At 72.4% G+C, this 54,052-nt stretch carries 49 protein-coding genes and 1 pseudogene; 23 read left to right on the top strand and 27 right to left on the bottom strand.

Annotation, left to right across the window (positions count from 1 at the left end; translation table 11 throughout):
- A partial coding sequence (locus AOJ26_RS42795) for an SDR family NAD(P)-dependent oxidoreductase (RefSeq protein ID WP_159044270.1) occupies window positions 1–157 on the bottom strand: 157 nt, incomplete at its 3' end.
- Between the two features lie 196 nt (window positions 158–353).
- Between AOJ26_RS42795 and AOJ26_RS12380 the strand changes: the two genes are divergently transcribed.
- From AOJ26_RS12380 to AOJ26_RS12365, 4 genes are all read left to right on the top strand, one after another.
- Window positions 354–1,391, top strand: a complete 1,038-nt coding sequence (locus AOJ26_RS12380; RefSeq protein ID WP_053848308.1) for a PHP domain-containing protein — start codon at window positions 354–356, stop codon at window positions 1,389–1,391.
- A 39-nt stretch (window positions 1,392–1,430) separates the two neighbouring features.
- Window positions 1,431–2,087, top strand: a complete 657-nt coding sequence (locus tag AOJ26_RS12375; RefSeq protein ID WP_053848304.1) for an HAD family hydrolase — start codon at window positions 1,431–1,433, stop codon at window positions 2,085–2,087.
- Between the two features lie 29 nt (window positions 2,088–2,116).
- Window positions 2,117–3,286, top strand: coding sequence for an FUSC family protein (locus AOJ26_RS12370; RefSeq protein ID WP_053848303.1), 1,170 nt, complete (start codon window positions 2,117–2,119; stop codon window positions 3,284–3,286).
- Window positions 3,287–3,583: 297 nt separating this feature from the next.
- Entirely contained in the window at window positions 3,584–4,543 is a 960-nt protein-coding gene (locus AOJ26_RS12365) for an SDR family NAD(P)-dependent oxidoreductase (RefSeq protein ID WP_053848302.1), read from the top strand.
- Window positions 4,544–4,609: 66 nt separating this feature from the next.
- On the opposite strand, the gene AOJ26_RS12360 is transcribed toward AOJ26_RS12365, so the two are convergent.
- Window positions 4,610–5,266 (bottom strand): M15 family metallopeptidase, encoded by a 657-nt coding sequence (locus AOJ26_RS12360; protein ID WP_053848301.1) that lies wholly within the window; start codon window positions 5,264–5,266, stop codon window positions 4,610–4,612.
- Between the two features lie 105 nt (window positions 5,267–5,371).
- Between AOJ26_RS12360 and AOJ26_RS12355 the strand changes: the two genes are divergently transcribed.
- Entirely contained in the window at window positions 5,372–6,400 is a 1,029-nt protein-coding gene (locus AOJ26_RS12355) for an SDR family oxidoreductase (RefSeq protein ID WP_053848300.1), read from the top strand.
- Window positions 6,401–6,418: 18 nt separating this feature from the next.
- On the opposite strand, the gene AOJ26_RS12350 is transcribed toward AOJ26_RS12355, so the two are convergent.
- From AOJ26_RS12350 to AOJ26_RS12335, 4 genes are all read right to left on the bottom strand, one after another.
- On the bottom strand, window positions 6,419–6,661 hold the full coding sequence (locus AOJ26_RS12350; RefSeq protein ID WP_053848299.1) for a hypothetical protein: 243 nt from the start codon (window positions 6,659–6,661) through the stop codon (window positions 6,419–6,421).
- A gap of 61 nt (window positions 6,662–6,722) precedes the next feature.
- Complete coding sequence (locus AOJ26_RS12345; RefSeq protein WP_053848298.1) at window positions 6,723–8,003, bottom strand: ROK family protein; 1,281 nt, start codon at window positions 8,001–8,003, stop codon at window positions 6,723–6,725.
- A gap of 6 nt (window positions 8,004–8,009) precedes the next feature.
- Window positions 8,010–9,002, bottom strand: coding sequence for a phosphotransferase family protein (locus tag AOJ26_RS12340; protein ID WP_053848297.1), 993 nt, complete (start codon window positions 9,000–9,002; stop codon window positions 8,010–8,012).
- Between the two features lie 276 nt (window positions 9,003–9,278).
- Window positions 9,279–10,280: a quinone oxidoreductase family protein gene (locus tag AOJ26_RS12335; RefSeq protein ID WP_053848296.1), complete on the bottom strand. Its 1,002-nt coding sequence runs from the start codon at window positions 10,278–10,280 to the stop codon at window positions 9,279–9,281.
- Between the two features lie 139 nt (window positions 10,281–10,419).
- On the opposite strand from AOJ26_RS12335, the gene AOJ26_RS12330 reads away from it, so the two are divergent.
- Window positions 10,420–11,007: a CGNR zinc finger domain-containing protein gene (locus AOJ26_RS12330; RefSeq protein WP_053848295.1), complete on the top strand. Its 588-nt coding sequence runs from the start codon at window positions 10,420–10,422 to the stop codon at window positions 11,005–11,007.
- Here the strand turns inward: AOJ26_RS12330 and AOJ26_RS12325 are convergent.
- Window positions 10,971–12,281, bottom strand: a complete 1,311-nt coding sequence (locus tag AOJ26_RS12325) for an erythromycin esterase family protein (protein ID WP_053848294.1) — start codon at window positions 12,279–12,281, stop codon at window positions 10,971–10,973. The two genes, AOJ26_RS12330 and AOJ26_RS12325, sit on opposite strands and share 37 nt — an antisense overlap.
- Before the next feature lie 225 nt (window positions 12,282–12,506).
- Between AOJ26_RS12325 and AOJ26_RS12320 the strand changes: the two genes are divergently transcribed.
- The 3 genes from AOJ26_RS12320 to AOJ26_RS12310 all read left to right on the top strand — a co-directional run bounded on the left by AOJ26_RS12320 (window position 12,507) and on the right by AOJ26_RS12310 (window position 16,185).
- The gene (locus AOJ26_RS12320) at window positions 12,507–13,784 is read left to right on the top strand and encodes an FUSC family protein (protein WP_053848307.1); all 1,278 of its coding nucleotides are present in this window, start codon (window positions 12,507–12,509) and stop codon (window positions 13,782–13,784) included.
- Window positions 13,785–13,820: 36 nt separating this feature from the next.
- Window positions 13,821–14,846, top strand: coding sequence for a hypothetical protein (locus AOJ26_RS12315; protein ID WP_053848293.1), 1,026 nt, complete (start codon window positions 13,821–13,823; stop codon window positions 14,844–14,846).
- A gap of 94 nt (window positions 14,847–14,940) precedes the next feature.
- On the top strand, window positions 14,941–16,185 hold the full coding sequence (locus AOJ26_RS12310; RefSeq protein ID WP_053848292.1) for a lactonase family protein: 1,245 nt from the start codon (window positions 14,941–14,943) through the stop codon (window positions 16,183–16,185).
- Here the strand turns inward: AOJ26_RS12310 and AOJ26_RS12305 are convergent.
- Window positions 16,153–16,878 (bottom strand): DUF2470 domain-containing protein, encoded by a 726-nt coding sequence (locus AOJ26_RS12305; protein WP_053848291.1) that lies wholly within the window; start codon window positions 16,876–16,878, stop codon window positions 16,153–16,155. The two genes, AOJ26_RS12310 and AOJ26_RS12305, sit on opposite strands and share 33 nt — an antisense overlap.
- A gap of 88 nt (window positions 16,879–16,966) precedes the next feature.
- Window positions 16,967–17,575 (bottom strand): TetR/AcrR family transcriptional regulator, encoded by a 609-nt coding sequence (locus AOJ26_RS12300; protein ID WP_053848290.1) that lies wholly within the window; start codon window positions 17,573–17,575, stop codon window positions 16,967–16,969.
- A 107-nt stretch (window positions 17,576–17,682) separates the two neighbouring features.
- Between AOJ26_RS12300 and AOJ26_RS12295 the strand changes: the two genes are divergently transcribed.
- Window positions 17,683–19,197 (top strand): cytochrome P450, encoded by a 1,515-nt coding sequence (locus AOJ26_RS12295; protein WP_053848289.1) that lies wholly within the window; start codon window positions 17,683–17,685, stop codon window positions 19,195–19,197.
- Here AOJ26_RS12295 and AOJ26_RS43830 read toward each other — a convergent pair.
- The 11 genes and pseudogenes from AOJ26_RS43830 to AOJ26_RS12245 all read right to left on the bottom strand — a co-directional run bounded on the left by AOJ26_RS43830 (window position 19,165) and on the right by AOJ26_RS12245 (window position 30,693).
- Entirely contained in the window at window positions 19,165–19,971 is an 807-nt protein-coding gene (locus AOJ26_RS43830; RefSeq protein ID WP_373413173.1) for a pentapeptide repeat-containing protein, read from the bottom strand. The genes AOJ26_RS12295 and AOJ26_RS43830 overlap by 33 nt on opposite strands.
- A gap of 504 nt (window positions 19,972–20,475) precedes the next feature.
- A pseudogene (locus AOJ26_RS45060) lies at window positions 20,476–20,814 on the bottom strand (RNA polymerase subunit sigma-70); the annotation flags it as partial.
- Between the two features lie 126 nt (window positions 20,815–20,940).
- The gene (locus AOJ26_RS12285; protein ID WP_053848288.1) at window positions 20,941–21,552 is read right to left on the bottom strand and encodes an FxLYD domain-containing protein; all 612 of its coding nucleotides are present in this window, start codon (window positions 21,550–21,552) and stop codon (window positions 20,941–20,943) included.
- Between the two features lie 123 nt (window positions 21,553–21,675).
- Entirely contained in the window at window positions 21,676–22,977 is a 1,302-nt protein-coding gene (locus AOJ26_RS12280; RefSeq protein ID WP_053848287.1) for an alpha/beta fold hydrolase, read from the bottom strand.
- A gap of 103 nt (window positions 22,978–23,080) precedes the next feature.
- Window positions 23,081–24,106, bottom strand: coding sequence for a LacI family DNA-binding transcriptional regulator (locus AOJ26_RS12275; protein WP_053848286.1), 1,026 nt, complete (start codon window positions 24,104–24,106; stop codon window positions 23,081–23,083).
- Window positions 24,107–24,187: 81 nt separating this feature from the next.
- Window positions 24,188–25,612, bottom strand: coding sequence for a BNR repeat-containing protein (locus AOJ26_RS12270; protein ID WP_053848285.1), 1,425 nt, complete (start codon window positions 25,610–25,612; stop codon window positions 24,188–24,190).
- Window positions 25,613–25,654: 42 nt separating this feature from the next.
- A complete protein-coding gene (locus tag AOJ26_RS12265; protein WP_007386537.1) occupies window positions 25,655–25,975 on the bottom strand; it encodes an L-rhamnose mutarotase in 321 nt (106 codons plus the stop codon).
- A gap of 25 nt (window positions 25,976–26,000) precedes the next feature.
- The gene (gene rhaS, locus AOJ26_RS12260; RefSeq protein ID WP_053848284.1) at window positions 26,001–27,080 is read right to left on the bottom strand and encodes a rhamnose ABC transporter substrate-binding protein; all 1,080 of its coding nucleotides are present in this window, start codon (window positions 27,078–27,080) and stop codon (window positions 26,001–26,003) included.
- 55 nt (window positions 27,081–27,135) lie between these two features.
- Window positions 27,136–28,146: an ABC transporter permease gene (locus AOJ26_RS12255; protein ID WP_053848283.1), complete on the bottom strand. Its 1,011-nt coding sequence runs from the start codon at window positions 28,144–28,146 to the stop codon at window positions 27,136–27,138.
- Window positions 28,139–29,179, bottom strand: coding sequence for an ABC transporter permease (locus AOJ26_RS12250; protein ID WP_053848282.1), 1,041 nt, complete (start codon window positions 29,177–29,179; stop codon window positions 28,139–28,141). Before AOJ26_RS12250 ends, AOJ26_RS12255 begins: the two co-directional genes overlap by 8 nt.
- Entirely contained in the window at window positions 29,176–30,693 is a 1,518-nt protein-coding gene (locus AOJ26_RS12245) for a sugar ABC transporter ATP-binding protein (RefSeq protein WP_053848281.1), read from the bottom strand. The genes AOJ26_RS12250 and AOJ26_RS12245 overlap by 4 nt, the downstream gene beginning before the upstream one ends.
- 274 nt (window positions 30,694–30,967) lie before the next feature.
- Here AOJ26_RS12245 and rhaI point away from each other — a divergent pair, with 274 nt between their 5' ends.
- The 6 genes from rhaI (at window position 30,968) to AOJ26_RS12215 (ending at window position 38,697) form a co-directional block, all read left to right on the top strand.
- A complete protein-coding gene (rhaI, locus tag AOJ26_RS12240) occupies window positions 30,968–32,128 on the top strand; it encodes an L-rhamnose isomerase (protein WP_053848280.1) in 1,161 nt (386 codons plus the stop codon).
- Window positions 32,129–32,269: 141 nt separating this feature from the next.
- A complete protein-coding gene (locus tag AOJ26_RS12235) occupies window positions 32,270–34,309 on the top strand; it encodes a bifunctional rhamnulose-1-phosphate aldolase/short-chain dehydrogenase (RefSeq protein WP_053848279.1) in 2,040 nt (679 codons plus the stop codon).
- Complete coding sequence (locus AOJ26_RS12230; RefSeq protein WP_053848278.1) at window positions 34,306–35,742, top strand: rhamnulokinase; 1,437 nt, start codon at window positions 34,306–34,308, stop codon at window positions 35,740–35,742. The genes AOJ26_RS12235 and AOJ26_RS12230 overlap by 4 nt, the downstream gene beginning before the upstream one ends.
- Before the next feature lie 71 nt (window positions 35,743–35,813).
- Window positions 35,814–36,569, top strand: a complete 756-nt coding sequence (locus AOJ26_RS12225) for a (Fe-S)-binding protein (RefSeq protein WP_053848277.1) — start codon at window positions 35,814–35,816, stop codon at window positions 36,567–36,569.
- Window positions 36,566–38,044: a LutB/LldF family L-lactate oxidation iron-sulfur protein gene (locus tag AOJ26_RS12220; RefSeq protein ID WP_053848276.1), complete on the top strand. Its 1,479-nt coding sequence runs from the start codon at window positions 36,566–36,568 to the stop codon at window positions 38,042–38,044. Before AOJ26_RS12225 ends, AOJ26_RS12220 begins: the two co-directional genes overlap by 4 nt.
- Entirely contained in the window at window positions 38,041–38,697 is a 657-nt protein-coding gene (locus tag AOJ26_RS12215; RefSeq protein WP_053848275.1) for a LutC/YkgG family protein, read from the top strand. The genes AOJ26_RS12220 and AOJ26_RS12215 overlap by 4 nt, the downstream gene beginning before the upstream one ends.
- On the opposite strand, the gene AOJ26_RS12210 is transcribed toward AOJ26_RS12215, so the two are convergent.
- The 3 genes from AOJ26_RS12210 to AOJ26_RS12200 all read right to left on the bottom strand — a co-directional run bounded on the left by AOJ26_RS12210 (window position 38,670) and on the right by AOJ26_RS12200 (window position 43,073).
- A complete protein-coding gene (locus tag AOJ26_RS12210) occupies window positions 38,670–41,639 on the bottom strand; it encodes an alpha-L-rhamnosidase (RefSeq protein WP_053848274.1) in 2,970 nt (989 codons plus the stop codon). The two genes, AOJ26_RS12215 and AOJ26_RS12210, sit on opposite strands and share 28 nt — an antisense overlap.
- A 144-nt stretch (window positions 41,640–41,783) precedes the next feature.
- Window positions 41,784–42,383 carry a hypothetical protein gene (locus tag AOJ26_RS12205; protein WP_053848273.1) on the bottom strand — a complete coding sequence of 200 codons (600 nt, stop codon included), beginning with the start codon at window positions 42,381–42,383 and terminating at the stop codon, window positions 41,784–41,786.
- A 45-nt stretch (window positions 42,384–42,428) separates the two neighbouring features.
- A complete protein-coding gene (locus tag AOJ26_RS12200; RefSeq protein WP_143663556.1) occupies window positions 42,429–43,073 on the bottom strand; it encodes a hypothetical protein in 645 nt (214 codons plus the stop codon).
- Between the two features lie 155 nt (window positions 43,074–43,228).
- On the opposite strand from AOJ26_RS12200, the gene AOJ26_RS12195 reads away from it, so the two are divergent.
- The 4 genes from AOJ26_RS12195 (at window position 43,229) to AOJ26_RS12180 (ending at window position 47,696) form a co-directional block, all read left to right on the top strand.
- The gene (locus AOJ26_RS12195; protein ID WP_053848271.1) at window positions 43,229–44,014 is read left to right on the top strand and encodes an ABC transporter ATP-binding protein; all 786 of its coding nucleotides are present in this window, start codon (window positions 43,229–43,231) and stop codon (window positions 44,012–44,014) included.
- A 3-nt stretch (window positions 44,015–44,017) separates the two neighbouring features.
- A complete protein-coding gene (locus tag AOJ26_RS12190) occupies window positions 44,018–45,328 on the top strand; it encodes an ABC transporter permease (RefSeq protein WP_053848270.1) in 1,311 nt (436 codons plus the stop codon).
- Window positions 45,329–45,495: 167 nt separating this feature from the next.
- On the top strand, window positions 45,496–46,353 hold the full coding sequence (locus AOJ26_RS12185; protein ID WP_053848305.1) for an AAA family ATPase: 858 nt from the start codon (window positions 45,496–45,498) through the stop codon (window positions 46,351–46,353).
- A complete protein-coding gene (locus AOJ26_RS12180) occupies window positions 46,350–47,696 on the top strand; it encodes a vWA domain-containing protein (RefSeq protein WP_053848269.1) in 1,347 nt (448 codons plus the stop codon). Before AOJ26_RS12185 ends, AOJ26_RS12180 begins: the two co-directional genes overlap by 4 nt.
- Window positions 47,697–47,732: 36 nt before the next feature.
- On the opposite strand, the gene AOJ26_RS12175 is transcribed toward AOJ26_RS12180, so the two are convergent.
- Window positions 47,733–48,434, bottom strand: coding sequence for an SDR family oxidoreductase (locus tag AOJ26_RS12175; protein WP_053848268.1), 702 nt, complete (start codon window positions 48,432–48,434; stop codon window positions 47,733–47,735).
- Between the two features lie 123 nt (window positions 48,435–48,557).
- On the opposite strand from AOJ26_RS12175, the gene AOJ26_RS12170 reads away from it, so the two are divergent.
- Window positions 48,558–49,532 carry an NAD(P)-dependent alcohol dehydrogenase gene (locus tag AOJ26_RS12170; RefSeq protein ID WP_053848267.1) on the top strand — a complete coding sequence of 325 codons (975 nt, stop codon included), beginning with the start codon at window positions 48,558–48,560 and terminating at the stop codon, window positions 49,530–49,532.
- A gap of 27 nt (window positions 49,533–49,559) precedes the next feature.
- Here AOJ26_RS12170 and AOJ26_RS12165 read toward each other — a convergent pair whose 3' ends face one another.
- From AOJ26_RS12165 to AOJ26_RS12155, 3 genes are all read right to left on the bottom strand, one after another.
- Entirely contained in the window at window positions 49,560–49,919 is a 360-nt protein-coding gene (locus tag AOJ26_RS12165; RefSeq protein ID WP_053848266.1) for a cupin domain-containing protein, read from the bottom strand.
- A 148-nt stretch (window positions 49,920–50,067) separates the two neighbouring features.
- Window positions 50,068–51,045 (bottom strand): threo-3-hydroxy-L-aspartate ammonia-lyase, encoded by a 978-nt coding sequence (locus AOJ26_RS12160; RefSeq protein ID WP_053848265.1) that lies wholly within the window; start codon window positions 51,043–51,045, stop codon window positions 50,068–50,070.
- Window positions 51,042–51,695 carry a helix-turn-helix transcriptional regulator gene (locus tag AOJ26_RS12155; protein WP_053848264.1) on the bottom strand — a complete coding sequence of 218 codons (654 nt, stop codon included), beginning with the start codon at window positions 51,693–51,695 and terminating at the stop codon, window positions 51,042–51,044. The genes AOJ26_RS12160 and AOJ26_RS12155 overlap by 4 nt, the downstream gene beginning before the upstream one ends.
- A 131-nt stretch (window positions 51,696–51,826) precedes the next feature.
- Here AOJ26_RS12155 and AOJ26_RS12150 point away from each other — a divergent pair, with 131 nt between their 5' ends.
- The gene (locus AOJ26_RS12150) at window positions 51,827–53,002 is read left to right on the top strand and encodes an MFS transporter (RefSeq protein WP_053848263.1); all 1,176 of its coding nucleotides are present in this window, start codon (window positions 51,827–51,829) and stop codon (window positions 53,000–53,002) included.
- 29 nt (window positions 53,003–53,031) lie between these two features.
- On the top strand, window positions 53,032–54,052 hold a 1,021-nt coding region (locus AOJ26_RS12145), incomplete at its 3' end, for a glycoside hydrolase family 35 protein (RefSeq protein WP_199828846.1).

Here is a 54,052-nt window from a genome sequence, read left to right as displayed (position 1 = left end):
CGGCCGCGCGCCGTCCCAGGGCGCGGACCTCCTCGGCGGTCTCCTCCGCGCCCTCGAGGTCGCTGTGCCAGGTGATGCCGATGTCCATCCCCGCCCGGGCCAGGCGGACGGCGGTGGCCCGGCCGATGCCGGAGTCGGCGCCGGTGATCACGGCCACCTTGCTGGGCGGTGCGGTGGGGCGGACATGTCGGCCTCCTCGTGGGGCGGGGTGTCGTCGGGGGACGACGAGGCAACTGCCGGACACCCGGAGGTGATCCGGTGAGGCATCGCAGTACCCGGCGCCGTACCGCACAAACCGCTCGCCCGTCGTGCGGCCCCCGGGCCCCTGGGGAACTCTGGAGGTGGAGGTGGCCATGGAACCCGTCGAGGCCCTGGAACGGATCGCCTTCCTGCTGGAGCGGTCCCTGGCGCCGACGTACCGCGTCCGTGCCTTCCGTACGGCGGCCCGGGTGCTGGACGACCTGTCCGCGGACGAGGTGCGCGAGCGCGCGCAGGCCGGTTCGCTGGAGTCGCTCAAGGGCGTCGGCCCGAAGACGGCCCAGGTGGTGCGCGAGGTGCTGGCCGGAGGCGTGCCCGGCTACCTGGAGAAACTGGAGGCGGAGTCCACCGCGCCCCGGGCGCGGGGCGGCGAGAAGCTGCGGGCGCTGCTGCGCGGCGACTGCCATCTGCACTCCGACTGGTCGGACGGCGGCAGCCCGATCGAGGAGATGGGCCGCACCGCCGCGGAGCTGGGCCACGAGTGGGCGGTGCTGACCGACCACTCGCCGCGGCTGACCGTGGCCCGCGGGCTGTCCCCGGAGCGGCTGCGGGAACAGTTGGACGTGGTGGCCGCCCTGAACGAGACCTGGGCGCCGTTCAGGCTGCTCACCGGTATCGAGTGCGACATCCTCGACGACGGCTCGCTGGACCAGGAGCCCGGACTCCTGGACCGCCTGGACGTCGTGGTCGTGTCCGTGCACTCCAAGCTGCGCATGGACGCCCGCTCGATGACCCGGCGCATGGTGGCCGCCGTACGCAATCCGCACGCGAACGTCCTCGGGCACTGCACGGGACGGCTGGTGACCGGGCGGGGGCGGCCCGAGTCGGAGTTCGACGCGGACGAGGTGTTCGCCGCCTGCGCCGAGTCGGGCACCGCGGTGGAGATCAACAGCCGCCCGGAGCGCCTCGACCCGCCGCGCCGGCTGCTGCGCAGGGCGGTCGGGGCGGGTGTGCTGTTCTCGGTCGACACCGACGCACACGCGCCCGGCCAGCTCGACTGGCAGATCCTCGGCTGCGAGCGGGCGGAGGAGTGCGGGGTGCCCGCCGAGCGGATCGTGACCACCTGGAGCCTCGACGACCTGCTGGCCTGGTCCCGGGAGGGCCGGATGCCGGCCCGAGTGGCGGGCGCCTGACGTGGTACCCGTGCGCCCCCCACAGAAAAGGAGCGGTTCATGGAACGGGCGGCAGTGTTCGACGTCGACGGCACCCTGGTCGACACCAACCACCTGCACGTGACGACCTGGTGGGAGGCGCTGCGGCAGGCAGGTCACCAGGTGCCGATGCACGCCGTCCACCGGGCCATCGGGCTCGGCTCCGACGACCTCGTCGCCCACCTCCTCGGCGAGGACCGCGACGAGGACCGGGACGACGAGCTCAGCGCCGCCCACAAGGCCCTGTACGGGCAGTACTTCGACCGGCTGCCCGCCCTCCGGGACGCGGGCCGGCTGCTGCGGCGCCTGGACCACGACGGCTGGCGGGTCGTCCTCGCCACCTCGGCGGGCGGGGCGGAACTGTCCGCGCTGCGCCGGGCGATCGCCGCCGACGACGCCATCATGGCCACCGCCAGCGCCGACGACGTCGAGGAGGGCAAGCCCGCCCCCGAGCCCGTCGAGCACGCCCTGGAGCTGGCCGGGGTGCCCGCCGAGCGCGCGGTCTTCGTCGGCGACACCGTCTGGGACATGCAGGCCGGCACCCGGGCGGGGGTGCGCTGCGTCGGCGTCCTGTGCGGCGGCATCCCCCGCGCCGACCTGGAGGAGGCGGGCGCGCAGGCGATCTACGACGACCCGGCCCACCTCCTGGCGTCCCTGGCGGACAGTCCGCTGGCATGACGTGCCCGACGGCACGGAACCCACAGCACATGACTGGTGTGACAGAAGCCCTCCGCCGACAGCCCCGTCCGACGCACGCCCTGCGGCAGGAGGCCGGTGCCGTGGGCCGGGCCGCCCGTGCCGCCTGCCGTGGGCCGGGGCGGGAGCGCGACCTGCTCGTGCAGTCGCTCAAGGCGTCGGCCGCCGCGATCCTCGCCTGGCTGGTGGCGGGTGTGTGGATGGGCGACCCGATGGCCCTGATGGCGCCGTGGGTGGCGGTGGTGCTGGTGCAGGCCACGGTGTACAGCTCGCTGATGCAGGCCGTGCGGCAGCTCGCGGCGATCTGCTGCGGGACCGTGCTGGCGTCGGTGGCCCTGGCGGTCACCGGGAGCACGCTGGGCGCGGTGGCCCTGTCCGTGCCGCTGCTGGTGCTCCTCGCGAACTGGCCGCGCTTCGGCGACCAGGGGATCTACGGCGCCACCACCGCGCTGTTCACCCTCTCCACCAGCGCCGCCGGGGCGTCCGCCGTCGGGCACCGGGTGGGACAGGCCGCGCTCGGGGCGGTCATCGGTCTCGCCGTGAACGCGTTCGTGTTCCCGCCGATCCATCTGCGGGACGTCCGGGAGAACCTCGCGGCGCTGGCCCGGGAGGCGGGCGACACCCTGCACACCGTGGCCGGTGACCTGCGGGAGGGTGCATGGGACACCCAGGGCTGGTCGCACGCCTCGTCCCGGCTGGAGCGCCGGTTGCAGGCGCTGCGGTCCGCGCGTGCCTGGAGCCGGGAGAGCCTGCGGCTGACCGCCACCCCGCTGCGTGCCGTACGGCGGCCTCCCGCGCCGCTGCCGTCGGAGCAGGAGGACGAACGCTGGAGCCGGGTCACCGGGCACATCCGCGCACTCACCCGGACGCTTGCCGTGGCCGCCGACGAGGACCGCACTCCCGTCCCGCCCGCCGGGCCGGCCCTGGATGCCTACGCCGATCTGCTCCAGCTCATCGGCGACGCGTGCCGCGCGGAGGGCGACCGGCTGCTGGCGACCGACGGCGAGGCACGGCCGGACGAGCACGCCGAGGCGGCGATGCGGGAACTGCGGGGCCAGCTCCAGGAGGGGCTGCGGGAGCACGCCGGGCAGGGGGCCGAGGGCACGACCGTGCTGGGGACCCTGCTGCTCCAGGCCGAGAACCTGTGGAGCGAGACCGTGCCGACCGGTCGGCACGGGTGACGCAGCTCACCCGGAAGGACGCCGTACGGCGGAACACCGAAGGGTCGTTGCCCGTTGAACAGACCGTGGGTACGGATGGGACAGTGTCCCCGGGCCTCACCTTTTGCCCACAGGGACGATCGTTCGGCTGAAGCCCTGTGGAGCCTTTCGCCGAGAGGCGACCGCCATCCGTGCCCACCACCTGACCGCCCCGACCGTGATTCCCCCGTCCGGTCGGGGCTTCCTCATGTCCGAGCCCGGCGCGCCGGGCGCGCCCTGCTTGACTTCGAGAGCACTCCAATTCGTAGCGTTCCGGGCATGAGCACTGCACAGCACAAGATCGGTTCGGGGTTCGGCGCCCACAGCACGGCCGACGACGTCCTCGCGGGCGTCGACCTGTCCGGCAAGCTCGCGATCGTCACGGGCGGCTACTCGGGGCTCGGTCTGGAGACCACCCGGGCGCTCACCAGGGCCGGTGCCCGGGTCGTCGTCCCGGCCCGGCGTCCCGACACCGCCTGGAAGGCCCTCGCCGGCCTCGGCGGTGTCGAACTGGACGAGCTCGACCTCGGGGACCTGGACAGCGTCCGCGCCTTCGCCGAGCGGTTCCTCGACTCGGGCCGCACGGTCGACTTCGTCATCGACAGCGCCGGGATCATGGCCTGCCCGGAGACCCGGGTCGGGCCGGGCTGGGAGGCGCAGTTCGCCACCAACCACCTCGGGCACTTCGCCCTGGTCAACCGGCTGTGGCCGGCCATCGAGCCGGGCGGTGCCCGGGTGGTGTCGGTGTCCTCGCGCGCCCACCACTTCTCCGGCATGCGCTGGGACGACGTCCACTGGCGGACGGGCTACGACAAGTGGCAGGCGTACGGCCAGGCCAAGACGGCGAACGTCCTGTTCGCCGTCCATCTCGACAAGCTCGGCGCCGACCGCGGGGTGCGGGCCTTCGCGCTCCACCCGGGCGGCATCCTCACCCCGTTGCAGCGCCACCTCCCCAAGGCGGAGATGGTGGAGCGCGGCTGGATCGACGAGCAGGGCAACGTGCTCAACCCCTCGGGCTTCAAGAGCCCCGAGCAGGGCGCGGCCACGCAGGTGTGGGCGGCGACCTCACCCCAGCTCGCAGGGATGGGCGGCGTCTACCTGGAGGACTGCGACATCGCCGAGCCCGCCGTCGAGGGCGACCAGAGCAGCGGCGTGCGGGCGTGGGCGACCGACCCGGAGCAGGCGGCCCGGCTGTGGACCCTGTCGGCGGAGCTCACGGGCGTGGACGCGTTCGCCTGAGCCGGGGTCCGCGACGGCCGGGGGTGACTCGGCGGCCTGCCGCCTCCTTCGGCCCGTACGGGTTCCTCAGAGACCCGCCGTCTCCTTCGGCCCGTACAGCGCGGCGGGCGCCCCCGTCCGCAGCGCCCAGTAGCGGTCGCCGTAGGACCAGTGCCACCACTCGGTCGGGTAGTTGACCAGGCCCGCCGCGCTGAGCGCCTGGCCCAGCACGGCCCGGTTGGCCTTCGCCTCCTCGGTGATGTTCCCGGCGCCGGTGTAGCAGGCGCCGTCGCTCTCCTCGGGGTTGGCGTTCATCGCCGTGCCCAGGTCCCGTTCACGGCCGTCGGCGTCGGCGAGGGTGAGGTCGACGGCGGCGCCGGCGCTGTGCGGGGCTATGTCGGGCGGGGAGACGTAGCGGCTGGCAGCGGTGCGGATCCGGTCGGCGTCCCAGTCGGGGTGGGCGACGCGCAGTTCCTCGGCGTACTCCTCGAAGTAGCGGCGCTGGAGGGCGGGCGGCCGGTATCCCTCCACGAAGAGCAGGCGCAGTCCCTCGGGCAGCAGGGCCTGCGCCCGCAGCAACCGGTCGAGGACACCCTGGCGCAGGAAGACCTCGGCGCCCAGGGAGTCCTCCTGCTTGCGGTCGTCGACGAGGAGACGGCCGCGGACGTCCACGAGGGGCTCGCCGTTCTCCTCGACGGGGACGGCGGCGACTCGGGCGTCGGACATCAGGATGATCTCGCTCATGGGGTGATCATCCCGCGGCCGTGGACCGCCGCGTGCGTCGCGTGTATCGCCGGAGGCCGGGTACTCGGGCGGTTCCCCGCCCCAGCGGCCCGAAGGAGCCTGAAGGTGAGCACTTCAACCGGCAGCAGGATCGTGGTCACGGGCGCCACCGGCAACGTGGGAACCAGTGTGGTGCGCCTTCTCTCGGAGGATCCGGAGGTCGGCTCCGTACGGGGCCTGGCCCGGCGCATCCCGGACTGGTCGCCCGCGAGGACGGAGTGGTCCGCGGTCGACCTGTCCTCGCAACGGACGGATCTGGTCGAGGAGTTCGCGGGCGCCGACGCGGTGATCCACCTCGCGTGGGCATTCCAGCCGACGCACGACCCGGCGGTGACCTGGCGCACCAACGTCCTCGGCTCGATCCGGGTGTTCGAGGCAGTGGCGGCGGCGAAGGTGCCGGCGCTGGTGCACGCCTCGTCCGTGGGCGCCTACTCCCCGGGGCCCAAGGAGCACGCGGTGGACGAGTCGTGGCCGACGCACGGCTGGCCGGACGCCGCGTATTGCCGGGAGAAGGCGTATCTGGAGCGCGCCCTGGACACCTTCGAGCGCGACCACCCCGCCGTCCGGGTCGTCCGGATGCGCCCGGCGTTCCTCTTCAAGCGGGAGTCGGCGAGCGAGCAGCGCCGCATCTTCGGCGGCCGGTTCCTGCCGGGCCAGCTCGCCCGGCCCGACCTGCTGCCCTTCCTGCCCGACATCCCCGGCCTGCGGGTGCAGGCACTGCACACCGACGACGCCGCCAAGGCGTACGCGCTGGCGGTGCACTCGGACGTGCGGGGCGCCTTCAACCTGGCCGGCGAGCCGCCGGTCGACGCCGAGCTGCTGGGCGAGATGCTCGGCACCCGACGCGTGCGGCTGCCGCGCAGCGCGGCCCGCTCGGCGATCGCGGCCGCGTGGGGCCTGCATCTGCTGCCCGCGTCCCCGCATCTGTTCGACGCGGTGCTGCGGCTGCCCCTGATGGACTGCACGCGTGCGCGTACGGAACTGGGCTGGTACCCGGAACACACCGCGACCGAGGTCCTGGAGGAGTTCCTGCACGGGATGCAGCAGGGCGCGGGAGCGCGGACGGAGCCGATGAAGGGCCGCAAGGTGGGCTGACCCGGCGGGCCGCCCGGGTCAGCCGGGGGACTCCTGGGCGCCCGGGTGCTCGGGGTGCACGGTGTCCGACCGCGCCGCCCCCTGCCGTCCGGTCCCCGCCTCGTCGGTGTCGGGCACGTCCTGCGACTCGTCGGCGCCCGGCTCCCCGTCCGGGACGCCGGCGACCTCCCACGGGTCCTCGCCCTCGCCCGCCTGCTGGTCCGGCAGATCCCGCGGGATGGGGTCGCCGTTCTCGCCCGGGCCTTCGTTGCGGTGGTCCACGGTGTTCTCCCTTCGTATGCACGGCGGGAGCGCGAGTACCTCCGCGCAGGTCGGCGAAACGTCAGTGCGGGGCGCGCTCCTCCAGGGCGGTCCGCCAGGCCGGTGCCGGTCCCTCGGGTGCGGGCTCCGGGCGCCGGCCGCCGCGGGCGAAGAAGTCGGCGAGCGGGAGGATGGCCGCGCCGACGGTGACCGCGTCGGGCCCGAGGCGGCCCAGGTCGACGGTGACCTTCTCGGCCGGGTACCGCAGCGCGTACGCCGTCGCATGGCGCCGTACGGCCGGCAGGAACCGCTCGCCGAGCTGGAGCCCGGCCCAGCCGCCGACGATGATCCGCTCGGGCTGGAAGAGGTTGATCAGGTCGGACAGCCCGGCGCCCAGGTACTCGGCGGTCTCCTCCAGGACGGCCAGCGCCACGGGATCGCCCGGGGTGCCCTCGGCCGGGTGGGCGGCGGCGAGCATCTCGGTCAGCGCGCTCTCCTCGTCGGCGCCCTCGGAGGGCCGGCCGCCCGCCTCCCGCCAGCGCTCCAGCAGCGACTCGGCGCCCGCGTACGCCTCCAGGCAGCCGAGGGCACCGCAGCGGCAGCGGCGCCCCCTGACCCGTACGGTGAGGTGTCCCCATTCGACCGCCCGGCCGTGCTCCACCTCGGGTGTCACCAGACAGGCGCCGACGCCGGAGCCGAAGAGGACGACGACGGCGCTGCGGGCACCGCGTCCGCCGCCGAACCACATCTCGGCCTGGCCGAGGGTCTTGGCGCCGTTGTCGATGAAGTACCGGACGCCTGCGGGGAGCGGGGAGCCGGTGCGCAGCAGGGCCTCCAGCGGGACGGCGTCCCAGCCGATGGTCTGCCCGTGCACGACGGCCCCCCTCTCGGGGGTGTGCGCGACGATGCCCGGCACGCCGATGCCGACGCCGAGCAGCGCCTCGGGCTCGATCGCGGCGGCGGAGAGCACCTCGGTGATGCCGTCGCGGATGTGCCCGACGATGGCCTCCACGTCGTAGCCCGGCTGGGTCAACGGCCGTTCGGCGCGGACGAGTTCGGTCAGGGTGAGGTCGAACAGCTCGACGCGCACCCGGGTCTCGCCGACGTCGACGCCGATCATGTGGCCGCTGTCGGGCGCCACCCGCAGCAGGGTGCGGGGACGTCCGCCGTCGGAGTCGACGCTCCCGGCCTCTTCCAGCAGGCCGTCGGCCACGAGGTCGGAGACGACGTTGCTGACCGAGCCGGAGCTGAGGCCGGTGACGGGGCCGAGCTCGAAGCGGCTGAGGGGTCCGTCGAAGTAGAGGCGTTGCAGTACGGCTGTGCGGTTGGCGCGTCTGAGGTCGCGTACGGTGCGTTTGTTCAAGGCTGTTCAGGCTCCCGTGACCCTGGCGAGGGCCTCGATCTCGTCCAGTGCGGCGACGAGTTCCGGGGCGACCGCCGACTGGACCCAGCGTTCCTTCTCGTCGTCGACCGCCCGGGGGACGGTCTCCGTCAGCATGATCAGGTAGAGGTAGGCGCGGTAGAGGGCCAGGCGCACCCGGGCCGGGACGTCGAACCCGGCCCGGCCGCCCGCCTCCCGGTAGCCCGCGAGGAACGGCTCGTCCGTCTTGATGTCCCCGAGGAGCGCCAGGGACACGAAGTCGGCGAGGGGGTCGCCCCAGAACATCCGCTCCCCGTCGATGAGCCCGCCGATGCGCGGCTCCCCGCCGGCCGGGCGGTCGACCAGGATGTTCCCGTCCCACAGGTCGAAGTGGACCAGCGCGGGGACCGTGACCTCGTCGAGCGCGGGAAACCCGGCCCGCAGCGTGCTCTCCGCCTGTTCGACGGAGCGGGGCAGCCGTGCCCCGTAGTCCCGGGCGTCGGCCAGGACGGCCTCGATCATGGTGGTGAACGCGGTCCGCCAGTCGGGGGCGAGGGGACCGAGTGCGCGGGAGGGGTAGCCGAAGCCCGGCCCGGTCACCGTGTGCAGCCGGGCCACCTGCCGGCCCAACTCCCTGCGCAGCGGGGCCCGTTCGGCCTCGGTGACCGAGCTGTCCCAGGGTTCTCCGGGACAGGCGGTCATCAGCAAGTGCGGTACGCCGGTGCGGGCGCCGACGGCCACCACGTGCGGCGCCGCGACCTCGACGGTGGCGGCCGCGCGGTAGAACTCCGCCTCGGAGACGAGGAGTTCACGCTCGTGGCGCAGGCCGGGGACGGTGGACGCGGGCGGGACCTTGAGGACGTACCGGGTGCCGTCGGTGAGGAGGAGCTCCTCGACGGTGTTGTACGTGCCGCCCTTCAGGGGGCGGACGCGGGCGAGCCGGCCGGGGTCGAGGCCCGCGTCCTCCAGCACCTGCCGAGCCCACTCCCAGGAGTCCACCAACGCCCCGCCCCTTCTGTCACCCCGCGGCGTACACGTCCTCGACGTGGCGCCCGTCCCGCCCCAGCCCGTGGAGCCACCGCTCGGCGGCCGTCTCGTCGGCGTCGGGCGGGTGTTCCCGCAACAGGGTACGGAACGCGTCCCGCGCCGGGAGCCGTCGTGATCCGTACCCGTCCACACGTACACACGGGCAACAGCCCGCAGAAGTTCCCGGACCTCGTCCCGCGCGCCAGAAGGCGGCGCTGGCGGGCGGTGCCCCGGCAGGAGGACGCCCGCATCTCATGTGCCGGAGCCCACCGACAGCACGATCTTGCCGCGGTTGTCACGCCGTTCCAGCCGCTCGTGGGCGGCCCGCGCCTCCTCCAGGGGTACGACGGTCTCGATCGGCACGCGGTACACGCCGGCGGCGACCCGCTCGGCCAGTTCCCGCAGGTCGGGACGCGGATCGTAGCCGTGGATCTGGAGGTTGGTGAGCTGGAAGCCGAGGATCGAGGCGTTCTTGGGATAGAAGTCGCGGGTGTCGACGGTGCTCGGCTCCAGGGCCACGTTGGCGAGGGCGACGACGCGGCCGCCGTACCCCACCTCGCGCAGGCTGCGCCCGAAGGCCGCCCCTCCGACCGTGTCCAGGACGACGTCGGCGCCCCGTCCGTCGGTCAGCCGCAGCACCTCCTCGACCTCGGCCTCGTCGGGGTGGGCGGAGGTGTCGAGGGTGACGTCGGCGCCGAACTCCCCCGCCCAGGCGGCCTTCTCGGCCGAACCGGCCAGGGCGATGATCGTCGCCCCCGCCTCGGCGGCGATCTGCACGGCCGCCGTGCCCACCCCGCTCGCCGCGGCCTTCACCACGACGGTGTCGTCCTTGGTGACGCGGGCGAGGTGGCGCAGGCAGTACCAGGCGCTGAGCCAGGCGATCGGCAGGGCGGCGGCCTGGGTGAGGCCGACACCGTCGGGGAGCGCGACCACGTTGGCGGCGGGCACCGTGGCCGACTCCGCGTAGAAGCCGGACGACTTGCCGCCGTCCAGCGCCATGACCCGCTGCCCCGGCGCGACGCCGGTCACCCCCTCCCCCACCTCGACGACGACCCCGGCCGCCTCGGCGCCCGGGATCAGCGGCGGGCGCCCGGCGCGGTGGTAGCGGCCCGCGCGGAGCAGGGCGTCGGCCCGGTTCACCCCGGCCGCGCCGATCCGCACCAGCACCTCCCCGGGCCCCGGCACCGGCTCGGGGACGTCGACCGGCACCAGTACCTCAGGTCCGCCGAAGCTGTCGATCCGCACCGCACGCATACCGCACCTGCTCCCTGCCCGGTCACCCGAGCAACTGACACCGGTTGAAGTGGTGTCACCTTCCGACACCCCCTCAACCGGTGTCAAGTGGTCGTGCGACACCGACCGACACCACTTGAACCGGTGTACTCTCGACGGCATGACCGGCAGCCCCGCCCCCGTCGACCCGGCCCTCGCGTTCCCGTTCGTCGGGGGTCGCCCCTGTCTGGACTTCGCAGCCACCCTCGGCAAACGGCACGCCACACCGCTGGAGCGGCTCCCCGACACGGACGCGCTCGCACGCTGGTTCACGGAGGCCGAGCTGGCCACCGGTGAGGATCCGGTGCGGGTCACCACGAGGGATCTGGCGCAGGCCCGTCTTCTGCGCGAGTCCGTGTACGCCCTGGTCCGCGCGGCGATGGCCGGGCGGGAACCGGACCCCTCCGACGTGGAGCGGGTCAACGCGGCCGCCGCCCAGCCGGACCTCGCCCCCCAGCTCGGCCCGGCCCGCTGGACGGCCCGCAGTCCGGCCCGCGCGGCCCTGGCGACGGTGGCGCGGGACGCCGTACTGCTGGTGCGCGGGCCGCTCCTGGAGCGCGTCAAGGAGTGCGAGAACCCGGGCTGTTCGCTGCTGTTCCTGGACGACTCGCAGGCCCGCCGCCGCCGTTGGTGCTCGATGGACCGCTGCGGCAACCTCGCGAAGATCGCCGGTTACCGGTCCCGCAGCCGGGCCGCCGTCACCCGGTGAAGGTGGATCAGGACGTCGTGGGTGCGGGCCAGGGCGACCTCGTGCGGGCCGTCGGGGTAGGCGGTGCCGATGCGGTAGGTCGGGCGGGCCCCGTGCAGCCAGGCACGGGCCGGTGAGGCGACCGTCCGCAGGTCGAGCGCGTAGTCGCGGTACCGGACCCGGTCCAGGGTCCGCTCGTTGCTGCCCGCGGCGGCCGGGCCCACGGTCCAGCGGCGTACCGCGCCGCCGTCCCGGCCGGTGGCGTGGAACGAGCCCCGGTCGAAGGTCAGGCCGACGTTCACGTACGCCGAACCGAGGCTGTCCCGCAGGAACGCACCCTGCGGCTTCGGAGAGGCGGGGTCGTAGCTCTCGTAGCCGACATGGGCGTCGTGCGCGGACAGCAGGACCTTGGTGCCGGTGTGCCGCTGCCACCAGACCACGTTGGCGGCCATCGCCTCGTCGCGGTAGCGCATGGCGGCGGCGACCTGCGCGGGGTCCTCGAAGTCGAAGGCGTACTGGCGGGCGGTCCGGTCGACCGCCGTCGCGTCCTGGACGGTCCGGGCATCGGCTCCGGCCCGCCTCACCAGCTCCAGCGCCTCGCCGCTGCGCTCGGCCAGCTCCCTGCGTTCGGCGTACGGCATGGCGAGGTGGCGCTCGATGTAGGCCCCGGCCTGCTCGGTGGGCCGCAGCCCGCGGTACAGCCCGGCCAGGCGCTCGCCCGCGGTGGGGTCGAGGGCGGTCACCCGGGCCACGACCGCGTCGTACGTCTCGGGGCCGGTCCACGCGGTGTCGTCGCCGACGAAGCGGACGGGGTCGCCCGGGTTGCGGACGTTGTAGGCCCGCATCCACTCGACCAGCCGCAGGTAGTCGGTGTTGTTCCACCACAGGTAGTCCCGCTGGAACTCCTCGCGCATGATGCGCCGCGGGTCGCCCGTGCCGTGCACCACGTAGTCGTCGAGCCGCAGCCCGGTGCTCCAGGGGGCTTCCAGGGCGAAGGTGCGGAATCCCTTCTCCTCGACCAGGTACCGGAAGAGGCGGTCCTTGAGGGCGAAGAAGTCGTGGGAGCCGTGCGTGGCCTCGCCGACGCCGACGACACCGGCGCCGCCGACCATCCGGCCGAAGGGGCGCAGATCCCGGGTGCGGCCGCCGGGTTCGACGGTACGCAGCGGGTGGGCGGTCCGGTCGAGGGCATCGACGACGGTGGGGGCCTGCGCCCGGGCCGCGCCCGTGGCCGGCACCGCCGTGCCGAGAGTGATGAGCAGAGTCAGGATGGTCGGGATCCGGGTCCGGTTCATCGCTCCACGCTGTCGCTTCGGACCGGCCGCGGGCCATCCGGCGGGCCACCGTCGGCGGCGGGGGTTCTCCCCAGGGATCGTCCGAGGTGGCGCGGGGTGTCCGCCGTCACTGCCCCGGGTCCTTGCCCTGGGGATGCCGCGTCCCAGAATGGGGACACGTCGGCGGATCTTCACATTCCGCCAGGAGTGCACCGGTCGCTTATGTGGAAGGGGAACACACTGAGGATGCGAGATGTACGTGAGTGGACGGCGTCGCCGGTGCGGTTTCTGAAACGGCGCCGGGACCCCGTGGTCGTGCAGACGCTGCGGTCGGCGGCCGCGGCGACGATCGCGTACGTCATCGCGCTGCGGCTCAGCCCCGAGGCGGCCCCGCTCACCGCTCCCCTGACCGCCCTGCTCGTCGTCCAGGTGACCCTCTACTCCACGCTCACCACCGGCGTCCGCCGGGTGAACTCGGTGGTGACCGGTGTCCTCGTCGCCATCGCCTTCAGTCTGCTGGTGGGTCTGACCTGGTGGAGCCTCGGCCTGCTGATCGTGGCCTCGCTGGTGGTCGGACGGCTGGTGCGGGTCGAGGAGTTCGTGCCCGAGGTGGCGATCAGCGCGATGCTGGTGCTCGGGGTGACGACGGTCGGGGACACCGCCTGGGCACGCGTGCTGGAGACGCTGATCGGCGCGGTCGTCGGTCTCGCCTGCAATCTGCTGCTCGCTCCCCCGGTGTGGGTGGACGAGGCGGGCGAGTCGATCGAAGGACTGGCCCGCAGGCTGCGCAGGCTGATGCTGCGGATGGGCGAGGAGGCCGCCGGCCGAACGCCCGTGGACGTGGCGACGGCCCGGCTGTACGAGGCCCGCGAGCTCGACCACGACATCGTGGAGGTGGACGCGGCCCTCAGGCAGGCCGAGGACAGCCTGAAGCTGAACCCCAGGGTGAAGGAAGGCCTGCTGCACCGGGTGGTGCTGCGCACCGGCCTGGACACCCTGGAGATCTGCACGGTCGTGCTGCGGGTCCTCGCGCGCACCCTCACCGACCTCGCCAAGGAACGCGACCCCTTCGCCGACGAGCCGTACCCGAGCGACGAGGAGCCGGTGCCCGACCCGCTGTTCGGTCCGGAGACCGGGCGGACCGTGGAGCAGTTGCTGTCCGAGATCGGTGACGCCGTGGTCAGCTTCGCGGTGCTGGTCACCACCCACGTCAGTGTGAGCGCCGAGTCCGCGGAGGCCCGGCTCACCGCCGAGCTGCGGCAGGCCTCGGCCACCCGCGACAAGCTGGCCCAGCTGCTGCTGGAGGAGATCCAGCGGGACGCCCGCCAGTGGCAGCTGCACGGGGCGGTGCTCACCGAGGTCAACCGCATCCTCGACGAACTGGACACCGAGCACCGCTCCCGCCGCCTGCTGGAGGAACTGGACCGCGCGTCCCGTGATCAGCGCGAGCGGATGCCGCACCTGACCCGCATGCAGGAACGCTGGCGCCGGAACCGCGCGGCACTCTCCCGTCGTTCCAGGTGACACAGGCACAACGGGACCAACCCAGGGGGCGGAGCGATGACCGGCACGAGCGTGCGGATCGACGGGAACACACTGCGGCTGCCGGGCGGTGCGGCGGTGCGGTTCGTCCGCACCCTGCGGCTGCCCGAGACGGGCACGCATCCGCTGCCTCCGGGGCTCGGCGAGTTCCCGGTGCGCCGCATCTCCGACTACCCGGACACCGTGCCGGAGCAGTGGCGGGCCCGGGGCGGCGTGATGCTGCCGGTGTACCAGCGGGAGGCGATGTGGCTGAGCTTCGGGGGCACCACCGAACCCGCCGCCCTTCAGGTCGGGGTGGGCAAGGTGTGCGCGGTCTCCGGCAAGCCGTGGAGCGACCGGCTCACCCGTGACCCGCAGAACTACGTGGTCCTGCCCCGGCAGCCGTGGCTGGACGGCATCAACTCCGGCAAGGGGACGGTCCGCCAGTTCGTCGCGGTGCCCCTCGGGCTGGGCGCCACCGTCGAGGGGCAGGTCACCGGCGAGGAGGTCTGGGGCGGCGTACAGCTCCAGGCCTTCCCGCTGGTGGAGGAGCGGCTGGCGCAGTGGCGCCAGGCGCAGGAGCGGCTGCGCTCGGCGAGCGGGCCGGGCATGGCGTACGGGGCGGCCGTGCCCATGGCGGCGATGGCCGCGCCGCCCGCTCCTGGAGCGGCGCCCCGCGGCGCGCCGGCGATGGGGCTGGGCGTCGGCGGTTCCATGCGCCAGGAGGTCTACCGGGACGAGCGGCCGCTGTCGGACTGGGCGGGCACCCCGGCCGGGCGGGTCTTCGTGCACCTGGTGACACCGCCCGAGTGGCGCCGCATCACCGGCGAGGCTCCCCCGCCGTCGCCCGTGGACCGCGCGGCCTACACCAGGGCGGGCCTGCCCTGGTTCGACTACTACGACCAGGACGCGGAGGATCTCGCCCCGACGGACACGCTGGAGGGCGTGAAACCGGTGGGCGACTGGCTCGGCGACGACCACGAGCCCTGGCAGCCGCCCGCGCCGGGCCAGGTGAAGCCGCTGGGGGACGCGCCGGGCAAGCCGGTCGAGGACGGCGACTGGTAGCGGACGGCCGGCGGCTCGGGTTGCACCGGCCCGCCGGTCCGGGTGAAGGTGGCTGTCCAGGTCCGAGACGGTCGATCACCCGGGGTGCGCAGGGATGAGCAGTGCGAACGGCGGCTGGAACAGGCGCCGGTTCGTCGGCGCTCTGGCGGGAGCGGGCGCGGGGCTCGTCGGCTGCTCGACGTCGTCCGGACCGTCGTCGGCCTCGACGCCGCCAGGACGGTCGTCGGCCCCGGCGCCCTCGCGGGCCGCCGGTTCCCCCGGGGCCGCCTCGCCGAGCCCCGCGAGGACGTCGTCCGTACCGGCCCGGAAGGGACCCAGCCCGCTCTACCTCGGCACCTACACCTCCGGCGAGGGCGGCGGCACCGGCATCGGCGTCGCCGCCTACGACGCCGGGAGCGGCCGGATCACCGGGACCGGCACCATCACCGGCGTCACCAACCCGTCGTACCTCGCCCCGCACCCGGACGGCCGCACCCTGTACGCGGTGGCCGAGCAGGAGGCCGGTGCCGTGACCGCCGTACGCCTGTCCGACCGCAAGGTCCTGGGGAGCCGGAGCACCGGCGGGGCGGGGCCGTGTCATCTGTCGGTGCATCCGGGCGGGCGCTGGCTGCTCAGCGCCAACTACGGCTCCGGCAGTGTGGCGGTGCACCCGATCGACTCCTCGGGAGCGCTCGGCGAGCTCAGGGACCTGGTCACGCACTCCAGTCCGGCTCCGGGTCCCGGCCAGGAGGGCCCGCACGCGCACCAGTTCCTCACCGCTCCCGACGGCGGCCATGTGCTCGCCGTCGACCTGGGCAAGGACACCGTCTACAGCTACCGCCTGAACGAACGGACCGGTGCCCTCACGGAGGTCTCCCGGGCCCGCACCCGGGCCGGTGCCGGACCGCGTCACCTCACCTTCCACCCCGGCGGCCGGTACGCCTACCTGGCCAACGAGGCCGACAACACGGTGGCGGTCTGCGCCTACGACCGCGGCTCCGGCCGGCTGTCCGTCGGGGCGCCGCAGTCCACGGGGACGGGGTCGGGCACCAACTACCCGGCGCAGCTCCTGGTCACCGCTAACGGCTCGTACGCCTATCTCGCCAACCGGGGCCACAACAGCCTGACGCGGTACGCGGTGGAGGCGGACGGTGCCCGGCTGCGGCTGCTCGACACCGTGCCCGTGCAGGGTGACTTCCCGCGGCAGATCGCCTTCTCCCCGGACGGCAGGCTGCTCTTCGCGGCCAACCAGAGGTCCGGCACCGTCAGCGTGTTCCACGTGGACGCGGCCGACGGTGGTCTGCGGCTCGCGGGCAAGCCGTTCGCCTCACCCGTCGCCGTCTGTGCGCTGCCGCTGTAGGGCCCGCGGGCAGGCGGCCGCGCTCGCCTGGGTCAGCAGCACGTGCATGCGCTCTGTCAGCCCCGCCACGTCGTCGGCCGGCGCGTGGAAGGGCAGGCGTACGTCGCCGTGGGCGCGGGCGCGCTCGATGCGCAGGGTCAGTCCGTGCCGGTCGACGGCGAGGGGCTGGACGCGGACCGCGCCGTGCAGGCTGCCGTGGTCCACGAGCCGCGTGAGCCGCTCGATCGCGTCGGGGTGGCAGTCGGCGAGGTGGGTGAGCAGCCCGGCCTCGGCCGTGGCGAGCGGGTCGGGCGCGGCGGCGGCGAACTCGTCGAGGTCGACGACCACCGCGCCGGACGGCCGGCGCAGCACCACGCGCGTGGCCTCGAACTCCAGTCGGCCGTCCCCGGGGACGAACCGGCCGGCGATCCACAGCCGGGCCCGGATCCGGCTGCGCACGGGGACGGGCGCCACGTCGGCGAACTCCAGGACGGCGGACGGCTCGCCGCGGGGCGCGCAGATCGCGGCCGTGAGCAGGGTGCTGTCCTCGGGCACGGCCAGCGTCACCCGTCCGTCCGCGGTGACGCTGTGGGCGCCGACGAACTCCTCGCGGCCGCCCTCGGCGGTCACCGCGCAGGACCACGAGGCGGCGAGGACCGACCGGGCGTGTTCCGCCGCGGAAGGCGCGGCCGTCCAGGTCTGACTGTCACCCATCCATTCCTCCTAAGGTAAGGCTTGCCTAACTTAGCGAAGATCGGCGACGAAGCCAACCGGGAACGTGTGACGGACGTAGGAATTCGCGTCAGGGCTGAAGGACGCCGAGCAGGGCCCGTGCGCACAGGTCGCGCACCTGCTCGCGGGAGAGGTCCGCACCGCGCAGCCACTCCAGGCACACGGCCGTGGTGAAGGCCAGCCAGCCGCGCACGGCCAGCCGGAGGTCGGGGCGTTCCTGCGCCGCCGGGCCGAACTCGGGGTCGGCGGCCAGCGCCGCCAGGATCTGCCGCTCCTGCGCGGCCAGCGCCCGCTGGTAGACCCGGCGCACGGCCTGGTCGCCGGCGGCGTCGGCGCGGTGGAAGGCGCGGAAGCCGTGGGCGTGCGCGTGGACGTACTCCAGATACGTATCCAGGCCCGCCGTGAGCTGCGCGCGCACCGGGACGCCGGGCACGGCCGCGGTCATGGCCAGCATCCGCTCGCTCTCGCGCTCGACGACCGCAGCGAAGAAGTCCCGCTTCGTCGGGAAGTAGTGGTAGAGCAGCCCCCGCGAGACACCGGCGATCTCGGCGACCTGCTCGATCCACACGTCGTCGTACGGGCTCTCCGAGAACAGCCTCGCCCCCACCGACAGGAGCTGCTCCCGGCGCTCCCCGGTGCTGAGCCTGCGGCGCGTGCGCCCGCCCTGCTTCCCGGCCATGCCCGCACTTTACTTGACGCCGGTTCAACAAGGGGACGAGACTGAACCGCGCTATTGAACCCACGTACAACGCGCTCAACTGCCGCTGGACCAAGGGAGATCTCGTCATGGCGGAGACGACGACGGCCACGCGGCCGACGGGATTCCGCAGCGCCGAGCTGGGCTGGCCCGAGCTGCACCGCATTCCGCATCCCCCGCGCCGGATCCCCCTCCTCGGCGACGTGCTGGGCGTCAACCGGGCCACGCCGCTCCAGGACTCGCTGGGCTTCGCCCGCCAGTTGGGGCCGATCTACCGGCGCCGGGCCTTCAACAGGGAGTTCGTGTTCACCTGGGGCGCCGATCTGGTGGCGGACCTGGCGGACGAGTCGCGCTTCGCCAAGCACGTGGGCCTCGGGGTGGCCAATCTGCGCCCGGTCGCCGGGGACGGGCTGTTCACCGCGTACAACCACGAGCCCAACTGGCAGCTGGCGCACGACGTGCTGGCCCCGGGCTTCAGCCGGGAGGCGATGGCGGCCTACCACCCGATGATGCTGGCCGTGGCCGCCCGGCTGACGGACCACTGGGACCGTGAGCAGGCGGCGGGCCGGTCGGTGGACGTGCCCGGGGACATGACGAAGCTGACCCTGGAGACCATCGCGCGCACCGGGTTCGGGCACGACTTCGGCTCCTTCGAACGGGACCGGCCACACCCCTTCGTCACCGCGATGGTGGGCACCCTGACCTACGCCCAGCGGCTCAACTCCGTACCGTTCCCCGCCCTGCTACGGCGTGCCGCGCGGCGCAACGCGCAGGACATCGCCTACCTCAACCGCATGGTCGACGACCTGGTCCGGGCCCGGCGCGAGACGAGCGGGGACGGTGACCTGCTGGACCGGATGCTGGAGACGGCCCACCCCGAGACCGGGGAGCGGCTGTCGCCGGAGAACGTCCGCCGGCAGGTCATCACCTTCCTCGTGGCCGGCCACGAGACCACGTCGGGCGCGCTCTCCTTCGCCCTGCACTACCTCTCCCGCCACCCCGAGGTGGCAGCACGCGCGCGTGCCGAGGTGGACCGCGTCTGGGGCGGGGCCCGGGCGCCGGGCTACGACCAGGTCGCCAAACTGCGGTACGTGCGCCGGGTGCTGGACGAATCGCTGCGGCTGTGGCCGACGGCACCCGCGTTCGCCCGGGAGGCCGTCGAGGACACCGTGCTGGCCGGGCAGCACCCGATGCGGCGCGGGGCGTGGACGCTGGTGCTCACGCCGATGCTCCAGCGCGACCCCGAGGTGTGGGGCGCCGACGCCGAGGACTTCGACCCGGACCGCTTCGACCCCAAGGCCGTACGGGCCCGGCCCCCGCACGCCTTCAAGCCGTTCGGCACCGGGGCGCGGGCGTGCATCGGGCGACAGTTCGCGCTCCACGAGGCCACGCTGGTGCTCGGTCTGCTGCTGCGCCGCTACGAGCTGCGGGCCGACCCCGGCTACCGGCTCAGCGTCACCGAGCGGCTCACGCTGATGCCGGAGGGGCTGCGGCTGCACCTGGACCGCCGCCCGGCCGGTGGCGCCACTCCCGCGCCCGTGCCGGTCCCCGACGAGGCCGCCGCCGCGGAGTCACGCTGCCCAGTGCACCGGGCGGGTGACTGACCGCGGCAGCCGGGTGCCGGCGCCGCCCCGGGCCGCGTTGAGCTGCGGCTGGGTGAGGAAGAACGCCCCGGTCAGGTCCGCGTCCGTCAGATCGGCGTCCCGCAGGTCCGCGCCGATCAGATCCGCGCCGCGCAGGTCGGCGCCGGTGAGGTCGGCCGCGATGAGGTAGGCGCCGCGCAGACTGGCCCCGCGCAGGTCGGCGCCCTGAAGACGGGCGCCCATCAGGTCGGCGCCCCGGCGGTCCTTCTTCTTCCTGCCGCCGACCCCCGCCCGCACCAGCTCACTCGTGCGCAGCAGAAGGAGGTTGACCTCCTGCCGGTGCGCGGGGACGTCCAGTGCGGTGAGCTCCTCGGCGCTGCCCCGGGTGAGCGCCTCGGTCCGCTCCAGCATGCGGCGCAGATCGGCGTGGACGGGGCGGGCGGCGGGCAGGGTGAGCGCCTCGGCGAGGTACCAGAGCAGTTCGTGCAGCTGGCGCACGACCGGGAAGACGTCGAACATCCGGCGGGCGTCCGCGCGCGGGCCGTCACGCCAGTCCCGGCCGCCGAAGGTGACCTGGGAGACCTTCTGCCCGGCGCCGAAGCAGTCGTAGACCGTGCATCCGGTGTAGCCCTCGGTGCGCAGCCTGGCGTGGATGCCGCACCGGTGGTCGTCCCCGAGGTTCGGGCAGGGCTTGCCGGCCGGCTTGTCACGGGCGAAGTCCGCGGAGGCGGCGAAGGGCAGGGCGACACAGCACAGTCCGAAGCACCGCTCGCAGTCGCCGCGCAGGTCGATCATTTGTTCTTGCATCGCCGCCCAGCCTACGGCCCGCCCGTGACCGTCCGGGTCAGCGGTCGGTGCCCGGCAGGGCGAGCCGGGCGAGCCGGGCGGGGTCGGCGAGGACGTGCAGGGCGATGATCCGTCCTGCGGCGACGGTGACGCCCGCGACCGCCGACGGGCGGCCCTCGGGCAGGTTGACGATCCCGACCTCGCCGTTGACCAGCGCGAGCCGGGTGCAGTCGGCGAACTGCCGGAGCTTGAAAGGGCCTGTTCGGCCACCGCCCGCGCGCCGCGGACCGTGTCGGCCGGTGTCCCGGAGTCGGCGCGCAGCACCGCGTCGGGGTGGAGCACGGCGACCACGGCGTCCCGGTCCCCCGCCCTGGCGGCCGCCAGGAACGCATCGACCGCCTCGCGCTGCCGGCCCGGGTCGGTCTCCGCGGCGGGAGCGGCCTCCCGCACCAGGCGCCGGGCACGCCCGGCGAGCCGACGGGCGGCGGCCGGAGTGCGGGCCACGATCGGCGCGATGTCGTCGAAGGGCACGGCGAACATGTCGTGCAGGACGAACGCGAGGCGCTCGGCGGGCTCCAGCTCCTCCAGCGCCACCAGCAGCGCGAGCCCGGTCGCGGCCGCGTACAGGACCTCCTGTTCCGGGTCGGCCGGAGCCAGGGATCCGATCACGGGGTCCGGGACGAAGACCTCCGCGGGACGGGCGGCACGGGAGCCCAGCCGGTCGAGGCAGACCCCGGCGACGACAGCGGTGAGCCGGCCGCCCGGTTCCGGGATCCCGTCCCCGGCGCCGCGGCTCAGCCTGAGCCAGGTCTCCTGGACCGCGTCCTCCGCGTCACGCAGTGAACCGAGCATGCGGTAGGCCACCGCCCTGAGGCGCCCACGGTGCTCCTGGAAGCGCTCCGCGAGCAGTTCCGTTCCGTTCACGCCACCCCCGTGTCGTCCGTGAAAGCGAGACGATCACATGATGCACGGCGTGGGTCAGTAACGCTGGGCCTTCGCCAGCTTGGGTGTGAGCACCGGCTCAGGGGGCTTGCGGCTGACGGCGAGGGGCTGCGCCTTCTCCCCCGCCTTCAGGTCCTCGGCGCCGACGTACCGGGTCTCCACCACCTTGCCGTCGGAGTCGAGGAAGTCGACCTGCACGGCGTAGGAGGCCGTCGCGCCGGACTTGTTGGTGATGGTGACGACGACGGCGAGCAGGCCGCCGGTCTCGGAGCGCGGCTTGCCGGTCATGGTGACCTCGGACATGGCGTTGCCCTGCCCGTCGACCTTGGCGAGCTCGGTCCGGGCGGCCCTGTTGGTGCGTTCCGTCTCGGCGGAGACGGAGGCCTCGAAGGAGGAGGCGGCCGCGGAGGCGGACGCGGCCCGTTCGGAGGCCTTCGCCCGTGCCGAGGCCTCGGCGGACGCCAGCGCGGAGGCCGCGTTGCCGGAGAAGGAGGCGGTGTCCGGGGCCGTGGGCCGTTCGGCGGAGACCGACGTGCCGCCGGAGTCGTCGTCGCTGCCGCACGCCGTCAGCGTGAGCGTGCTCGCGACGGCCAGGGCCACGGCGAGGGCCGCGATCCGGGACCGTCCGTGGGGTGACGGTGTGCTCATCGGCTGACGTCCTCTCGGCTCCGGCATCGACTCTCGGCCGAAATGAACCTTATGCCGGAATCGAGAGCGAGGCATGTCGTCACCCGGTGGCCGCCGCGCCGGCCACCGCCCGGGTCCGCGGCGTCAGATCTCGTCGCGGGCGAGGGCGAGCAGCCGGTCCAGGACGCGGGGCCCGCCCGCGCGGACGCCGTCGTGCTCGAACTCGTCCGTCACCCAGGTGCGCAGTCCACGGATCGCACGGGCGGTCTCCAGGGAGTGGGCCGTGTCGACGTACATGTCGTCGTGGTAGACGGCGGCGGCGACCGGGACCTCGTTGGCCGCGAGACGGGCCGCGTCGTACAGGGGCCGCCAGTCGGTGCGGGCGGCGAGGAGCTCGGCCGTCTCGCGCAGCGGCCGCAGGGCCGGGTCGCAGTCGAACAGCCACGGATGGATGGTCTCCCCCGTGAACAGCAACGGCTCGTCCCCGGCGAGCGACTTGGCCGCGTCGAACTGCGGGAACTCGGCGCGCACCCGTTCGGCCGCCCAGGCGGTGGGCCGCTCGTCCTGGCCGTAGGCGGCCTCGTGGACGAGGGCGTACAGCGGGTGGGACGCGTACGAGAGGAGACCCTGGACCTCTTCCTGGAAGGCGTCGGAGAGCTCGGGGCCGTGCGGTGTGGGGACGAAGGCGTGCTCCAGGAGGAAGTGGAGCCGGTGGCTGCCCTCGCCGCCGCCGAGGAGGATGCCGAGCGACTGGAAGGCCTCGACGGTCAGCCGGTAGCCGTTGGGCAGGGTCACCTCGTGGGTCAGCAGGTGGTCGGCGATACGGCGGGCCCGCTCGACGTCCTGCGGGTAGCGGGCGTAGTGCGCGGCGACCTTGCGCTCGATGCGCGGGTAGGCGGCCCGGTAGACGTCGTCGGCGTGGGCGTCGAGGGAGGGCAGGCCGCCGGTGATGAGGGCCCCGGCGAGGCCCTCGGGGGCGAACGAGAGGTAGGTGGTCGCGCAGAACCCGCCGAAGCTCTGGCCGAGGACGGTCCAGGGGGCGCCGCCGGTGACCTCGGTGCGGATCGCCTCGCAGTCGCGGACGATGGAGTCGGCGCGGAAGCGGGCCAGGTAGTCGGCCTGTGCGGCGGGGCCGCCGCGCAGCGGGAGCGTCTGGCGGTTGGCCGGGGTGGAGTGGCCGGTGCCGCGCTGGTCGAGCAGGAGGACGCGGTACTCCTTCAGGGCCCGGCCGAACCAGGCTCCCTTGCCGACGAAGCGGTTGGCCCCGAAACCGGGACCGCCCTGGAGGTAGACCAGCCACGGCAGGTTCTGGCCCACCCGGTCGCTCGCCACGGCCTCGCGGGCGAAGAGCTCGATCGTCTCCCCGGCCGGGTCGTCGTGGTCGAGGGGGACGGTGAAGCGGCGGTCGGTGAGGACGATGCCTGGCTGGCGGTAGGTCGCGGTCAACAGGGCTCCCGGGACGGACGGATTCTTCAGGGCGCGTCCCAGTTCAGCACATGTTCGTCCGCCTCCGGACCCCTTCGATCATGAAATCTTACTGAATCGCCGGTCAGCGCGCCGCCAGGCTGGAGCGCCGCACCACCAGTTCGGGCTGGAGCACCACCCTGCGGTGTTCGTGCCGCTTGCCGGTGGTCTCCGCCTCCGTCTCCTCCAGGAGCAGCTCGGCGGCCAGGGCGCCCATCGTGACGGCGGGCTGCCGGACCGAGGTGAGCGGGACGGCCGCCGCGGCGGCGAACTCGATGTCGTCGTAGCCGACGATGGCGAGGTCGTCGGGGACCGTGACCCCCGCCGCGTACATGGCCTGGAGGACGCCGAGGGCGAGCAGGTCGTTGGCGCAGAACACGGCGGTCGGGCGGTCCGCGAGGCCCAGCAGGCGGGCGCCGGCGTCCCGGCCCGCGGCCACGTCGAGCCGTTCGGTGGGCAGCTCGCGCAGGTTCTCGGGGCCCAGGCCCGCCTCGGCGAGCGCGTTCAGGGCGCCGGTGCGGCGGTCGCGGACCTGGTTGAGTCCGGGCGGCCCGCTGACGTACGCGATGGAGCGGTGCCCCGCGTCCACGAGGTGGCGCACGGCCAGCGCGCCGCCCGCGACGTCGTCGACGGAGACCGAGCACTCGGTGGTGCCCTCGGCGACCCGGTCGACGAGGACGAAGGGGATGCCGTGGCGGCGGAAGGAGTCGATGTTGCGGCCGGAGGCGTCGGTCGGGGTGAGCAGGACACCGCGCACCCGCTGCTCGGCGAAGAGGGACAGGTACTCCGCCTCCTCGCTCGCGCTCTGGGCGCTGTTGCAGACCATGACGCCGAGGCCGTCCTCGCGGGCCGCCCGCTCGGCGCCGCGCGCGACGTCGACGAAGAAGGGGTTGCCCATGTCGAGGACGAGCAGACCCATGATCCGGCTGCGGCCCGCGCGCAGTTGGCGGGCGGACTCGCTGCGGACATAGCCGAGCCGGTCTATCGCGGACTGGACGCGCGCCCGGGTCTCGGTCGCGACGGAGTCCGGACGATTGATGACGTTCGAGACCGTGCCGACGGAGACTCCGGCGGCACGGGCGACGTCCTTGATACCCACCGACTGGGCCATCGGGCAGGGACCTCCAGGGGAGACGAGGGGCGGCGGGACGACCTTCACATTATCGTCGAGCCGCCCCCACACCGGTCACGGTCAGGCGGGCAACGCGAAGTCGACGACGTGCAGCGCGGAGGGGGTCGTACCGCTCGACTTCTCCTGGTACATGAACGACAGCACGTTGTCCTGGGCGATCCGCGTCTCGTCGATGACGACCTCGCCGAAGGCGTTGAGCCCGCTGCCGTCGAAGAGGATCTTCCAGTCGGTGTACCCGGAGGACTTCGAGGCGGCGGCGATCCGGCCGAACGGGAAGACCGCGTAGGCGTTGTCGTACTTGTCCAGGAGCAGCTTGGTGCGCTGGCTGGAGCCGAGCACGACCGGGATCTCGGTCTTCTGCCAGGCGCCGGAGGAGTTCTTGCGGACGTGGAAGGCGCGGCCGTTGGCAGTGCGGTCCGCGACGTAGTTCGTGGTGCACTGGCCGAAGCGGCCGGGGACGTAGCTGATGATCGCGTGCGGCAGGCCGGCGGAGTCCGTGAACTGGCTCTCCTGGTTCATCAGGGAATGGTCCGGGTTCAGCGCGTCGATCACCAGGCCGGAGTCCGTGACGGCGACCTTGTCGGAGCCGCCGGTGGTGCCGACGACGGTGCCGGCGTTGGTGCGCCAGGTGCGTCCGCGGTCGTCGGAGTAGACGTAGCCGGTGTCGTGGTTGGTGATGCCGCCGCTGCTGCACATGACGGCGCCGTTCTGCTCGCGCCAGGTGAAGAACGCGTGCAGCCGGCCGTTCCGGTCGTAGTCGATGCCGTGCAGGTACATGTTGCGGGCCGTGGAGGAGCCGTGCTCGCTGGTGTAGGTGCCCGTCGAGCTGGACCACTCCCCGAGGTTGGTCCAGGTGGAACCGTCGTACTCCGCCAGCGCGTTGCGGCCGTTGCCGGATATCCCGGCCCGGTAGCTGAGCTGGAGCTTGCCGTCCGGGGTGGAGACGAACTGCGGGTAGGTGAACTGCGAGGTGAGGGCGAGGCCGTCCAGGGTGGCCTGGGGTGCGCCGAAGCGGGCGGCGGTCCAGCTCAGCCCGGACGGGTTGTCCATGAGGCCCGCCACCGACTTGACGTAGGTGAAGCCATCGCTGTGCGAGTCCATGTTGAGGTGGAGGCGGCCGTCCACCTTGGAGACGCCCATGGAGATGACGTTGTGGGAGTCGCTCGCCTTGAGGGTGTGCCCGACCTGGACGGTGGACCAGGTGCTGCCGCCGAGGACGCGGCGGCCGACGACGGCGTTCTTGTCGGCGGTGTACCAGACGGCGTACTGGTAGCCCTTGTAGGTCAGCAGGCCGTTCTTCTGGAACGAGTTGTTGTTCACCAGGCCGTCGTAGGAGACGAAGAAGACGGCCTGGCTGTCGAGCGTGGTGGTGCCGGTCCGGGTGACGGACGGACCGGGGTCGGCGGCGCGGGCGGTTCCGCCGGTGAGCACGGAGGTGGACATGGCGGACACGATGGCACCTGCGAGCAGCGTGCGTCTTCTCATGGAGCGGCTCCTGCGGTCCTGGTGAGGCTCTACGGGGAGGGGTCAGGCGAGGTGGAACACCTCGGTGAGCGGTTTCATCGCCTCGTCGGGGCGGGCTCCGTCGAGGGACTCGAAGAACTCACCCATCTCGGCCTGCCAGCGTGCGTTGACCTCGGTGGCTTCCATCCCTGCTTTGGCGGCCTCGAAGTCCTCGGTCTCCAGGTAGCCGACGAGCAGGCCGTCGTCGCGCAGGAAGAGCGAGTAGTTGTGCCAGCCGGTGGCCGAGAGCGCTTCGAGCATCTCGGGCCACACGGCGGCGTGGCGTTCGCGGTACTCGGCGATCCGGTCCTCACGGACCTTGAGGAGGAAACAGACGCGCTGCATGAAGTACCGCTCCTTCAGGGGGAGATCAGAAGTTGAACTGGTCGATGTTCTTGGCGTCGAACACGGTCGGCTTGCCGAGGTTGATCACGCCGTCCTTGCCGATGGTGTACGTGGTGTCGCCGGCCTTGAAGGTCTCGCCCTCCTTGCCGGTGATCTGGCCGGAGACCAGGGCGACCGCGGTCTGGGCGGCCAGCGCGCCGAGCTTCGACGGGTCCCACAGCTCGAACGCCTCGACGGTGCCGTTCTTGACGTACTTGCGCATGTCGTTGGGGGTGCCGAGGCCGGTCAGCTTGACCTTGCCCTTGTACTTGGAGCCGGACAGGTACTGGGCGGCGGCCTTGATGCCGACGGTGGTCGGGGAGATGATCCCCTTCAGGTTCGGGTACTCCTGGAGCAGGCCCTGGGTCTGCTGGAAGGACTGCTGGGCGTCGTCGTTGCCGTACGCGACCTTGACGAGCTTGACGTTCTTGTACTTCGGGTCCTTCAGCTCGTCCTTCATGAAGTCGATCCAGGTGTTCTGGTTCGTCGCCGTCTGGGCGGCGGACAGGATCGCGATCTCGCCCTTGTAGCCGATCTGCTCGGCGAGCAGCTGCACCTCGGTACGGCCCAGGTCCTCGGCGGAGGCCTGCGAGACGAAGGCGTTGCGGCACTCCGGCTTGGTGTCGGAGTCGTAGGTGACGACCTTGATGTCGTTCTTCATGGCCTGCTTGAGGGCGGTGCACAGGGCGCCGGGGTCCTGCGCGGACACGGCCATCGCGTTCACCTGCTGCTGGGTGAGCGTGTTGACGTAGGAGACCTGCCCGGCGGTGTCGGTGGCGCTGGAGGGACCGACCTCCTTGTACTTGCTGCCCAGTTCGGTCAGCGCCTTCTCGCCGCCCTTGTCGGCGGAGGTGAAGTACGGGTTGTTGACCTGCTTGGGCAGGAACCCGACGGTCAGGCCCTTCTTGGTGGCCGCGTTCGGGTCGGCCTTGGCGGTGGAGGCCGCCGAGGCGCCCTCGTCCTGCACGTCCTTCTTGGTGGTGCCGCCGCACGCGGTGAGCGCGAGAGCGAGGGAGGTGCCGGCGGCGAGGGCCGCGCAGGAACGGCGGAGGGATGACTTGCGCATGACGGATCTTCCTTACGAGGGTGAGCGGATACGAGGTTTCCTGAGCGCCCTGGGCCTATGCGGCCGGGGTGGGCGCCTTGGACGCCGGTGTCGAGGCGGCTCGGCGGCCGGCCCTCGCAACCGAGATCTGCCGTGCGACCCGCGGGCCGAGCACGGAGAGGACGAGAAGAACGCCGGTGACGACGATCTGCGACTGGGCGGAGACGTCCTGGAGGCTCATCACGTTCTGCAGCGCGCCGAGCAGGAAGACTCCCGCGATCGCGCCGCCGAGCGTGCCCTTGCCGCCGTCGAAGTCGATGCCACCGAGCAACACGGCCGCCACGACGGAGAGTTCGAGCCCCGTGGCGTTGTCGTAGCGGGCGCTGGCGTAGTGCAGTGCCCAGAAGATGCCGGTGAGGGAGGCCATCAGGCCCGTCACCGTGAACAGGATCAGCTTCTGGCGCTTGACCCGGATGCCGGCGAACCGCGCCGCCTCCTCGCTGGCGCCGGTCGCGAACACCGACCGCCCGAACGGCGTGGCGTGCAGGACGACCACCGCGATCGCGAGGAGAACCAGGAAGGGGATGAACGCCTGTGGGATGAAGGTGTCCCCGATGCGCCCGGCCGCGAAGTCCAGGTACTGGGTCGGGAAGTCGGTCACCGCGTCGGAGCCGAGCACGATCTGTGCGATGCCCCGGTAGGCGGCGAGGGTGCCGATGGTGACGGCGAGCGAGGGCAGGCCGAGCCGGGTGACGAGCAGGCCGTTGACCAGCCCGCAGACCACGCCGAGCAGCAGGCAGATCGGGATGATCACCTCGATGGTCAGGCCCTGGTTCCACAGGGCGCCCATCACCGCGCCGGACAGGCCGGCCGTGGAGGCGACGGAGAGGTCGATCTCGCCGGAGACCACGAGCAGGGTCATGGGCAGCGCGATCAGCGCGATCGGCAGGGTGTTGCCGATCAGGAACGACAGGTTGAGCGCGTTGCCGAAGCCGTCGACCGTGCCGAAGGACAACAGCAGGACCACGATCAGGAGCGCGCCGACGACCGTGTCCCAGCGGATGGCACGCGTGAGGGAGTCAGGCATGGCGGGCGTTCCTCTTCTTCAGGGCGGAGGCCACGCGCAGCGCGACGACCCGGTCGACCGCGATGGCGAGGATGAGCAGGATGCCGTTGATGGCGAGCACCCAGACCGAGCTGACGCCGAGAGCGGGCAGCACGCTGTTGATGGAGGTCAGCAGCAGGGCGCCGAGGGCCGCGCCGTAGACGCTGCCGGAGCCGCCGGTGAAGACGACACCGCCGACCACGACCGCGCTGACGACGGTGAGTTCGTAGCCGTTGCCGGTCCCGGAGTCGACGTTGCCGAACCGGGCCAGGTACATCGCTCCGGCGAGGCCGGCGAGGGCGCCGCAGAAGGTGTACGCGGCCAGGATCCGCTTGCGCACCGGGATGCCGGCGAGCCGGGCGGCCTCGGGGTTGGAGCCGAGCGCGTACAGCTCGCGTCCGCTGCCGAAGTGCTTGAGGTAGTAGGCGGTGGCGACGAGCACCGCCAGCGCGATCAGGGCCAGCCAGGGCACCGCGGAGATGCCGCCGGAGCCGAAGTTCACGAAGCTGTCGGGGAGGTCGGCCGCGGTGATCTGGCGGGAGCCGACCCAGATGGAGTCGATGCCCCGGATGATGTAGAGCGTGCCGAGGGTGACCACGAGCGCGGGCACCTGGCCGAGGCTGACGAGCAGGCCGTTGAGGAGGCCGAAGCCGACGCCGAGCAGGACGGCGAGCACGATCGCCACGACGGGGTTGCCGCCGCCCTGGAGGTAGGTGCCCGCGGCGAAGGCGCTGATGCCGAGGGTGGAGCCGACCGAGAGGTCGACGTTCCTCGTGATCACGACCAGCGACTGGCCGGTGGCGACCAGCACCAGGATCGTGGCGTTCAGCAGCAGGTCCTTGATGCCCTGCTCGGTGAGGAAGTCGCTGTTCCCGATCTGGGTGACGACGATCATCACCAGGAAGACGACCAGGATGGCCAGCTCCCGCATCTTGAAGACGCGGTCGACCAGGCGGGTGCCGCTGGACTTGGGGATGTCGGTCACGGGAGCCTCGTTGGGGGTGGTCACCGTCATGCGGCGGCCCTCCCGGTGGCTGCGGCCATCACGGTTTCCTCGGTGGCGTCGGAGCGCGGGATCTCGGCGGTCAGGCGGCCCTCGTGCATCACCAGCACGCGGTCGGCCATGCCGAGGATCTCGGGCAGGTCGGAGGAGATCATCAGGACGGCCACCCCGTCGGCGGCCAGCTCGCTCAGCAGCCGGTGCACCTCGGCCTTGGTGCCGACGTCGATGCCGCGGGTCGGCTCGTCGACGATGAGCACCTTGGGTCCGGTGGCCAGCCACTTGGCGAGGACGACCTTCTGCTGGTTGCCGCCCGACAGCGTGTTGACGGTGTCGGCGATCCGGGCGTACTTCACCTGGAGCTTGACGGCCCAGTCGAGGGAACGGCTGCGCTCGGCGCCGCGGTCCATCAGTCCGGCCCTGACGGTCGTCCGCAGGCCGGTGAGGCCGATGTTGCGCTCGATGGACATGTCCATCACGAGACCCTGGGCGCGCCGGTCCTCGGGGACCAGAGCGAGGCCCGCGGCCATCGCCGTCGAGGGCGCGCCGTTGACCAACGCCTTCCCGCCCACGGTGACCTCTCCGGCGTCCCAGCGGTCGATGCCGAACACCGCCCGCGCGACTTCCGTACGGCCCGCTCCGACGAGGCCCGCGAGACCGACGATCTCGCCCTGCCTGACCTCGAACGAGACGTCGGTGAAGACGCCCTCCCGGGTCAGCCGGCGCACCGTGAGCGCGACCTCGCCGGGGCGCACGTCCTGCTTGGGGTAGAGCTCGTCGAGGTCCCGGCCGACCATGCGGCGGACCAGGTCGTCCTCGGTCATGCCCTCGATCGGCTCGCTGGAGATCCAGGCACCGTCGCGCAGGGTGGTGACCGTCCGGCAGATCTGGAAGATCTCCTCCAGGCGGTGCGAGATGAACAGCACCGCGGCACCCTGCTCACGGAGCGCCTTGACGACGCCGAAGAGGCGGGCCACCTCGCTGCCGGTGAGGGCGGCCGTGGGCTCGTCCATGATCAGGACGCGGGCCTCGAAGGACAGCGCCTTGGCGATTTCGACGATCTGCTGGTCGGCGATGGACAGGCCGCGCGCCGGGCGGTCGGGGTCGAGCTCGACGCCGAGGCGCTGCATCAGGGCCAGGGTCGCGGTGTGGGTGGCCTTGTGGTCGATCCGGCCGAGGGCGCGCCGGGGCTGGCGGCCCATGAAGATGTTCTCGGCGATCGACAGGTCGGGGAAGAGCGTGGGCTCCTGGTAGATCACGGCGATACCGGCGTCGCGGGCGTCACCGGGACCGTGGAAGACGACCGGCTCGCCGTCGAGCAGTACCTGGCCGGAGTCCGGCCGGTGCACTCCCGCGAGGGTCTTGATGAGGGTCGACTTGCCCGCGCCGTTCTCGCCGGCGAGGGCGTGCACCTCCCCGGGAAACAGCTCCAGGGAGACGTCCCGCAGGGCGCGAACCGCGCCGAAGGACTTCGAGATGTCCTTGAGCGCGAGAACCGGGGCCGGACCCGTGGTGGACGGGTGGGTCATTGGGGGCTCCTCGACGACGCCGGCGGGACGGCCCTCACGGCGTCGTGAAAGGTTTCAACTTGGTTGCCGGGACGTTAGGCATGGAGCGCATGTCACGTCAATGGGTTCGTGTCGAAAAACTTTCGATGAACTCAGGTCACAGGGGGGTCACGAGCAACAGCCTTGGTCGCAGGGGTTGACACCCCTGCGGGGGCCCCATACTTTCCCGTCTTGAATCGTTTCACAGTGAAGCTGTTCGGAAGCCCTCAAGACCCCACGTCACAGGAGCCCTCAAGTGACCGAGCTCGCCGCGGTGAAGGCCGCTCTCAAGACCCAGGCCGTCGAGACGCCGTCGTGGGCGTACGGGAACTCGGGAACCCGCTTCAAGGTGTTCGCCCAGCAGGGCGTACCGCGTACCCCGCAGGAGAAGCTGGAGGACGCGGCACAGGTGCACGCGTTCACCGGGGTGGCCCCGACCGTCGCCCTGCACATCCCGTGGGACAAGGTCGAGGACTACGCCGCGCTGGCGAAGTTCGCCGAGGAGCGGGGCGTGAAGCTGGGCGCCGTCAACTCCAACACCTTCCAGGACGACGACTACAAGCTGGGCAGCATCTGCCATCCGGACGCCGCGGTGCGCCGCAAGGCCCTCGACCATCTGCTGGAGTGCGTCGACATCATGGACGCGACCGGCTCCCAGGACCTCAAGCTGTGGTTCGCCGACGGTACGAACTATCCCGGCCAGGACGATCTGCGGGCCCGCCAGGACCGGCTGGCCGAAGGTCTCGCCGAGGTGTACGACCGTCTGGGCGACGGACAGCGGATGCTGCTCGAGTACAAGTTCTTCGAGCCGGCCTTCTACTCGACCGACGTGCCGGACTGGGGCACGGCGTACGCGCACTGTCTGAAGCTCGGGCCCAAGGCGCAGGTGGTCGTCGACACCGGGCACCACGCGCCCGGCACCAACATCGAGTTCATTGTCGCCACGCTGCTGCGGGAGGGGAAGCTCGGCGGGTTCGACTTCAACTCGCGGTTCTACGCCGACGACGACCTCATGGTGGGGGCGGCCGATCCCTTCCAGCTCTTCCGGATCATGTACGAGGTGGTGCGCGGGGGCGGGTTCACCTCCGAGGTGGCGTTCATGCTCGACCAGTGCCACAACATCGAGGCGAAGATCCCGGCGATCATCCGGTCGGTGATGAACGTGCAGGAGGCGACCGCTAAGGCGCTGCTGGTCGACCGGGACGCCCTTGCGGCGGCTCAGCGCGAGGGGGATGTGCTGGAGGCGAACGCGGTGCTGATGGACGCGTACAACACGGATGTGCGGCCGCTGCTCGCCGAGGTGCGCGAGGAGATGGGGATCGACGCGAACCCCGTCGCCGCGTACAAGCGGTCCGGGTGGGCCGAGAAGATCGTGGCCGAACGGGTCGGTGGGGAGCAGGCCGGTTGGGGGGCGTGAGCGTCTGCCGGGATCTGTCGTCTGCGGGGTGCGCGTCCGTTGTGGCTGGTCGCGCCCGCGCGGCGGTAGCCGCATATGCAGCACAGCCCCGCGCCCCTAGGGAAGCAATCTCACCCTCTTTTCAGTAAGGACTGAACGTTCATGGCACTCCACCCCGAAGCCGCCGCCCTCCTCGCCCGTTCCCGCCGGCTCGGCTCCGATCCCCGTAACACCAACTACGCCGGGGGCAACGCCTCCGCCAAGGGCACCGACACCGATCCCGTGACCGGGGGTGATGTCGAGCTGATGTGGGTCAAGGGGTCCGGTGGTGACCTCGGGACGCTGACCGAGGCCGGGCTCGCCGTGCTGCGGCTGGACAGGATGCGGGCGCTCGTCGACGTGTACCCCGGTGTGGACCGCGAGGACGAGATGGTCGCCGCGTTCGACTACTGCCTGCACGGCAAGGGCGGGGCGGCTCCCTCGATCGACACCGCCATGCACGGGCTCGTCGAGGCCGCGCACGTCGACCACCTGCACCCGGACTCCGGCATCGCGCTCGCCTGCGCCGCCGACGGGGAGAAGCTGACCGCGGAGTGCTTCGGCGACACGGTGGCCTGGGTGCCGTGGCGGCGGCCCGGCTTCCAGCTGGGGCTGGACATCGCCGCCATCAAGGCGGCCAACCCGCAGGCGATCGGGGTCGTCCTCGGCGGGCACGGCATCACCGCCTGGGGCGAGAGTGCCGAGGAGTGCGAGAAGAACTCGCTGCACATCATCCGGACCGCCGAGAAGTTCCTGGAGGAGCGCGGCAAGGCCGAACCCTTCGGGCCCGTCATCGAGGGGTACGGCCCGCTCGGCGAGGCCGACCGGAAGGAGCGGGCCGCCGCTCTCGCGCCGTACGTCCGCGCGATCGCCTCCCAGGACAAGCCGCAGGTCGGGCACTTCAACGACTCCGAGCCGGTGCTGGAGTTCCTCGCCCGCGCCGAGCACCCGCGCCTCGCCGCCCTCGGCACCTCCTGCCCCGACCACTTCCTGCGCACCAAGGTGCGGCCCCTCGTCCTGGACCTGCCGCCGACGGCTCCGCTGGAGGAGGCCGTCGCGCGGCTCGGCGAACTGCACGCCGAGTACCGCGAGGAGTACGCCGCCTACTACCAGAGGCACGCCCTGCCCGACTCCCCCGCCATGCGCGGCGCCGACCCGGCGATCGTGCTGATCCCGGGTGTCGGCATGTTCTCCTTCGGCAAGGACAAGCAGACCGCCCGGGTCGCCGGTGAGTTCTACGTCAACGCCATCAACGTGATGCGGGGCGCCGAGGCCGTCTCCTCGTACGCACCGATCGAGGAGTCCGAGAAGTTCCGCATCGAGTACTGGGCTCTTGAGGAGGCCAAGCTCCAGCGGATGCCGAAGCCCAAGCCGCTCGCCACCCGGGTCGCGCTGGTCACCGGTGCGGGCAGCGGTATCGGCAGGGCCATCGCCGAGCGGCTGGTCGCCGAGGGGGCGTGTGTCGTCGTCGCCGACCTCAACGCCGAGAACGCGGCCGCGGTCGCCGAGGAGCTCGGCGGGCCCGACAAGGCCGTCGCCGTGACCGTGGACGTCACGGACGAAGCGCAGATCGCCGAGTCGTTCCGGGCCGCGCTGCTCGCCTTCGGCGGGGTGGACCTCGTGGTCAACAACGCCGGCATCTCCATCTCCAAGCCGCTCCTGGAGACCTCCGCCAAGGACTGGGACCTCCAGCACGACATCATGGCGCGCGGTTCCTTCCTGGTGTCCCGGGAGGCGGCCCGGGTGATGATCGCGCAGAAGCTGGGCGGCGACATCGTCTACATCGCCTCCAAGAACGCCGTGTTCGCCGGTCCCAACAACATCGCCTACTCCGCCACCAAGGCCGACCAGGCCCACCAGGTGCGGCTGCTCGCCGCCGAGCTGGGCGAGCACGGCATCCGCGTCAACGGCGTCAACCCGGACGGCGTGGTGCGCGGGTCCGGCATCTTCGCCGGCGGCTGGGGCGCCCAGCGCGCGGCCGTGTACGGCGTGGAGGAGGAGAAGCTGGGCGAGTTCTACGCCCAGCGGACCATCCTCAAGCGCGAGGTGCTCCCCGAGCACGTGGCCAACGCCGTGTTCGCGCTGACCGGCGGGGAGCTGACGCACACCACCGGGCTGCACGTCCCGGTCGACGCCGGCGTCGCGGCCGCCTTCCTGCGATGAGCGGGTCCGTGAAGTCGTACGCCGCGGTCGACCTCGGCGCGTCCAGCGGACGTGTCATGGTCGGCCGCGTCGGCCCCGACAGCCTGGAGCTGACCGAGGCCCACCGGTTCGCGAACCGGCCCGTGCGACTGCCGGAGGGCCTGCGCTGGGACATCCTCTCGCTCTACGGCGGTGTCCTGGACGGGCTGAGGGCTGCCGGCCAGGTCGACTCCGTCGGCATCGACAGCTGGGCCGTGGACTACGGGCTGCTGGACGCCGACGGGGCGCTGCTCGGGAACCCGGTGCACTACCGGGACTCCCGTACCGAGGGGGTCGCGCAGAAGGTGTGGGCGACCGTGCCCGCGCCCGAGCTGTACGCGGCGACCGGGCTCCAGTACGCGCCCTTCAACACCCTGTACCAGCTCGTCGCCGACCGGCTCACCGGCGCGCAGCGGCTGTTGCTCGTCCCCGACCTGCTCACCTACTGGCTGACCGGCGAGCAGGGCACCGAGCTGACCAACGCCTCGACCACCCAGCTCATCGATCCCCGGACGCGCGGATGGTCGTACGACATCGCGGAGCGGCTGGGCATCGACCTGGGGCTGTTCGCGCCGCTGCGGCAGCCCGGTGACCCGGCCGGTCTGCTGCGGCCCGAGGTGCTGGAGGAGACCGGTCTCACCGGGCCCGTGCCGGTGACGGCCGTCGGGTCGCACGACACCGCCTCCGCGGTGGCCGCCGTGCCCGCGTCCGGTGAGCGGTTCGCCTACATCTGCACCGGCACCTGGTCCCTGGCGGGGCTCGAACTGGACGCGCCGGTGCTGACGGAGGAGAGCCGGGCCGCCAACTTCACCAACGAGCTCGGCCTCGACGGCACCGTCCGGTACCTGCGGAACATCATGGGGCTGTGGCTGCTCCAGGAGTGCGTACGGGCCTGGGGCGACCCGGACCTGGGTGAGCTGCTGCGGGAGGCGGCCGCGGTGCCGGCGCTGCGGTCGGTGGTGGACGCGGGCGACGCCAGGTTCCTCGCGCCGGGCCGGATGCCGGAGCGGATCGCCGAGGCGTGCCGTGCCTCCGGGCAGCCGGTGCCCGTCTCGCCCGCCGAGATCACGCGCTGCATCCTCGACTCGCTGGCCCTCGCCCACCGCAAGGCGGTCGAGGAGGCGCAGCGGCTGGCCGACCACCCCGTGGACGTCGTGCACGTCGTCGGGGGCGGGACGCGCAATGCCCTGCTGTGCCAGCTCACCGCCGACGCCTGCGGGCTGCCGGTGGTGGCGGGGCCGACCGAGGCGGCGGCGCTCGGCAACGTCCTGGTCCAGGCGCGGGCCCACGGGCTCGTGAGCGACCTCGCGGGCGGGCGCGATCTCCTCACCCGGACCCAGCAGCTCACCCGGTACGAGCCGCAGGGCGACCCCGCGCGCTGGCGCGAGGCCCAGGCCCGGCTCGGCGGGGACTGACCGGGGTCTCCCCCGCCCCTGTGCCCCCGACTACGCTTCACTCATCCGATGACCGACCACAAGGAGCCGCGATGCGTGTCGCCCTGTTCCTGACCTGTGTCAACGACACGCTCTATCCGGACACCGGGCGCGCTGTGGTGAAACTGCTGACCAGGCTGGGCGTCGACGTCGATTTCCCGATGTCCCAGACCTGTTGCGGGCAGGCGCACTACAACACCGGTTACCGGCATGAGGCGGAACCGCTGGCCCGGCATTTCTCCGATGTCTTCCGGGACTACGAGGCGATCGTGACGCCGTCCGGCTCCTGCGGGGCGATGGTGCGGGAGCTGTATCCGCGGATGGGTGAGCGGGCCCGGGCCGAGGGGCGCGGGGAGAGCCTGGCGGCGACGCTGGCGCCCGTGGTGCCGAAGACATACGAGCTGACGGAGTTCCTGGTGGATGTGCTGGGGGTGACGGACGTCGGGGCGTACTACCCGCACACGGTGACGTACCACCCGACCTGTCACGGGCTGCGCGGTCTGGGGCTGGGAGACCGGCCACGGCGGCTGCTCCAGGCGGTGAAGGGGCTTGAGCTGAAGGAGCTTCCGGGCGCTGACGAGTGCTGCGGCTTCGGTGGCACCTTCGCCCTGAAGAACTCCGATGTCTCGGCGGCGATGGGTGCGGACAAGGTGCGCAACGCCGAGTCGACGGGCGCCGAGGTGCTGTGCGCGGCCGACAACTCGTGTCTGATGCACATCGGCGGCACGATGGGCCGGCTGGAGTCGGGCATGCGGCCGGTGCACATCGCGGAGATCCTGGCGAGCACGGAGGAGGAACCGGCCGTATGAGCGGGACGTTCGTGGGGATGCCGGCCTTTCCCCGGGCCGCGCACGAGGCGGTCAGCAACCAGACCCTGCGCGGCAATCTGCGCCACGCGACGCACACCATCCGCGCCAAGCGGGCGAAGGCCGTGTCCGAGGTCTCCGACTGGGCGGAGCTGCGCGAGGCGGGCAAGCGGATCAAGGACCACACGCTGCGGCATCTCGACCGCTACCTCGTGCAGTTGGAGGAGTCGGTGGTGGCGGCGGGCGGCACCGTCCACTGGGCCGCCGACGCGGACGAGGCCAACGAGATCGTGACCCGGCTCGTCAAGATGACCGGAGAGTCGGAGGTCGTCAAGGTCAAGTCGATGGCCACGCAGGAGATCGGGCTCAACGAGGCCCTGGAGGCCGAGGGCATCCGGGCCTACGAGACCGATCTCGCCGAGCTGATCGTGCAGTTGGGCAAGGACCGGCCCTCGCACATCCTGGTCCCGGCGATCCACCGCAACCGGGGCGAGATCCGGGACATCTTCGAGCGCGAGATGGGCGAGTGGGGCCGGCCGGCCCCCGAGGGCCTCACCGACACGCCCGCCGAGCTGGCGGAGGCGGCCCGGCTGCACCTGCGGGAGAAGTTCCTGCGCGCCAAGGTCGGCGTCTCCGGCGCCAACTTCATGGTCGCCGACACCGGCACCCTGGTGGTCGTGGAGTCCGAGGGCAACGGCCGGATGTGCCTGACGCTGCCCGAGACGCTGATCTCGGTCGTCGGCATCGAGAAGATCGTGCCGACCTGGCAGGACCTGGAGGTCTTCCTCCAGACGCTGCCCCGCTCCTCGACCGCCGAGCGCATGAACCCGTACACGTCCACCTGGACGGGTACGACGGACGAGGACGGCCCGCAGAACTTCCATCTGGTGCTGCTCGACAACGGCCGCTCCGACACCCTCGCCGACGAGGTCGGCCGCCAGGCCCTGCGCTGCATCCGCTGCTCGGCCTGCCTGAACGTCTGCCCGGTGTACGAGCGGGCCGGCGGGCACGCCTACGGCTCGGTCTACCCCGGCCCGATCGGTGCGATCCTCAGCCCCCAACTGCGGGGCACGGCCAGTGAGATCGACGCCTCGCTGCCGTACGCCTCCTCGCTCTGCGGGGCCTGCTACGAGGTGTGCCCGGTCGCCATCGACATCCCCGAGGTGCTGGTGCACCTGCGGGAGCGGGTCGTGGAGGGCGGGCCGGTGGTCCGCGAGGGCAACAAGGTGGTGCTCAAGCCCGCCAAGGGGCACGCGGCGGAACGGGCGGCGATGCGGGCGGCCCGCTGGGCGTTCGCCCACCCGGGCGTCCTGCGCACCGGCCAGCGGGCGGCCTCACGGACCCGGCGTCTGCATCCCCGCACGCTCCCGGGGCCCGGCCGGGCCTGGAGCGACACGCGGAACCTGCCGCCGGTGCCCGCGGAACCGTTCCGCGACTGGTGGCAGCGCACGGGCGGCGGCAAGGAGGGCGGCAAGTGAGCAGCAGGGAGCGGATCCTGGGCCGGGTGCGGCGCGCGCTGGCCGACGCGCCGGGCGAGGGCGTCCCGGTCGAGCGCGCGTATCTGCGGGAGCACGGCGACCGGAGCGTCGAGGAGACGGTGGAGCTGCTGGCCGAGAACCTCGCCGACTACCGGGCGATCGTGCACCGCTGCACGACGGCCGACCTGCCCGCCACGCTCGCCGGGATGCTGGCGGCACGGGGTGCTAAGACCGTCCTGGTGCCGCCGGGTCTCGAACCGGCGTGGCTCGCGGACGCCGGCATCGAGCAGGTCCCGGACCGCGCCGAGAGCACCCCGCACGAACTGGACCGCGTCGACAGCGTGGTCACGGCGTGCGCGGTGGCGGTCGCCGAGACCGGCACCATCGTGCTGGACGGCGGCCCGGACCAGGGCCGGCGCCGCATCACCCTGGTCCCGGACCACCACATCTGTGTCGTGCGCGTCCCGGACCAGGTGGTCTCCTCCGTGCCGCAGGCCCTCGAACGGCTCGACCCGGTACGCCCGTTGACCTGGATCTCCGGTCCTTCGGCGACCAGTGACATCGAGCTGGACCGGGTCGAGGGGGTGCACGGTCCGCGCACCCTGGAGGTGGTACTGGTGGAATCTCAGCCGAGCGAGGACGTCAACTCGTAGTACCCCGAGGGGAGTTCATAGGAGGCGACACCGTCCTCGAAGCCCAGGTACGCCACTCCCCCGGCCTGTGCCAGGGGGGTGCCGCCCTCGCGCACGGAGTCGGGGTCGGCCGCAGGGACGCACAGGGTCGCGGTGCTGTTGGCGGGGACCGCGACCCGGTGCGTGAACCTGCTGTCCCGTACCGTCCAGGCGCTGACGATCTCGCCGTACGGCGACCGGTGCGAGCCGGTGACCCGGGTGATCCTGCCGGTCGGGTCGAGGTGGGGCCGCAGGAAGAAGTGCCTGAAGCCCGGGTGGGCCGGATCCCCAGCGATGCCGGCCATGCTCTCGTACATCCACTCCATGATCGCGCCGTAGGCGTAGTGGTTGAAGGAGTTCATCTCGACCGGCCCGAAGCCGTCCTCCTTCGAGTACGAGTTCCAGCGCTCCCAGATCGTGGTCGCGCCGTTCTTCACCGAGTACAGCCAGGACGGCATGGCGTCCTGGTGCAGCACCTCGTAGGCCAGCTCCACCTGGCCTTCCTCGGTGAGGACGGGGGCCAGGACGTTCACCCCGAGGAAGCCGACGGAGAGGGTGTTCTCGGCGTACCCGACACGGGTGCTGTCGGGGTGGGCGGCCTTGTAGGCGGTGGAGTTGCCGATGTTCTCGACGAGCAGGCCGACGATCGCGCGCCGCTGGGCCTCGGTGTCGTACAGGCCGAGTTTGAGGACCCAGAGCAGAGCGGTCTGGCTGTCGTCCTCGGTCCGGGTGGGGCTGCCCCCCGGGGTCCACGGCGGTGGGGAGCCGAGGCTGGACCGCACGGTGAGCCGGCCGTTCTCGGTGCCGAGGTACTTGCCGATGAACACCCGTTTGATGCGGGCGAACAGCTCCTCGTAGGCGCGGGCCTCGGCGCTGCGGCCGGTGGCGTGGGCCATGTCCGCCATGAGCCGGGCGCTGTAGGCGTAGCAGGCGTCGCTGACGAGCTGGGTGCTGGTGACCTGGGGAGCCAGCCAGTCGCCGAAGACCGCGCCCTGTCCGGCACCGGTGTCGCCGGTGTGTGCGCGGATCCAGTCCATGTAGGCGGTCATCGCGTCCCAGCTGCGGTCGACGATGGTGGTGTCCCCGCTCATCTGCCACACGGTCCAGGGCAGGACGACCCCGCAGTCCGCCCAACCGCTCGCCGGGACCGGCTCGTTGTAGCGGGCGCCGGGGGCGATCCACGGGAACTGGGCGCCGTCCGCGCCGTAGGTGCGCTGGGAGTCGATCAGGACGTCCTGGAAGTGGCTCAGGAAGGCGACCGCGTCAGTGTTGTAGAGGCCCGTCCGGGCGAAGACCTGGGTGTCGCCGGTCCAGCCGCAGCGTTCGTCGCGCTGCGGGCAGTCGGTTGGGACCCAGAGGTAGTTGCCGCGCTGGCCCCAACGGACGTTGGAGATCAGCCGGTTGATGTCGGGGTCGTCGGTGGTGACGTGGCCGATGTCGTGGAGGGCGGAGGTGGCGACCCTGCCGGTCAGTCCGGTGAGGGTGACGGTCTCCGAAGCGGTGACGGAGACGTAGCGGAAGCCGTAGAAGGTCAGCGAGTCCTGATGGGTCTCGCCCTGCGGGTCGCCTTTGAGGATGTACGTGCTGGTGGCCTTGGCGGTGCGGAGGTTGGCCCGGTAGACGGACCCTTCGGGGCCGTCCGCGCCCGGGCTGGTGTCGTTGAGCATCTCCCCCGGCTGGAAGGCGACTTGGGCGCCGGACGGGCCGCGGAGGGTGTAGCGGAGGACACCGACCAGGTTCTGGCCGAGGTCGAGCACGGCGGTGTCGCCGGGGTGCAGGGTGAGGGGGGCGGTGGCGGCTTCGGCGGGGTCGGTGACCGTGCGGGCCGGGTCGGCGACGAAATCGCCGCCACCGGTGTACACCGTGATCGACCGCGGCCCGTGGTCCCACCGGGGCATCAGCCGGGCCGACTCGCCGGGGTGGGCGACCAGTCGGGAGTCGGGGAACCGGGTGGTGAAGTCGTGCTCCTCGGTGGTGGACCAGGCGGAGGCGTCGAAGCCGTTCGCGGTCCAGCCGGGCAGTTCGCGGCGGGCGTCGTAGGTCTGGCCGTCGTAGAGGTCGTCGGCGCGGTAGGGGCCGGTGTCCGTGGCCCTCCAGTCGTCGCCAGGGGTGGTGACGACGGTCTGGGTCGAGCCGTCCTCGTAGCGGATGAGGAGCTTGGCCTTGAGGGCGAGGCGGTTGCCCGCCCCGGAGCGGTAGACGCTGTTCTCGGAGACACGGCCGTTGTACCAGCCGTTGCCGAGGACGGCGGCGAGGGTGACCTGGGGCTGACCCTCCAGCAGGTCCGTCACGTCGTACGTGAAGTAGTGGACGGTGGTGTCGTAGTTGGTCCAGCCCGGGGTGAGGAGTTCGTACGTGGTGCCGCCGTCCTGGGGCACGCCGACCCGGCTGCCGTTGACGTAGGCGTCGTACACGCCGAGCGCGGAGACGTAGAGCCGGGCCTCGCGCACCCGGCCGGCCTTCAGGGCCGTCTGCCGTCGCAGGAGCGGTGCGCCCGCGCTGTTCGGCGCCTTGCCCGCCATGCAGATCCACCGCGCGCCGTCCCAGCCGGTCACCCCGTCGGTGCTGAGCAGACCCGTCTCGAAACGGGCCGCCGGGGCGTCGGGGAGCCTGCGGCCGTGCTCGTCCCAGACCTGGACCGTCCAGTGGTAGCGGGTCGAGGGGTGCAGTCCGGGTCCCCCGTAGGGCACGGCCACCGAGTCCGCCGAGCCGGTGCGGCCGCTGTCCCAGACGTCCGCGCGGCCGTCGGCCAGGAGGCCGGGGTCGGACGCCACCAGGACGCGGTACGCCGTCTGACGCCGGCCGCGGACCCGGGACGCGGTGCGCCAGCCGAACCGCGGGCGGGCCGCGTCCACGCCGAGGGGATCGGTGCGGTGTTCCACGGTGAGGCCCTCGACGGCGGTGCGGTGGACTCCGTCGGTCATGCCGTGGTCCCTTCGGCGGCTCGGGTTGTATCGATTCAGCCCGTTCGGCGGTTGAAGTTACTGGCGAATGCACCGGGTGTCCACTGTCCGCGTCGCGCGTTGAACCGTTCAAAACCCTGACGGCTCCTCTTCGCTGCGGTCGCGTCAGCTGTAGACGATCGGGCAGCCGCGCCGCAGACAGTGCTGGGCGGCGCGCAGGTACAGGGCCACGTAGAACGCGGCGTCGAGGTCCTCGGCCCACGGCCCCGGCCGGGCGGCCGCGACGTCCTTCACCGGCCCGTCCAGGAACCACACGGTCAGGTCGAGGTTGTCGCAGGTCCCGGGTATCTCGTCCACCGGCAGGCCGACGGCCCGCGCGAGCCGTTCGGCGAGGGCCAGCACCTGCGGGGCGCCGGCAACCATCGTCGTGTCGGCGTAGGAGTTCTCCACTGGCAGCCAGATCTCGTCGTCGAGCGCGAAGGGCACCAGGAGCGACCAGCCGCAGAGCAGTTCGTACTCCTCCCGCGACAGGTGCGCCTGGCACAGTGCCGCGAACCCGTCCATGGGCGGCACCAGCTTCTCCTCGAACGAGAGCCCGGCCCCGCGCACGACCCGCTCCGGCTCCTCCGGCACGGACGTGAACGGCGGCAGGCCCCGTCGGCTCAACTCCTCACCCAGGGCCGCGGCGAGGGCACCCCGGCCACCCTCGTCCTCGTCCGCGTCGAACCACTCCCGCGCGCCCACGCTCACCAGGTAGATCCCCATGCGCCGAAAGCTACAGCGCCCCACTGACAACGCCGCCGCGTCCCGTCAGGGGCCGGTCAGCAAGAGCGTGGGCAGGGTGTCCTCCAGGATCCGCTCGCGGGGCAGGGTGAGGCCGAAGTGCCGTTGGACCACCTCCAGGCAGGCCCGGTGCACGGCACGGTGTTCCAGGTCGTCGTCGGGCAGTCCGGCGGCGGTGAGCCTTTCCTGGACGGCGGCGGTCACCTCGGGGTCGCCCTCGGGACTGCCGTGACCCCAACTGCCGTCCAGGTGCAGGTTGAAGGCGCACATCAGGTTCTCGTCGTGGCGGTAGGCGAAGTGCGGGGGCACCGGTTTGCCGTTCTCCTCCTCGTACTCCAGGTGGTAGACGTGCAGTCCGCCGCGGTCGACCGGCCGGCTTCCGGTGCCGAACTCGCCCTGCCAGCCGCCGTACTTGACGACGTACGACCACTCGTCGAGCTCGCCGTGGCGCAGCGCGATGCCGTCCAGGACGTCTCCGTACAGGCCCTCCAGCAGGTCCTGCACCTGGCGGCCGGTGAGTTCGCCGATCGGGCGGGGGCGGCAGGGCCGGTGCGCGGTCTCGGCGATGCGCCTCGCCAGTGATTCCGACTCGAGGTCGGGTGCGATCACCACGCTGTAGCCGCCCCGGGCGATGGACTGCGGTTCGGCGAGCCAGGCTATTCCGTCGGTCATGACGAGCAACCCTGCCGTATCCGCCCTGCCGTGTCCGCCGGGGGGTGTCACTGAGTACACCCCGCAAGACGGGTTCTGCGCCCCATGTGCCCGGGCCCGTCTCTCCCTAGCGTCTTCAGCGAGGCACACGGCGTGCCGGACGAAGGGGGACGACGATGGTGCGCACACGTTCACGACGCCCGCAGGACGCGGGGCCCGCCGCCGAGGCGCTGCGGCTGGTGAAGGTCACCCGGACCTACGGCACGGGCGACGGTGCCGTGACCGCCCTGGACGGGGTCACGCTGAGCCTGGACCGGAGCACCTTCACCGCGGTGATGGGGCCGTCGGGGTCCGGCAAGTCCACGCTGCTTCAGTGCGCGGCCGGTCTCGACCGGCCGGACAGCGGGATCGTGCGGGTGGACGGCACGGAGCTGACCGGCGGCGGCGAGGCCGAGCTGACGCGGTTCCGGCGCGGGCGGGTGGGGTTCGTGTTCCAGCAGTACAACCTGCTGGAGACGCTGACGGTCGCCCAGAACACCGTCCTGCCGCTGAAGCTCGCCGGCCGGAAGGTCGACCGAAGGCGGGTGACGGAGGTCCTCACGGCCGTCGGTCTCGGCGACCGGCTCGGCCACCGCCCCGACCAGCTCTCCGGCGGGCAGCGGCAGCGGGTGGCGATCGCCCGCGCGCTGGTCGCGGACCCTCGGGTGATCTTCGCGGACGAGCCGACCGGCGCCCTGGACACCCGCAGCGCGCGGGACGTGCTGCGGCTGCTCCAGGAGGCGGTACGGGTGCACGGCCGGACCGTGGTGATGGTGACCCACGACCCGGTCGCCGCCTCCTGGGCCGACTCGGTGCTGTTCCTCGCGGACGGCCGGCTCGTCGGCCGGATGGACGCGCCGACACCGGACGCGGTGGCCGAGCGCCTCGCGCACCTGGGCGACGACGTGACGACGGGGGTGTGAGCGATGTTCATGCTGGCGATGCGGTCGATACGGCACCGGCCCGGACGCTTTCTCGCGACGCTGCTGGCCTCCTTCCTGGGCGCGGGCGTCATCATGACGTTCAACTCGCTCTACGACACGGCGGGCCGGCCGGGGGTCGACCGGGTGAGCTCGGACACCCTGACGCTGTCCGCGAGTGTCGTCGGCGGCTACGGCACCCTCCTGGTGTTCTTCGCCGTGGCGTCGACCCTGACGGTCAACGTCCGCCAGCGGACCGGTGAGTTGGAGCTGCTGCGCTGCTCGGGGGCGACACCGGGCCAGATCAGGCGGATGGTCGTGGGCGAGTCCGTGGCGGTCGCCCTGACCGGTGCCGTCCTGGCGATCGGTCCGGCGATGCTCGGCGGGCGGGCGCTGCTGGACGTCTTCCGCGACAGCGGGCAGGTCGCGGAGGACGTCGACCACTCCTTCGGTCCGGTCGCGCTGCTGTCGGGCGTCGACATCACGCTGGTCGCGGCGGCGGGCGCCGCCTTCCTCGCCGTACGACGGGCCACGCGCGGGCGTCGGCGCCAGGGCCGGGGGCGCACGTTCCTCGCGTACGCGGCGCTCGGCACCGGGGCGCTGTCGGTGACCTCCACCTTCGCCTTCTCCGCGACGGACGAGGCACTCATGGCGACGCCCGCGTACGGGGCGATCCTGCTCTCGGTGGGGTGCGCGCTGCTCGCCCCGCGGCTGCTGAAGGGCGTCCTGGACCGGTTGCCGCTGACCGGTGCCAGCGGCTGGCTGGCCGTGCGGAACCTGCGCCGGCGGCTCGACGACCTCTCCGGGATCCTGGTGTCGCTGATCCTGTTCACGGCGGTGTCCGTCGCCACGCTGTACATGCAGGGTGTCGAGAGCGACGCCATGAGGGCGTCGGGCGCGGTCAAGACGGTCGACGCGAAGAACCTGGAGACGCTGAACCTCACGGTCGTCGGCATCATCGTGGTGTTCGTGTGCGTGATGCTGGTCAACTCGCTGTACGCGGCGACCGCTTACCGCGTCCGGGAGTTCGGCCAGCAGCGGCTGGCCGGGGCGAGCCCGGGGCAGGTGCTGGGCACGGTGGGCGCGGAGGGGCTGATCCTCACGGCGGTCGGGCTGTTCTTCGGCACGGTGGCGGCGCTGGCCGGGATCATCCCGTTCACGGTGGTCCGCACCGACTCGGTGCTGCCGCATCAGGGTCTCGGGATCTGGTGGGCGGTGGTGGCGATCGCGGCGGCCGCGACGATCGGGACGAGCCTGGCGACGGCCCACCGGGTGCTGCGCACTCCGGCGGTGCAGGCGGTGGGAGCGGCGGCGTGAGGGGCGTGACCGGCAGGGGCGCCGCGGCGGCGTGCGGAGCATGGCAGGCGAGGGCGTCGCTTCGGCGGCGCCCGTCGCCGTGCGCTCCCGCACCACGTGACAGAAGCGGTGAACAAGCGCTTAGATAGTTGGCGGAACGAGTTCGCGCCGCCCGGGAGGCCCCGTTGCTGTTCACATCCGTCGACGACGTCTCCGCACGCCTCGCCGAGTCCGGCTACCTCGCCTCGCCCGCGGTCGCCACGACCGTCTTCCTCGCCGACCGGCTCGGCAAGCCGCTGCTGGTGGAGGGGCCCGCCGGGGTCGGCAAGACGGAGCTGGCCAAGGCGGTGGCCGAAGTCGCCGGGGCGCGGCTGGTCCGGCTCCAGTGCTACGAGGGCGTCGACGAGTCCCGGGCGCTGTACGAGTGGAACCACGCCAAGCAGCTCCTGCGCATCAGCGCCGGCCGGGACGAGACCTGGGACGAGGCCCGCACGGACATCTTCAGCGAGGAGTTCCTGCTCTCCCGGCCCCTGCTGACCGCGATCCGCGGCGACGAGCCCAAGGTGCTGCTGATCGACGAGACCGACAAGGCGGACGTCGAGGTCGAGGGCCTGCTTCTGGAAGTGCTCAGCGACTTCCAGGTCACGGTCCCCGAGCTGGGCACGATCACCGCGTCCCGCCGGCCCTTCGTCGTCCTCACGTCCAACGCGAGCCGCGAACTCTCCGAGGCGCTGCGCCGTCGCTGTCTGTTCCTGCACATCGGGTTTCCCGAGGAGGAGCTGGAGCGGCGGATCGTACGGCTGAAGGTGCCGGGCCTCGACGAGACGCTCGCGAAGTCCGTGGTGCGGGTCGTGGGGGCGCTCAGGGCCATGGACCTGCGCAAGGTGCCCTCGGTCGCGGAGACCGTCGACTGGGCGCGCACGCTGCTCGCGCTCGGTGCGGACCACCTCGACGAGACGGTCGTACGGGACAGCCTCGGTGTGCTGCTCAAGCACCAGGACGACATCCTCAAGGCCGGGGCCAAGCTCGACCTGGACGCGGTGTGAGCACCGCCGAGCGGCTCACCTCCCTGGTCGGCGCCCTGCGCGCGCACGGCGTACGGATCGGGACGGGCGAGACCGTGGACGCGGCGCAGGCGGTCGAGGCCCTCGGACTGGCCGACCGCGAGCTGCTGCGGGAGGGGCTGGCGGCGACCCTGCTGCACAGCAGTGCCCAACGGCCGGTGTTCGACCCGGTCTTCGACCTGTACTTCCCGCGGGGCGTCGGCGGGCCCCGTACCGGCCCCGCGGACCGGGAGGACCTGCGTGAGCGCCTCGCCGGGGCCCTGGCCGCGAACGACGAGACGCTGCTGGCCCGCCTCGCGGCGGAGGCCGTCGACGGGTTCGGCGGGTACGGCAGCTCCCCCTCCTCGGACGGCTGGTCGTCGTACCAGACGCTCGACCGGCTGCGGCCGCAGACGCTGCTCGCGCGCGTCCGGGACGACGTGCGGGGGCGGCAGGGCATGTCGGGGTTCACGGACCGGCTCCTGGAGGACGAGATCCGGCGGCGCATCGAGGCGTTCCGGGTGTTGGTGGCGGCCGAGGCCCGGCGGCGGGTCGCGGAGCGCCGGGACCGGGACGAGATCGCGCGGCGGGCGGTGGCCCCGACGACCGACCGGGTGGACTTCCTGTTCGCCGGGAAGGACCGGCTGGCCGAACTGCGGCGCACGGTGCAGCCGTTGGCCCGCAAGCTCGCCACCCGGCTCGCGGCCCGCCGCCGTCGTGCCGCGCGGGGCAGCATCGATCTGCGGCGTACCCTGCGCGGTTCGCTGTCGACGGGCGGGGTGCCGATGAAGCCGGTGCTGCGCAGGCGCCGGCCGGCCCGGCCCGAACTGGTGCTGCTGTGCGATGTGTCGGGCTCGGTGTCGGGGTTCTCGGACTTCACGATGCTGCTGGTGCAGGCGCTGCACGACCAGTTCAGCAAGGTGCGGGTGTTCGCCTTCGTCAACCGCCTCGACGAGGTCACCCCGCTCCTGCGGCACGGTGCGGCCGACCCGGAGGGGCTCGGCGCCCGCATCCGGGCCGAGGCCACGCTCACGGGGTGGCACGGCAGCAGCGACTACGGTGTGGCGCTGGGCGAGTTCGCGTCGCTGTACGGGGACGCGCTGAGCCCGCGCACCACCGTGTTCGTCCTCGGCGACGCCCGGACCAACATGAGCGACCCGAACCTGCCCGCCGTCCGCGAGATCACCGAACGGGCGCGCCGCGTCCACTGGTTGAACCCGGAGGCGCGGGCGCAGTGGGGCACCGGCGACTCGGCCGCGTACGCGTACGCCGAGCTGGTGGAGATGCACGAGTGCCGCAATGTCCGGCAGCTCAGCGCCCTGGTGGGGCGCCTGCTGCCGATCTGACCCCCGCCTCGGGCGAGGCGAGGCCCCGCAGGTGACTCAGGCCGCCAACTGCGGGTACAGCGCGCCGAGATCCGCGGCGAGTCCGGCCTTCACCCGGCGGGTCAGGTCGTCGGCGAGCACCTCGAAGGCGCCGGCCTCGATGCCGTCGAGGGCCTGCGCGGCCACGCTCTCGGGAGTGACCTTCGGGGCGTCGATCTTCGCGGCCATGTCCGTGTCGACGTATCCGACGTGCAGTCCGGTGACCTCGATGCCCCGCGGCTTCAGGTCCAGGCGCAGGGAGTTGGTCTGCGACCACAGGGCGGCCTTGGAGGCGCTGTAGGAGCCGGCGACGCCGAGCCAGGACAGCACCGAGTGGACGTTGAGGATGTGTCCGCCGCCGTTGCGTTCGATGACCGGGACGAAGGCGCGGGTCACCAGGAGGGGGCCGTAGAAGTTGGTCTCGAACTCGCGGCGGACGTCCTCGACGGGGGCGTTCAGGAAGTTCGCGTTCACGGACGCTCCGGCGTTGTTGATCAGCAGGGTGACGTCCTGGGCCTGTTCGGCGGCGGCCGCCACCGAGGCGGGGTCGCTCACCTCCAGGGCCAGCGGCACCGCGTCGGGGTGGGTCACGGTCCGCGGGTCCCGGGCGGTGGCGTACACCTTCTTCGCGCCGCGCTCGTACAGGGCGGTCACCAGGGCCCGGCCGATGCCGCGGCTGCCGCCGGTGACCAGGGCGACGGAGCCTTCGATGGTGGTCATGGGAGTCTCCAGGAACGTTGAGAAACCGATTGGTTTACCTACGCCCAGCAGAGTAAACCGATCGGTTTCCGATGGCAAGGCGAGGCCTCTTCCCTACGCTCCTGAAGCGACGGAGGGGGTCCCATGAAGGCAGTCGTCCAGGACCGGTACGGTTCGGCGGACACACTGGAGCTGCGCGAGGTCGAACAGCCCGTGCCGGCCGCCGACGAGGTGCTCGTGCGGGTGCACGCGGCCTCGGTCAACGCCTACGACTGGCACTACCTCCGCGGCGACCCGAAGATCGCCCGGCTGTCGTTCGGACTGCGCGCACCGAAGGTGCGGATCCGGGGCCGGGACTTCGCGGGCCGTGTCGAGGCGGTCGGCGCCGAGGTCACGGGCCTGCGCCCCGGTGACGAGGTGTACGGCGAGGCGGACGGGACCTTCGCCGAGTTCGTGTGCGCCAAGGACAGCCGGACGGACCTCAAGCCCGCCGGCCTCTCCTTCGGGCAGGCGGCCGCGATGCCGCTGGCCGCGAACACCGCGCTCGTCGGACTGCGGGACGTGGCCGGTGTGCGGGCCGGGCAGTCCGTCCTGGTGAACGGCGCGTCGGGCGGCGTGGGGACGTTCGCCGTGCAGATCGCGAAGGCGTACGGCGCCGAGGTGACCGGCGTGTGCAGCGCCCGCAACGTCGAACTCGTCGGGTCGCTCGGCGCGGACCAGATCGTCGACTACACCCGAGAGGACTTCACCCGCGCCGGACGCCGCCACGACGTGGTCCTGGACCTGGTGGGCAACCGGTCACTGGGCGACCTGCGGCGCGCGGCGACCCCCGACGGCACGGTCGTGCTGTCCGGCGGGGGTGTGTACGAAGGCGGCAGCGTCCTCGGCCCGGTGCGGCTCACGCTGCGCGGAACGCTCCTGTCCCCCTTCGTCCGGCAACGGCTGCTCCGGCTCACGGCGAAGGCGTGCAAGGAGAACCTCGCGGCCCTGCGCGAACTCGCCGAGGCGGGCAGGATCGCCCCGGCCGTCGAGCGGACCTACCCGCTGAGCGAGGCGGCCGAGGCGGTCCGCCATCTGGAGGTGGAGCACGCGCGCGCGAAGATCGTCGTCACGGTGTGAGAGCCGACGGCACGGGGCGGGTGTGCCTCAGTCGCCCTTCGCGTAGTCCTTCGCCATGCCACCCGCGAAGTCGTAGAGAACGCACTGCTCGTCGCCGACGACCCAGGCGTCGTGTCCGGGCGCCAGCACGAAGACGTCGCCGGGGCCCACTTCGCCCTCGCCGCCCTCGTCCGTGACGACGTGCATGCGGCCCTGGACCACATAGCCGTTGTGGTGGACCTCGCAGCTCCTGGTGCCCGCGATGGGCCCCACGGACTCCGACCAGCGCCAGCCCGGCTCGAAGGTGCCCACGGCGAAGTCCAGCCCGCTCATGTGGACCGCTTCGAGGTGGCCCCGCGGAAAATCACGACGCTCGTCCGGCTTGTCGAGCGTCTTCACCTCAAACATGACGGCTCTCCCTTCCGGCCGTGTTGCGGTACGGCCGGGGCCGCCTCCGTCTCCCGCCCTGCCTGGGCGGCACCGGCGGGGGCGCGGCCCCATCACTCCATCGTCCGCCTGTCCAGTCGGGCCTGCCATTCGAGTGACGGGCGCCCGGTCAGTCGCCGCCCGCGCAGAGCCGCGCGAAACGGTCCGCGTCGACATTGCCACCGGAGACGATCACCCCGACCCGGTCCGGGAGGCCGCTCACCCGGCCGCTGAGCAGGGCGGCCAGCGGGGTCGCACCGCTCGGCTCGACGACGGTCTTGAGCCGCTCGAAGGCGAAGCGCATGGCCGCGCGGATCTCGTCGTCGGAGACCAGCACGACCTCGTCGACCAGCCGCCGGTTCACCGAGAAGGTCAGCTCGCCGGGCGTGTGCAGGGCCTGTCCGTCGGCGATGGTCCTCGGCACCGGGACGCTGACGCGCCGCCCCGCCTCCAGGGACCGCTTGGTGTCGTCGCCGGCCTCGGGTTCCACGCCGACCATACGGATGCCCGGGTACAGGCCCTTGGCGGCGGTCGCGCTCCCCGCCATCAGCCCGCCGCCGCCGACCGGCGCGAGCAACGCACCCAACTCCCCTGTCTCCTCAAGGAGTTCGAGGGCGGCGGTGCCCTGACCCGCCATGACGTGCGGGTGTTCGTACGGCGGGATGAGCGCCAGGCCCCGCTCGGCGGCCAGGGCCTGAGCGATGGCCTCGCGGTCACCGGTGTAGCGGTCGTACGTCACGATCTCGGCGCCGTAGCCCTCGGTGGCCGCCCGCTTGGAGGCCGGGGCGTCCTCGGGCATGACGATCACCGCGGTGGTGCCGAGCTCGCGGGCCGCCAGGGCGACGGCCTGGGCGTGGTTCCCCGAGGAGTAGGCCGCGATGCCCCGGGCCAACTGCTCGGGGGTGAGCCGGGAGGCGGCGTTGTAGGCGCCGCGGAACTTGAAGGCACCGACCCGCTGGAGGTTCTCGCACTTGAGGAGGACCTCGGCACCGACCAGGGCGTCGAGGGTCCGTGAGCGCAGCACGGGTGTGCGGTGCGCGACGCCCTGGAGCCGGGCGGCCGCGTCCCGGACGTCGTCCAGGGTGACCGGTGGGATGGTGGTCGTCACGAGGGGCCTCCGGTGTTCGCCTGTTTCCGGGACTGGGACAGATAGCTGTAGGCGGAGGCGCGGGAGATGCCGAGCCGTCCGGCCACCTGCTCGATCACCCGCCGGACCGCGAACACGCCCCGCTCGTCCAGGCTGCGGAACAGGTCCAGGCGTCCGGCGCGGTCGAGCAGCGCCCACGACTGGTGCCGGTGCGCGTCGAGCATGACGTCGACGACGGAGTCGATGTCGTCGCCGAAGGTGGTGACGGGCGGTTCCTCGGGGGCGGCTCCGATCCCGGCCAGGGCTCCCAGCAGGGCATGGACCTCGCTCGCCGCGGTGACGTCGACATTGACGCACAGCGCTCCGAAGACCGCGCCCGAGGAGTCCCTCAGCAGCATCGTCGACGACTTGACGAGCTTGCCGGTGCCGGTCCGGGTGACGTAGTTCAGCTCGTCGGCCGCCTCGTCGCCCCGGGCCACCATGCGCAGGCCGATCTCGCTCATCGCCCCGCCCACCGTGCGCCCGGTCACCGAGCCGGCGATGGCCACCACCGAGCTCTCCGGTCTCCGGTAGTCGTGCAGCACCGCCTCGCACACCGGCCCGAAGGTCGCCGCGATCCCGTCGACGACCGTCCTGAGCGCGCCGATGACCGCGTCCCGCTCGGCCTCCATCACACCCTCCCGCCTCCACCAGTCCTTCTAGACTAACAATCCAAACCCTGGACCACCAGTCCAGCATCCTGCCTCTTTCGAGGGATGTCCGCAGATCTTGACGGCTCGGATGTTACCGGTAACATTCCACCATGTCCTCGACATCGGCGCCCGCGCGCACTCCGGTCTTCAGCCCGGTCGCAGTGGTCGCCTCCTGCGCGGGCTTCGTACTGATCGGCGCGCTCCAGGCGCTGTACGGCCCGGCGATCCCCGCGTTCCGCGAGGAGTTCGGCCTCTCTCCCTCCGGGGCCGGACTGGGGCTGAGCGCCCACTTCGTGGGCGGGGTGGCCGGTGTCCTCCTGTTCGACCGGTGCTTCGGCCGGATCGGCAACCGGCGGCTCCTGGGCGCCTCGTACCTGCTGATGGCGCTCGGCGCGGCGGGTTTCGCGCTCGCGCCGAACTGGCCGGCCACCCTGGCCGCCGCGCTGCTCGCCGGTCTCGGCTTCGGAGGCATCGACTACGGCCTGAACCAGCTCTTCGCGGTCGGCTTCGGGCACCGTTCCGCCGCGATGCTGAACATCCTCAACGCGCATTTCGGCATCGGCGCGATCCTCGGTCCGGCACTGATCGGCGCGGTGGGCGCCGGGCACTACCCGGCGGTCTTCCTCGGCTTCGCGCCGGCCGTTCTGCCCCTGCTGCTGTGCCTGAAGGGTGTACGGGACCGGGCGCCGCAGCTGTCCGGCCCGGCTCCCGACAGCTCCGGCCCGCCGGGCGTCCTCGGCCGCAGCCTGGCCTCCGTGCTCTGCGTGTTCGTCGCGCTCTACGTCCTGCACGTGGGCATCGAAGCGGGCGTCGGAGGCTGGGAGCCCACCCATCTGGAGACCGTCGGACACGGCGCCGGGGTGGCCGCGACCGCCACCTCCGTCTACTGGCTGATGATGACCGTGGGCCGCTTCCTGGTCGCCCCGATCGCCCTGCGGTTCTCGGCGCAGACCATCATCACCGTGTCCTGCGCGGGCATGACGGTCTGTCTGCTCCTGGCGTCCGTAGCGGAGTTGGCGCCCTACGCGTACGCGGGTGTCGGTCTGTTCATCGCGCCGGTCTTCCCCACCGGTCTGCCCTGGCTGCACCGGGCCGCCCCCGGCGCCCGACGGGCCGGTGCCCTGGTCATCGCCGCCTCGATGACCGGCGGTGTGGCGGCGGGACCCGCGCTGGGCAAGGCCATCGAGTGGTCCGGGATCAGGGCGGTCCCGCTCCTGCTGAGCGGTGTCTCGGCGGTGTGCCTGGCCGCGACCCTCTGGCTCGTCCGCAGCACCCGAACCCATTGAACTCCCGCCGCATCGAAGGGATGCCCCGCATGCCCGCTCTGACGACGTCCTCGGACGGTTTCCTCCTGCACGGCGAGCCGTTCCGGATCGTCTCCGGCGCCGTGCACTACTTCCGTGTCCATCCCGACCAGTGGGCCGACCGGCTCCGCAAAGCCCGGCTGATGGGCCTGAACACGGTGGAGACGTACCTGCCGTGGAACCTCCACGAGCCCGAGCCTGGCCGGCTCGTCCTGGACGGCTTCCTCGACCTGCCCCGCTGGCTGCGGCTCGCCCAGGACGAGGGTCTGCACGTCCTGTTGCGGCCGGGGCCGTTCATCTGCGCCGAGTGGGACGACGGCGGTCTGCCCTCCTGGCTGCTCGCGGACCCCGGCATCCGGCCCCGCAGCAGCGACCCCCGCTTCACGGCGGCGTTCGACGGCTACCTCGACCGACTCCTGCCCGCGCTCCGGCCGTTCACGGCCGCGCACGGCGGTCCGGTGATCGCCGTGCAGGTGGAGAACGAGTACGGGGCGTACGGCGACGACACCGCGTACCTCAAGCACGTCCACCAGGCCCTGCGTGACCGCGGTGTCGAGGAGTTGCTGTACACCTGCGACCAGGCCGACACCGAGCACCTGGCGGCCGGCTCCCTCCCGGGGACGCTCGCCACGGTCACCTTCGGCGGCCGGGTCGAGGAGAACCTGGCCGCCCTGCGCGCCCATCAGCCTGAAGGCCCGCTGATGTGCGCGGAGTTCTGGGTCGGCTGGTTCGACCACTGGGGCGGCCCGCACCACGTACGGTCCGCCGCCGACGCCGCCGCCGACCTGGACCGCCTGCTGTCCGCCGGCGCCTCGGTCAACATCTACATGTTCCACGGCGGCACCAACTTCGGCTTCACCAACGGCGCCAACCACAAGCACGCCTACGAGCCCACCGTCACGTCCTACGACTACGACGCCCCGCTCACCGAGAGCGGCGACCCCGGCCCCAAGTACCACGCGTTCCGCGAGGTGATCGCCCGCCATACGGCCCTGCCCGACGAGCCGGTCCCCCCGCCCGCCCCTGTCTCTT

This window comes from Streptomyces sp. NRRL B-24085 (assembly GCF_001282115.1).
In the GTDB taxonomy this organism is placed as follows: Bacteria; Actinomycetota; Actinomycetes; order Streptomycetales; family Streptomycetaceae; genus Streptomyces.
The sequence above is the reverse complement of the archived record's forward strand: the minus strand, read 5'-3'. Positions and strand labels throughout refer to the sequence as shown.

Excerpts from the sequence above, each read along its gene's own strand:
- AOJ26_RS12295 (WP_053848289.1), top strand. The coding sequence starts at position 17,683 with ATGGCGGAGACGACGACGGCCACGCGGCCGACGGGATTCCGCAGCGCC.
- AOJ26_RS12330 (WP_053848295.1), top strand. The coding sequence starts at position 10,420 with ATGACCGGCAGCCCCGCCCCCGTCGACCCGGCCCTCGCGTTCCCGTTC.
- AOJ26_RS12230 (WP_053848278.1), top strand. The coding sequence starts at position 34,306 with ATGAGCGGGTCCGTGAAGTCGTACGCCGCGGTCGACCTCGGCGCGTCC.
- AOJ26_RS12200 (WP_143663556.1), bottom strand. The coding sequence starts at position 43,073 with ATGACCGACGGAATAGCCTGGCTCGCCGAACCGCAGTCCATCGCCCGG.
- AOJ26_RS12300 (WP_053848290.1), bottom strand. The coding sequence starts at position 17,575 with ATGGCCGGGAAGCAGGGCGGGCGCACGCGCCGCAGGCTCAGCACCGGG.
- AOJ26_RS12205 (WP_053848273.1), bottom strand. The coding sequence starts at position 42,383 with ATGGGGATCTACCTGGTGAGCGTGGGCGCGCGGGAGTGGTTCGACGCG.
- AOJ26_RS12270 (WP_053848285.1), bottom strand. The coding sequence starts at position 25,612 with ATGAGAAGACGCACGCTGCTCGCAGGTGCCATCGTGTCCGCCATGTCC.
- AOJ26_RS43830 (WP_373413173.1), bottom strand. The coding sequence starts at position 19,971 with ATGATCGACCTGCGCGGCGACTGCGAGCGGTGCTTCGGACTGTGCTGT.
- AOJ26_RS12150 (WP_053848263.1), top strand. The coding sequence starts at position 51,827 with ATGTCCTCGACATCGGCGCCCGCGCGCACTCCGGTCTTCAGCCCGGTC.
- AOJ26_RS12315 (WP_053848293.1), top strand. The coding sequence starts at position 13,821 with ATGACCGGCACGAGCGTGCGGATCGACGGGAACACACTGCGGCTGCCG.
- AOJ26_RS12380 (WP_053848308.1), top strand. The coding sequence starts at position 354 with ATGGAACCCGTCGAGGCCCTGGAACGGATCGCCTTCCTGCTGGAGCGG.
- AOJ26_RS12195 (WP_053848271.1), top strand. The coding sequence starts at position 43,229 with ATGGTGCGCACACGTTCACGACGCCCGCAGGACGCGGGGCCCGCCGCC.
- AOJ26_RS12275 (WP_053848286.1), bottom strand. The coding sequence starts at position 24,106 with ATGGCCCAGTCGGTGGGTATCAAGGACGTCGCCCGTGCCGCCGGAGTC.
- rhaS (WP_053848284.1), bottom strand. The coding sequence starts at position 27,080 with ATGCGCAAGTCATCCCTCCGCCGTTCCTGCGCGGCCCTCGCCGCCGGC.
- AOJ26_RS12155 (WP_053848264.1), bottom strand. The coding sequence starts at position 51,695 with ATGGAGGCCGAGCGGGACGCGGTCATCGGCGCGCTCAGGACGGTCGTC.
- AOJ26_RS12365 (WP_053848302.1), top strand. The coding sequence starts at position 3,584 with ATGAGCACTGCACAGCACAAGATCGGTTCGGGGTTCGGCGCCCACAGC.
- AOJ26_RS12375 (WP_053848304.1), top strand. The coding sequence starts at position 1,431 with ATGGAACGGGCGGCAGTGTTCGACGTCGACGGCACCCTGGTCGACACC.
- AOJ26_RS12165 (WP_053848266.1), bottom strand. The coding sequence starts at position 49,919 with ATGTTTGAGGTGAAGACGCTCGACAAGCCGGACGAGCGTCGTGATTTT.
- AOJ26_RS12305 (WP_053848291.1), bottom strand. The coding sequence starts at position 16,878 with ATGGGTGACAGTCAGACCTGGACGGCCGCGCCTTCCGCGGCGGAACAC.
- AOJ26_RS12175 (WP_053848268.1), bottom strand. The coding sequence starts at position 48,434 with ATGACCACCATCGAAGGCTCCGTCGCCCTGGTCACCGGCGGCAGCCGC.
- AOJ26_RS12225 (WP_053848277.1), top strand. The coding sequence starts at position 35,814 with ATGCGTGTCGCCCTGTTCCTGACCTGTGTCAACGACACGCTCTATCCG.
- AOJ26_RS12190 (WP_053848270.1), top strand. The coding sequence starts at position 44,018 with ATGTTCATGCTGGCGATGCGGTCGATACGGCACCGGCCCGGACGCTTT.
- AOJ26_RS12370 (WP_053848303.1), top strand. The coding sequence starts at position 2,117 with ATGACTGGTGTGACAGAAGCCCTCCGCCGACAGCCCCGTCCGACGCAC.
- AOJ26_RS12265 (WP_007386537.1), bottom strand. The coding sequence starts at position 25,975 with ATGCAGCGCGTCTGTTTCCTCCTCAAGGTCCGTGAGGACCGGATCGCC.
- AOJ26_RS12170 (WP_053848267.1), top strand. The coding sequence starts at position 48,558 with ATGAAGGCAGTCGTCCAGGACCGGTACGGTTCGGCGGACACACTGGAG.
- AOJ26_RS12320 (WP_053848307.1), top strand. The coding sequence starts at position 12,507 with ATGCGAGATGTACGTGAGTGGACGGCGTCGCCGGTGCGGTTTCTGAAA.
- AOJ26_RS12220 (WP_053848276.1), top strand. The coding sequence starts at position 36,566 with ATGAGCGGGACGTTCGTGGGGATGCCGGCCTTTCCCCGGGCCGCGCAC.
- AOJ26_RS12250 (WP_053848282.1), bottom strand. The coding sequence starts at position 29,179 with ATGACGGTGACCACCCCCAACGAGGCTCCCGTGACCGACATCCCCAAG.
- AOJ26_RS12285 (WP_053848288.1), bottom strand. The coding sequence starts at position 21,552 with ATGAGCACACCGTCACCCCACGGACGGTCCCGGATCGCGGCCCTCGCC.
- AOJ26_RS12210 (WP_053848274.1), bottom strand. The coding sequence starts at position 41,639 with ATGACCGACGGAGTCCACCGCACCGCCGTCGAGGGCCTCACCGTGGAA.
- AOJ26_RS12245 (WP_053848281.1), bottom strand. The coding sequence starts at position 30,693 with ATGACCCACCCGTCCACCACGGGTCCGGCCCCGGTTCTCGCGCTCAAG.
- AOJ26_RS12325 (WP_053848294.1), bottom strand. The coding sequence starts at position 12,281 with ATGAACCGGACCCGGATCCCGACCATCCTGACTCTGCTCATCACTCTC.
- AOJ26_RS12310 (WP_053848292.1), top strand. The coding sequence starts at position 14,941 with ATGAGCAGTGCGAACGGCGGCTGGAACAGGCGCCGGTTCGTCGGCGCT.
- AOJ26_RS12335 (WP_053848296.1), bottom strand. The coding sequence starts at position 10,280 with ATGCGTGCGGTGCGGATCGACAGCTTCGGCGGACCTGAGGTACTGGTG.
- AOJ26_RS12255 (WP_053848283.1), bottom strand. The coding sequence starts at position 28,146 with ATGCCTGACTCCCTCACGCGTGCCATCCGCTGGGACACGGTCGTCGGC.
- AOJ26_RS12360 (WP_053848301.1), bottom strand. The coding sequence starts at position 5,266 with ATGAGCGAGATCATCCTGATGTCCGACGCCCGAGTCGCCGCCGTCCCC.
- AOJ26_RS12235 (WP_053848279.1), top strand. The coding sequence starts at position 32,270 with ATGGCACTCCACCCCGAAGCCGCCGCCCTCCTCGCCCGTTCCCGCCGG.